At 48.6% G+C, this 57,671-nt stretch carries 54 protein-coding genes (2 of these 54 cut by a window edge); 25 read left to right on the plus strand and 29 right to left on the minus strand.

The features are described 5' to 3' along the window. The 5 genes from IC230_RS14740 to IC230_RS14760 all read left to right on the plus strand — a co-directional run. Positions 1–535, plus strand: the 3' portion of a protein-coding gene (locus IC230_RS14740) for a GAF domain-containing protein (RefSeq protein WP_191039806.1). Its footprint begins 191 nt before the window's first position; only the last 535 of its 726 coding nucleotides appear in the window; its start codon lies beyond the left edge, outside the window; the stop codon is at positions 533–535. 76 nt (positions 536–611) lie between these two features. Further along, the gene (locus IC230_RS14745; RefSeq protein ID WP_191039807.1) at positions 612–1,424 is read left to right on the plus strand and encodes an alpha/beta fold hydrolase; all 813 of its coding nucleotides are present in this window, start codon (positions 612–614) and stop codon (positions 1,422–1,424) included. Between the two features lie 64 nt (positions 1,425–1,488). Further along, positions 1,489–3,087, plus strand: a complete 1,599-nt coding sequence (locus tag IC230_RS14750) for a Na+/H+ antiporter (RefSeq protein WP_191039808.1) — start codon at positions 1,489–1,491, stop codon at positions 3,085–3,087. Positions 3,088–3,290: 203 nt separating this feature from the next. Then, positions 3,291–5,243 carry a tetratricopeptide repeat-containing sensor histidine kinase gene (locus IC230_RS14755; protein WP_191039809.1) on the plus strand — a complete coding sequence of 651 codons (1,953 nt, stop codon included), beginning with the start codon at positions 3,291–3,293 and terminating at the stop codon, positions 5,241–5,243. Next, a complete protein-coding gene (locus tag IC230_RS14760; RefSeq protein ID WP_191039810.1) occupies positions 5,206–5,847 on the plus strand; it encodes a response regulator in 642 nt (213 codons plus the stop codon). The genes IC230_RS14755 and IC230_RS14760 overlap by 38 nt, the downstream gene beginning before the upstream one ends. 101 nt (positions 5,848–5,948) lie before the next feature. Here IC230_RS14760 and IC230_RS14765 read toward each other — a convergent pair whose 3' ends face one another. Both IC230_RS14765 and IC230_RS14770 read right to left on the minus strand, forming a co-directional pair. Then, entirely contained in the window at positions 5,949–8,906 is a 2,958-nt protein-coding gene (locus IC230_RS14765; protein ID WP_191039811.1) for a DUF2723 domain-containing protein, read from the minus strand. A 150-nt stretch (positions 8,907–9,056) separates the two neighbouring features. Continuing rightward, positions 9,057–9,938, minus strand: coding sequence for a bifunctional 5,10-methylenetetrahydrofolate dehydrogenase/5,10-methenyltetrahydrofolate cyclohydrolase (locus IC230_RS14770; protein ID WP_191039812.1), 882 nt, complete (start codon positions 9,936–9,938; stop codon positions 9,057–9,059). 342 nt (positions 9,939–10,280) lie between these two features. Here IC230_RS14770 and IC230_RS14775 point away from each other — a divergent pair, with 342 nt between their 5' ends. Further along, positions 10,281–10,970 carry a hypothetical protein gene (locus tag IC230_RS14775; RefSeq protein WP_191039813.1) on the plus strand — a complete coding sequence of 230 codons (690 nt, stop codon included), beginning with the start codon at positions 10,281–10,283 and terminating at the stop codon, positions 10,968–10,970. Positions 10,971–10,998: 28 nt separating this feature from the next. Here the strand turns inward: IC230_RS14775 and IC230_RS14780 are convergent, their stop codons facing one another. From IC230_RS14780 to parS, 3 genes are read right to left on the minus strand one after another with little or no spacing between them, the layout of a single operon-like run. Continuing rightward, on the minus strand, positions 10,999–11,499 hold the full coding sequence (locus IC230_RS14780) for a DUF4385 domain-containing protein (RefSeq protein WP_191039814.1): 501 nt from the start codon (positions 11,497–11,499) through the stop codon (positions 10,999–11,001). Between the two features lie 54 nt (positions 11,500–11,553). Continuing rightward, positions 11,554–12,012, minus strand: a complete 459-nt coding sequence (locus tag IC230_RS14785) for an RES family NAD+ phosphorylase (RefSeq protein WP_191039815.1) — start codon at positions 12,010–12,012, stop codon at positions 11,554–11,556. Beyond that, the gene (gene parS / locus IC230_RS14790; RefSeq protein ID WP_191039816.1) at positions 12,012–12,428 is read right to left on the minus strand and encodes a type II RES/Xre toxin-antitoxin system antitoxin; all 417 of its coding nucleotides are present in this window, start codon (positions 12,426–12,428) and stop codon (positions 12,012–12,014) included. The genes IC230_RS14785 and parS overlap by 1 nt, the downstream gene beginning before the upstream one ends. Positions 12,429–12,579: 151 nt before the next feature. On the opposite strand from parS, the gene IC230_RS14795 reads away from it, so the two are divergent. Then, positions 12,580–13,119, plus strand: a complete 540-nt coding sequence (locus IC230_RS14795) for a DUF1349 domain-containing protein (protein WP_191039817.1) — start codon at positions 12,580–12,582, stop codon at positions 13,117–13,119. A gap of 7 nt (positions 13,120–13,126) precedes the next feature. Here IC230_RS14795 and IC230_RS14800 read toward each other — a convergent pair whose 3' ends face one another. After that, a complete protein-coding gene (locus tag IC230_RS14800; RefSeq protein WP_191039818.1) occupies positions 13,127–13,774 on the minus strand; it encodes a pyridoxamine 5'-phosphate oxidase family protein in 648 nt (215 codons plus the stop codon). 185 nt (positions 13,775–13,959) lie between these two features. Here IC230_RS14800 and IC230_RS14805 point away from each other — a divergent pair, with 185 nt between their 5' ends. Together IC230_RS14805 and IC230_RS14810 are read left to right on the plus strand one after the other, a co-directional pair. Further along, positions 13,960–14,703: an SOS response-associated peptidase gene (locus tag IC230_RS14805; protein ID WP_191039819.1), complete on the plus strand. Its 744-nt coding sequence runs from the start codon at positions 13,960–13,962 to the stop codon at positions 14,701–14,703. 318 nt (positions 14,704–15,021) lie between these two features. Beyond that, the gene (locus IC230_RS14810; protein ID WP_191039820.1) at positions 15,022–17,667 is read left to right on the plus strand and encodes a TonB-dependent receptor domain-containing protein; all 2,646 of its coding nucleotides are present in this window, start codon (positions 15,022–15,024) and stop codon (positions 17,665–17,667) included. A gap of 72 nt (positions 17,668–17,739) precedes the next feature. On the opposite strand, the gene IC230_RS14815 is transcribed toward IC230_RS14810, so the two are convergent. Beyond that, on the minus strand, positions 17,740–18,666 hold the full coding sequence (locus IC230_RS14815) for an ROK family protein (protein WP_191039821.1): 927 nt from the start codon (positions 18,664–18,666) through the stop codon (positions 17,740–17,742). Positions 18,667–18,756: 90 nt separating this feature from the next. On the opposite strand from IC230_RS14815, the gene IC230_RS14820 reads away from it, so the two are divergent. Continuing rightward, entirely contained in the window at positions 18,757–19,221 is a 465-nt protein-coding gene (locus IC230_RS14820) for a redoxin domain-containing protein (RefSeq protein ID WP_191039822.1), read from the plus strand. A 75-nt stretch (positions 19,222–19,296) separates the two neighbouring features. Here IC230_RS14820 and IC230_RS14825 read toward each other — a convergent pair whose 3' ends face one another. Next, positions 19,297–20,556 carry a thioredoxin family protein gene (locus IC230_RS14825; RefSeq protein ID WP_191039823.1) on the minus strand — a complete coding sequence of 420 codons (1,260 nt, stop codon included), beginning with the start codon at positions 20,554–20,556 and terminating at the stop codon, positions 19,297–19,299. Positions 20,557–20,747: 191 nt separating this feature from the next. Here IC230_RS14825 and IC230_RS14830 point away from each other — a divergent pair, with 191 nt between their 5' ends. Together IC230_RS14830 and IC230_RS14835 are read left to right on the plus strand one after the other, a co-directional pair. Beyond that, positions 20,748–21,506 (plus strand): SAM-dependent methyltransferase, encoded by a 759-nt coding sequence (locus IC230_RS14830; protein ID WP_191039824.1) that lies wholly within the window; start codon positions 20,748–20,750, stop codon positions 21,504–21,506. 214 nt (positions 21,507–21,720) lie between these two features. Next, positions 21,721–22,314 carry a TetR/AcrR family transcriptional regulator gene (locus IC230_RS14835; protein WP_191039825.1) on the plus strand — a complete coding sequence of 198 codons (594 nt, stop codon included), beginning with the start codon at positions 21,721–21,723 and terminating at the stop codon, positions 22,312–22,314. Between the two features lie 67 nt (positions 22,315–22,381). On the opposite strand, the gene IC230_RS14840 is transcribed toward IC230_RS14835, so the two are convergent. From IC230_RS14840 to epsC, 4 genes are all read right to left on the minus strand, one after another. Further along, the gene (locus IC230_RS14840; RefSeq protein ID WP_191039826.1) at positions 22,382–24,817 is read right to left on the minus strand and encodes an outer membrane beta-barrel protein; all 2,436 of its coding nucleotides are present in this window, start codon (positions 24,815–24,817) and stop codon (positions 22,382–22,384) included. Positions 24,818–24,941: 124 nt separating this feature from the next. Then, positions 24,942–25,811: a YitT family protein gene (locus tag IC230_RS14845; protein WP_191039827.1), complete on the minus strand. Its 870-nt coding sequence runs from the start codon at positions 25,809–25,811 to the stop codon at positions 24,942–24,944. 87 nt (positions 25,812–25,898) lie between these two features. Continuing rightward, positions 25,899–26,807: a cysteine synthase A gene (gene cysK, locus IC230_RS14850; RefSeq protein WP_191039828.1), complete on the minus strand. Its 909-nt coding sequence runs from the start codon at positions 26,805–26,807 to the stop codon at positions 25,899–25,901. 105 nt (positions 26,808–26,912) lie between these two features. Next, a complete protein-coding gene (gene epsC / locus IC230_RS14855) occupies positions 26,913–27,758 on the minus strand; it encodes a serine O-acetyltransferase EpsC (RefSeq protein ID WP_191039829.1) in 846 nt (281 codons plus the stop codon). Positions 27,759–27,979: 221 nt separating this feature from the next. Between epsC and IC230_RS14860 the strand changes: the two genes are divergently transcribed. Next, a complete protein-coding gene (locus IC230_RS14860) occupies positions 27,980–29,200 on the plus strand; it encodes a PQQ-dependent sugar dehydrogenase (protein WP_191039830.1) in 1,221 nt (406 codons plus the stop codon). Positions 29,201–29,348: 148 nt separating this feature from the next. Here the strand turns inward: IC230_RS14860 and IC230_RS14865 are convergent, their stop codons facing one another. The 6 genes from IC230_RS14865 to mltG all read right to left on the minus strand — a co-directional run bounded on the left by IC230_RS14865 (position 29,349) and on the right by mltG (position 34,958). Continuing rightward, on the minus strand, positions 29,349–30,365 hold the full coding sequence (locus tag IC230_RS14865; protein ID WP_191039831.1) for a hypothetical protein: 1,017 nt from the start codon (positions 30,363–30,365) through the stop codon (positions 29,349–29,351). 102 nt (positions 30,366–30,467) lie between these two features. Further along, positions 30,468–31,088, minus strand: coding sequence for an L-threonylcarbamoyladenylate synthase (locus IC230_RS14870; protein WP_191039832.1), 621 nt, complete (start codon positions 31,086–31,088; stop codon positions 30,468–30,470). Positions 31,089–31,131: 43 nt separating this feature from the next. Next, a complete protein-coding gene (locus IC230_RS14875) occupies positions 31,132–32,175 on the minus strand; it encodes a glycosyltransferase family 2 protein (RefSeq protein ID WP_223860663.1) in 1,044 nt (347 codons plus the stop codon). 147 nt (positions 32,176–32,322) lie between these two features. Beyond that, on the minus strand, positions 32,323–33,276 hold the full coding sequence (locus IC230_RS14880) for a YihY/virulence factor BrkB family protein (RefSeq protein WP_191039833.1): 954 nt from the start codon (positions 33,274–33,276) through the stop codon (positions 32,323–32,325). Between the two features lie 116 nt (positions 33,277–33,392). After that, on the minus strand, positions 33,393–33,806 hold the full coding sequence (locus IC230_RS14885) for an acyl-CoA thioesterase (RefSeq protein WP_191039834.1): 414 nt from the start codon (positions 33,804–33,806) through the stop codon (positions 33,393–33,395). A 114-nt stretch (positions 33,807–33,920) separates the two neighbouring features. Further along, positions 33,921–34,958 (minus strand): endolytic transglycosylase MltG, encoded by a 1,038-nt coding sequence (gene mltG / locus IC230_RS14890; protein ID WP_191039835.1) that lies wholly within the window; start codon positions 34,956–34,958, stop codon positions 33,921–33,923. A gap of 309 nt (positions 34,959–35,267) precedes the next feature. On the opposite strand from mltG, the gene IC230_RS14895 reads away from it, so the two are divergent. From IC230_RS14895 to IC230_RS14905, 3 genes are read left to right on the plus strand one after another with little or no spacing between them, the layout of a single operon-like run. Continuing rightward, positions 35,268–36,530, plus strand: coding sequence for an MFS transporter (locus IC230_RS14895; RefSeq protein ID WP_191039836.1), 1,263 nt, complete (start codon positions 35,268–35,270; stop codon positions 36,528–36,530). Beyond that, entirely contained in the window at positions 36,527–36,943 is a 417-nt protein-coding gene (locus IC230_RS14900; RefSeq protein WP_317171799.1) for a hypothetical protein, read from the plus strand. The genes IC230_RS14895 and IC230_RS14900 overlap by 4 nt, the downstream gene beginning before the upstream one ends. Then, complete coding sequence (locus IC230_RS14905; protein WP_191039837.1) at positions 36,940–37,686, plus strand: class I SAM-dependent methyltransferase; 747 nt, start codon at positions 36,940–36,942, stop codon at positions 37,684–37,686. Before IC230_RS14900 ends, IC230_RS14905 begins: the two co-directional genes overlap by 4 nt. Before the next feature lie 91 nt (positions 37,687–37,777). Here the strand turns inward: IC230_RS14905 and hslU are convergent, their stop codons facing one another. Continuing rightward, on the minus strand, positions 37,778–39,169 hold the full coding sequence (gene hslU / locus IC230_RS14910) for an ATP-dependent protease ATPase subunit HslU (protein WP_191039838.1): 1,392 nt from the start codon (positions 39,167–39,169) through the stop codon (positions 37,778–37,780). Positions 39,170–39,315: 146 nt separating this feature from the next. Here hslU and IC230_RS14915 point away from each other — a divergent pair, with 146 nt between their 5' ends. Further along, complete coding sequence (locus tag IC230_RS14915; protein WP_191039839.1) at positions 39,316–41,199, plus strand: beta-N-acetylhexosaminidase; 1,884 nt, start codon at positions 39,316–39,318, stop codon at positions 41,197–41,199. Between the two features lie 9 nt (positions 41,200–41,208). Here IC230_RS14915 and IC230_RS14920 read toward each other — a convergent pair whose 3' ends face one another. The 5 genes from IC230_RS14920 to IC230_RS14940 all read right to left on the minus strand — a co-directional run bounded on the left by IC230_RS14920 (position 41,209) and on the right by IC230_RS14940 (position 44,993). After that, complete coding sequence (locus IC230_RS14920) at positions 41,209–41,772, minus strand: Uma2 family endonuclease (RefSeq protein ID WP_191039840.1); 564 nt, start codon at positions 41,770–41,772, stop codon at positions 41,209–41,211. Between the two features lie 83 nt (positions 41,773–41,855). Further along, positions 41,856–42,914: a type IX secretion system protein PorQ gene (gene porQ, locus IC230_RS14925; protein WP_223860664.1), complete on the minus strand. Its 1,059-nt coding sequence runs from the start codon at positions 42,912–42,914 to the stop codon at positions 41,856–41,858. 43 nt (positions 42,915–42,957) lie between these two features. Further along, entirely contained in the window at positions 42,958–43,674 is a 717-nt protein-coding gene (locus IC230_RS14930; protein WP_191039841.1) for a DUF3575 domain-containing protein, read from the minus strand. Next, on the minus strand, positions 43,671–44,414 hold the full coding sequence (locus IC230_RS14935; protein ID WP_191039842.1) for an LVIVD repeat-containing protein: 744 nt from the start codon (positions 44,412–44,414) through the stop codon (positions 43,671–43,673). The genes IC230_RS14930 and IC230_RS14935 overlap by 4 nt, the downstream gene beginning before the upstream one ends. Before the next feature lie 48 nt (positions 44,415–44,462). Beyond that, positions 44,463–44,993, minus strand: a complete 531-nt coding sequence (locus IC230_RS14940; RefSeq protein ID WP_191039843.1) for an LVIVD repeat-containing protein — start codon at positions 44,991–44,993, stop codon at positions 44,463–44,465. A 106-nt stretch (positions 44,994–45,099) separates the two neighbouring features. On the opposite strand from IC230_RS14940, the gene IC230_RS14945 reads away from it, so the two are divergent. Continuing rightward, on the plus strand, positions 45,100–46,686 hold the full coding sequence (locus tag IC230_RS14945) for an acyl-CoA carboxylase subunit beta (protein ID WP_191039844.1): 1,587 nt from the start codon (positions 45,100–45,102) through the stop codon (positions 46,684–46,686). 284 nt (positions 46,687–46,970) lie between these two features. Here IC230_RS14945 and IC230_RS14950 read toward each other — a convergent pair whose 3' ends face one another. Beyond that, positions 46,971–48,212, minus strand: coding sequence for an aspartate aminotransferase family protein (locus tag IC230_RS14950; RefSeq protein ID WP_191039845.1), 1,242 nt, complete (start codon positions 48,210–48,212; stop codon positions 46,971–46,973). Positions 48,213–48,256: 44 nt separating this feature from the next. On the opposite strand from IC230_RS14950, the gene IC230_RS14955 reads away from it, so the two are divergent. The 3 genes from IC230_RS14955 (at position 48,257) to IC230_RS14965 (ending at position 52,554) form a co-directional block, all read left to right on the plus strand. Continuing rightward, positions 48,257–49,471, plus strand: coding sequence for a hypothetical protein (locus IC230_RS14955; protein ID WP_191039846.1), 1,215 nt, complete (start codon positions 48,257–48,259; stop codon positions 49,469–49,471). A gap of 248 nt (positions 49,472–49,719) precedes the next feature. Then, positions 49,720–51,408: a sodium:solute symporter gene (locus IC230_RS14960; RefSeq protein ID WP_191039847.1), complete on the plus strand. Its 1,689-nt coding sequence runs from the start codon at positions 49,720–49,722 to the stop codon at positions 51,406–51,408. 213 nt (positions 51,409–51,621) lie between these two features. Continuing rightward, entirely contained in the window at positions 51,622–52,554 is a 933-nt protein-coding gene (locus IC230_RS14965) for a hypothetical protein (RefSeq protein WP_191039848.1), read from the plus strand. A gap of 95 nt (positions 52,555–52,649) precedes the next feature. Here IC230_RS14965 and IC230_RS14970 read toward each other — a convergent pair whose 3' ends face one another. Continuing rightward, positions 52,650–53,552 (minus strand): DUF2911 domain-containing protein, encoded by a 903-nt coding sequence (locus IC230_RS14970; RefSeq protein WP_191039849.1) that lies wholly within the window; start codon positions 53,550–53,552, stop codon positions 52,650–52,652. A 60-nt stretch (positions 53,553–53,612) separates the two neighbouring features. On the opposite strand from IC230_RS14970, the gene IC230_RS14975 reads away from it, so the two are divergent. The 3 genes from IC230_RS14975 (at position 53,613) to IC230_RS14985 (ending at position 55,459) form a co-directional block, all read left to right on the plus strand. Then, on the plus strand, positions 53,613–54,182 hold the full coding sequence (locus IC230_RS14975) for an NUDIX hydrolase (RefSeq protein WP_191039850.1): 570 nt from the start codon (positions 53,613–53,615) through the stop codon (positions 54,180–54,182). An 86-nt stretch (positions 54,183–54,268) separates the two neighbouring features. Next, positions 54,269–54,676 (plus strand): hypothetical protein, encoded by a 408-nt coding sequence (locus tag IC230_RS14980; RefSeq protein ID WP_191039851.1) that lies wholly within the window; start codon positions 54,269–54,271, stop codon positions 54,674–54,676. A gap of 192 nt (positions 54,677–54,868) precedes the next feature. Further along, on the plus strand, positions 54,869–55,459 hold the full coding sequence (locus IC230_RS14985; protein ID WP_191039852.1) for a hypothetical protein: 591 nt from the start codon (positions 54,869–54,871) through the stop codon (positions 55,457–55,459). Between the two features lie 3 nt (positions 55,460–55,462). On the opposite strand, the gene IC230_RS14990 is transcribed toward IC230_RS14985, so the two are convergent. Then, complete coding sequence (locus IC230_RS14990) at positions 55,463–55,975, minus strand: O-acetyl-ADP-ribose deacetylase (RefSeq protein WP_191039853.1); 513 nt, start codon at positions 55,973–55,975, stop codon at positions 55,463–55,465. Positions 55,976–56,004: 29 nt separating this feature from the next. Next, entirely contained in the window at positions 56,005–56,310 is a 306-nt protein-coding gene (locus IC230_RS14995) for a winged helix-turn-helix transcriptional regulator (RefSeq protein ID WP_191039854.1), read from the minus strand. A 230-nt stretch (positions 56,311–56,540) separates the two neighbouring features. Between IC230_RS14995 and IC230_RS15000 the strand changes: the two genes are divergently transcribed. After that, on the plus strand, positions 56,541–57,461 hold the full coding sequence (locus IC230_RS15000) for a DsbA family protein (protein ID WP_191039855.1): 921 nt from the start codon (positions 56,541–56,543) through the stop codon (positions 57,459–57,461). Between the two features lie 25 nt (positions 57,462–57,486). Here the strand turns inward: IC230_RS15000 and IC230_RS15005 are convergent, their stop codons facing one another. Continuing rightward, positions 57,487–57,671 carry the end of a S8 family serine peptidase gene (locus IC230_RS15005; protein ID WP_223860665.1) on the minus strand. Its footprint extends 1,483 nt past the window's final position, so only the last 185 of its 1,668 coding nucleotides appear in the window; the start codon falls outside the window, past its right edge; its stop codon occupies positions 57,487–57,489.

The following is a 57,671-nucleotide window of genomic DNA, read 5'->3' on the forward strand; positions in this document are numbered from 1 at the left end:
GTTCGATATTCGGGAAACCCCGCGTGAGTACGCCTTCTGTACGCATGCGATTCTAAATCCGTACGAAACACTGGTTGTTCCCGACTCAAGGGAAGACGAACGCTTTGCGGGCAATCCGTTAGTTACTGGTAATCCCTACGTTATTTTTTACGCAGGTGTTCCCTTAGTTAATCCGGAAGGGTACCCGTTAGGCTCTTTGTGTGTTATTGACCACGCGGCAAAGCAGTTGAGCCAAACCCAACTGTCGGCGTTGAAGATTTTAGCGAAACAGGTCGTTAATCTGCTGGAGCTTAGAAAAAGCAACATAGCCCTCGCAACAGTCAAACGAATCGCGGAACAACGTAATACGGAACTGGAAAAATTGGTTGACGGAATTAGCCAGGAGGTGAAACCCAAACTGGCTCACATAGCCAATACTGTTCATCAATTAGAGAGCGGGCAGATGACTCTCCAGTCGGGTAAAGCTAATGAACTGTTTGTTGACATTCGCACATCGCTTAAAACACTAGAGGAAGTATTACACCGATTGCACTGAGGTGGATAAATCAGCCGACGGCCTAACCAATTGACTGAAATGAAGTTTTTTAACGAACGTAGTCATTGATTTTTCCATGAAGACCCTCATCCACGACGAAACTTCCATTCATTACGTAGTAGCGGGCAGTGAATCGCCTACACTGTTGTTTGTGCATGGGGCCAATATTGACCTCACGTATTGGGATGCACAACTCGCTTATTTTGAAGACCGCTACAACGTTATAGCGATTGACTTACCCGGTCATGGGCAATCTGGACGTAACAAACCGCACTGGACGGTAAAAGGCATGGGGGAGGACGTAGCAGCCTTCATAAAGAGCCTAAAATTAGAACAGGTCATTCTGATTGGACACTCCCTGGGTGGTAATGTGAATCTGGTCGCTGCCACAACGTATCCAGATCCAATTATCGGCTTTATCGGGATTGACAATTTCAAAAGTGCCGGACAACCGTTGCCATCGGAGTATCAGGAACAGAGCGAGCAAATTATCCAGCAGCTACACCAGAATTTCGCGGATACCGATGAGCAATATGCCCGCATGGTTCTGCTGACTCCCCAGACGCCGGAAGCGGTTTCATCTCGGGTCGTGCAGGATTACCGGGAAGCGTTTCAGCCAATGGCAACCGAAATCATTGAAGCTGTTTTTAAGAGCGAATACAAAACCGAGCAGGAGTTGCTTCCGAAACTTCCCTGTAAACTGCATTTGATTAACGTCGATTATATGCCTACGCAGGAAGGCCCGTTGCAGACGTATACGACCAAAGGTTATGCGGTTCATCACATGGCAGGCACAAGCCACTTCCCCATGATTGAAAAGCCCAACGAACTGAATAAACGGCTTGATGAAACCATTAAGGAAATCCTGGCGGAAAAACGAAGTAAGTAGGATTGCAGAAAGTGATTTAATGAAGACGTATTAACTTCGTCTTGCACTTCATGTGATTCAAACTATGCACCAAACCCTGCTACTTTGCTTATCGTTACTACTTGCCGTTTCAATTCTGGTTATGATAGGCCAACGCCTACGTATTCCAACGCCTATTTTTTTAGTCCTGAGCGGTCTGGGTATTAGTCTGATACCGGGAATTCCGCGTGTTGAGATAAATCCTGAATTGATTTTTCTGATATTCCTGCCGCCGTTGCTGTATGAAGCCGCCTGGTTTATGTCCTGGAAGGAATTCTGGCGTTGGCGACGGATCATTATGGTATTGGCTTTTGGTCTGGTGATTATAACGGCACTGGCCGTAGCCTACGTATCAAGCGCTTTGATTCCTGGATTCACGCTGGCATTGGGTTTTTTGGTAGGGGGTATAGTGTCCCCACCCGATGCAGTTGCCGCTACGTCGGTTCTGAAAAACGTAAATATTCCCAAAAGCACGATCAGTATTCTGGAAGGGGAGAGCCTGGTGAATGACGCATCGAGTTTAATTGTGTTCCGCTTTGCCTTAGTCGCTGTTACGTCGGGTTCATTTGTCTTCCGAACGGCGGCCGTTGATTTTTTCCTGGTCACGATCCTGGGGGTCGCCGTTGGACTGGCGGTGGCGGGCGTTTTTTACGCCATACACCGATGGTTACCGACGTCAACCCGAATCGGTGTGCTGCTGACGTTTATTGCGCCCTACACGATGTACCTGGTTGCCGAAGAATTTAAGGTGTCGGGCGTGATGGCCGTTGTCAGTGGGGGCTTATTTCTGTCCTACCAGAGTCACCGTATCCTGAACCATAGCGAGCGAATTCAGAGCGTAAGTATGTGGGGTACAGTGGTTTTTGCTTTAAATGGACTGGTATTTATTCTGATCGGACTTGAACTGCCCGTCATTATGAATGGTTTGGGCGACTATTCAAAGGTGGAAGCAATTGAATACGCGTTAATGGTCACGTCCGTGGTGATTGTTACCCGGATACTGTTTGCCTTCTGTTCAGCAGCCTTTACGCAGTTTATTGGCCAGTATATTACCGTAGCTGTGCGAAACGTTGGTTATCGGGCTCCAATCATCCTGGGCTGGTCGGGAATGCGGGGTGTTGTGTCCTTAGCATCCGCTCTGTCTGTACCGTTAGCCTTACAAAATGGCGAACCCTTTCCCCACCGAAATCTGATTCTGTTCATCACGTTTGTCGTTATCCTCGTTACGCTGGTTGTTCAGGGACTAACCTTACCACTGGTGATTCGGTGGGTCAATTTTAAAGATCCAATTCCTCGTTTACCTGACGATGAGCAACAGAACCGGATACGTATAAAATTGACAAAGGCGGCCCTTGAGCACCTCCAGACAAATTACGCTGACGAAGCGAATACCAACGAGTTAGTGAAAAATATGAAAGACCGGATGGAAAGTGATCTTCGCCAGACGAAACGTCATTTGGATTCACTGGAAGACGATGGCGAAAATGTAACGCGCTACAATCAAATCAGAACTGAAATCATCAAGGTTAAACGTGATGTATTGCAACGGCTGAATAGCAAGCAGGAATTTGACGATGATGTGATTCGCGGTGAAGAAGCCCGGATGGATCTGGAAGAAGAAAAGAGCAACCACCCGATCCATTGATTGCGCACAGCATCTGTTAGCGCATCGCCAGTTGCCCGTTAGTTGATCAGATTTTTCATGGTGTGTGAATAGAAGCGGAAAGCCTCTTTGTGTAGGTAAAGTTCGCCGGATAAAATGCTACGTACAATACCCCAATGTAGGTATTTTATGGATCACGAACAACCGTGTTCTTTGTTGTAACTCACTGTTCAACAAGCGATTTTATGAAATTGCTGCGGAGTCTTCTCGTGATAGCCTTCCTGGGTTGCGGATTAATCGAAGGGCAGGCGCAGTTTATGTTCATGCCGAATGAACAACGGTTGCACCTGCTCGATTCCCTCACTCGGGTTATGCAGATACTACGTCGGCAGCCCGCAGGTTTCCCGCGCGACACCGCTCTATTTTTTGCACTGGATCGGTATCAGTATCACTATTTCGATGTGAACCGGCCTTTTGCCGAAATCCGGCAAACGATGTCGTTCTATCCGGATTCGATGTATCGGATTGCTCGTCGGAATCACTGGCCTCTGGGCACGGCCATTGCCTTAGCTCGTCGGGCTGATGCGATTGGTTATCTGGGCGATAAAGCGTCGGCCGTCAGTTTGTATAAGCAGGCACTGGCCATTTTTGCCCGCCATCCATTGCCGCATGAGGAGAGCCTCGCCTTCATCAACCTGGCCGTTTGCTTCGCTTATCGAAAGAATGTTACCGGGCAGGACTGGGAAAAAACTACGGAGTATATGAACAAAGCGCTGGTAGTAGCGCGGAAAAATAATGACGTAGTATGCATTCACCAGTACTACAATTTGATGGGTGATTTTCACATCATCCGAAAACAGTATAAACAGGCGCTCCCATTTTACGAAGCCGAGCGGCCACTGATGCTTAAACACCGCTACCTGAGCGGCTACCGGACCAACCTGGCTTACCTGGGTATCTGTTATTTACACGTTAACCAGGAAGCAAAAGCCTGGCAATATCTGGATGAATTTTTTAAGGTCAGCAAGAGCAGTGAAGGCGCTTATGCCACCTACCTGCACCACGTCGTGCTATACGAAATCAGTAATTATTATTTATTGAATCGCAAAAACTACCGAAAAGCTTTAACCTATCAACTGGAATATGAACGCAATCTGAATGAGCGACCGCTATTTAACGTAACAGGTCATTATGAGGCTATGGCGCAGATCTATGCAGGGCTTAAACTGTATGAAAAAGCGTATCAATATCAGCAGCGCTACCTGGCTTCCCGTGATTCTCTCAAACTGGAAGATACAGAACGGCGGTTTTCTCAGATTGAGCATGAATTGGATCTTGAGCGGAAAGAGAATCAAATCAAGAGTCTACAAAATCAAACCCTCCAGCAGACAAACAAAACTCAACAAAGCCGCTTACTTTTTTTGGGGATCACGTTTCTATTGCTCGCGGGTGTGCTGATTTTGGTTATTTATTCCAACCGACTGAAAAAGAAAGCAATGACGTCTGAGCTTCGTCTGGCTAGTGAACGTAACGAAATCGATACGCGGATATACCAGGCCGAGGAAGCTGAACGGAAACGCATTGCTGCCGATCTTCACGATGATTTGGGCGGTACGCTGGCGACAATCCGACGTAAAATTGCTGATGGACGTCAGCAGTTTCAGCATACACAAGCTCACCAGGTATTCGACGAGCTTGACCCGCTCATTCAGAAAAGTGGTGAAGATCTCCGGCGTATCGCGCATAACCTGATGCCGCCCGAGTTTGCCCGAGTTGGATTGCGTAGTACACTGGAACAGTTCATACAGACCATTCCCCATCAGCCAACCCATTTTGAATTTTTAACGACTGGCCAGGAGGTAAAACTATCAGTAGACACGGAGTTGACCATCTATCGAATTGTGTCGGAACTTATTCAAAATACGCTGAAGCACGCCCACGCTAAACGTGCGTCGGTGCAACTGCTCTATCACGAAAACCGACTTTGTGTGCTTGTGGAAGATGATGGCGTGGGTAGCCGCGCCAAAAAAGGAGATGAACCTGACGGAATGGGACTTAAAAATAGTAATTTAAGGGCAGATTATATTGGTGCTACGTTGCGGAGAGAAACCGGAACGGGTGGCACGATGATTTTGTTAGAATTGCCCTATTCCTCTTTACATGCTACTCCCGACTCCAGCTCGGATTCTTCTGATTGACGATCATCGGCTGTTCAATGACGGGCTGAAATTACTGCTCAATGAGCAACCGGATTTGACTGTATGTGGACAGGTGTTTCGGGCAACCGACGTGGTCACTGCCGTTAATACGTTACAACCGGATTTGATTCTGTTGGATGTTAATCTCCAGGGGGTGAATGGGATCGATTTAGCGAAGAAGATCTCAAGTGCTTTTCAGAGTATTCGAATTATCATGCTAACCATGTATGATCAGCCCAAACTTCTGGAAGAGACGCGAAAGGCTGGTTTACACGGATATTTGCTGAAGGACACAACAACACCAGAACTACTGAATGCAATCCGATCGGTGTTGCAGGGAAAAACCAGCTTCGATGATGCTATTCTTACCGGCAGACTGTCAGAAGATGCGTTTGGCGATGATTTTGCCCGGCGACTCAATCTGACGTTCAGGGAGGTGGAAATTATCAAGCTTATCATAGCGGGCCTAACCAACGAACAGATTGCAGAAGAATTAGGAATCAGCGTGTTTACGGTTAAAACGCATCGAAAAAATATTCATTTCAAATTAGGCATAACCAACGTTGCGGAATTGATACAGTTTGCCATAAAAAACGGTTTATGACGCTGTAATCCGGGTTAAGCTTCGTTTGATCTGAATTTTATAAAAGCCAGAAGCCCCGACTACTGCGTGTAATCGGGGCTTCTGGCTTCTTTATTGTTCAATCAACCAAAGGCGTTAATATGCTTCTGAAAGATAGCTTCGTACTTATTAGCGGCTGCTGTTTGTTTAGCTTCTTTACAGGCTTCAACAATGTTCTGTAGGATGTACAGATCTGAGTCTGGGCTACCGAAGCGATTCCCATTACCACTCTTGTCGTACGTCAGATTCTGGTCGGCGCGGTTAGCCATGGTTTCGGCAATTTCGAGCGCTTTTTTCGTCTCACCCACTTCGAACAGGAACCGCACGTAGTTTGATGAAGTCTGTTCGTACGGTATACTCTTATCCGGAATTACCTTCAGCGAGTAATTGAGCACCTCGCGAGCCTTGTCTTTTTGCCCTTCGCGCATCAGCTGTTCGGCCAGTCGGAAAAAGGCAATCCGGGCCGAAACTACGGGCGAACCTTTGTAGGTTTCGTCATAATAAACGTTCGGGTTGTCGAGGTCACGCCAGAAGGTCTTTTTCATCATGTTGTTATACATGATACTGGAGTTTATGTACCCCTCCGAGGCTCCGGGAATCGCTACGGGCATCAACCGGTACGCATACCCTTCTAACTGCATGTAGCTTTTCAGGCTTAGGTAGTTATCGGGCGCTAATGTGCTGGCGAAATAAATAGGCCGTTTCCAGTTATTTGTCGCAATGATGTCGAGCATGATCAGGTCGGGCTTATAAAGATCTTTCTTCCCGATGGTCCACTGCAACGTATCTTTCACCATCGAACGTAGATTGGCCGGCACAAAATTAGCTTTATCGATTGCTGCTTTATCGATCGGCAGGAACAACACCGAAGACGGCAGTACGCTTGTCATATCGCCATTGGTGAGAGGCACCTGCAACGCCGGATTGTTCGTCTTAATCAGATTGACGTACTGTTTGAGGTCGATCCCATTTTTAACCCCCGGTACTTCGTAGAACGGCACAATGTCATTTTTACCCTTGTTGAAGTTATCGAACTCCAACGAAATGGGCAGAGCATCCGACTCGTACGTCTTTCGCTTCATCTGCTGAATGTACCACTCTGTACCCAGTAAGCTCAGGTTACAAACCCGTACATCGCGCCGGAAACCTTCAACTTCCTGTACGTACCACAACGGGAACGTATCGTTGTCGCCACCCGTAAACAGCACCGCGTTAGGGGCGCAGGAGTTGAGTAAGTTCTTCGCAAAATCGACCGAGTGATACCGGTGATTCCGATTATGGTTGTCCCAGCTTTTCGCACCCATCATGACTGGTACCAGCAGGGATAAACCGACTACCAGACCGTTACGTGCCATGTCTGATTTCAGATAAGCCCGTAAGCCTTCGGCCAGGGCCATTACGCCCAGACCAAGCCAGATCGCAAAGAAATAGAACGACCCAACGTAGATGTAATCCCGTTCACGCGGTTCGGATGGGGGCGAGTTCAGGAAGATCTGCAGGGCAATACCTGTGAATAAAAACAACAAACCCACAATCAGAAAATCACGCCGACGGCGGAAATACTGAAACGCAATCCCGAACAGCCCCAGGGCAAAGGGCAACATGTAAAAATTGTCGCGGGCTTTGTTGTTTTTCAGCAGATCCGGTACGTTCTGATCCGACGACCAGGGCAGCAGGTAAGCAGCCCCCTCTTCGTCGCTCTCGCGCCCGGCAAAATTCCACATCAAATAGCGCCACCACATGTGGCCCAACTGGTAGCTGAACAAAAACTTCAGGTTGTCGCCCATCGTCGGCTTCTGCCCTTCGGCTAAGCCCAGCATCTGTCGGTAAAGAGCCGGGTGATTTTGCTGGCTGCTGTAGACGCGCGGGAAAAGCATCTCATCGCCGGGGGCATAAACATACTCGGGCTGGTGGTCGAAGACTACATATTTATTGCCTTCTTTTTTCCACAAATCGGCTCCGTTTTTACTTTCAACCGGACGGGATGTAAAGACCGGACCATACAGCAAAGACCGGCTACCGTATTGTTCCCGACGCAGATACGATAGGAAGTTCAGCGCATCGCTCGGATCGTTTTCGTTAATGGGAGGGTTGAAATCAGCCCGCACCAGCACCTGCATGTAGGATGCGTAGCCGATCAAGACAAAGGCCAGCGACAAAAGCGACGTATTCCAGATAACCCGTTTCGTACGGGCCGACCAGATAATACCATACGTAATAGCGCCCAGGAAGACTACGGTGAAGAAAATTACCCCTGAGTTGAACGGCAGCCCGAACGTATTGACAAACAACCGCTCGACGGCGAAAGCCATGCCTGGCAGTCCCGGAATGATACCAGCGTTGATAATCACCAGAATGACCAAGCCAATGCCCGCAGCTATAACACCACCCCAGAACGTAGGTTTGGGGTATTTTTTAAAGTAATAGATCAGCGCCAGCGCCGGTAACGTAACGAGGTTCAGTAAGTGAACGCCGATGGAAAGACCGGTCAGGTAGGCGATGAAAATGAGCCAGCGGTTAGCAGCTGCTTCATCGTCGATACGTTCCCATTTAAAAGCGGCCCACACCACAATAGCCGTGAAAAATGACGACATGCCGTACACTTCGGCTTCAACGGCCGAGAACCAGAACGTATCGGAGAAGGTATAAGCCAGCGCACCTACGGCACCCGTACCAATCACCAGCAACGTATCGGCCGTGTTGTATTCACTTTCCGGTTTATCGAAGGTTTTCTGGGCCAGCATCGTAATAGTCCAGAACAAAAAGGCGATGGTGAAAGCACTCGCCAGCACCGATGCCATGTTGACCCAATACGCTACGTTCAACAAATCGCCAAACGAAAACATCGAAAAAATACGGCCCAGCAAAAGAAAAAACGGAGCACCGGGTGGGTGAGGAACCTGGAGTTTAAACGAACACGCAATGAATTCGCCACAATCCCAGAAGCTGGCGGTGCGCTCGACGGTACTCGCATACGTGAAGAGTGCGACGGCGAAAACGAACCAGCCTGTGAGGGTGTTCAGGCGTTTAAATGACTGCATACTAGTGAAGATTAATGGATTGCTTTTGTGTAATCGGACCGAACGGGCGGCCCCGCGCCGATGCTGTGGCCGACAAAATTACGTAAAAGAAGCCCGTCCGGGGTGGGCAGGCTGTTAAAGTTTGTTAAGGATGTTCCGATTGACAATCAGCTAAGCGTATATTTCACCCCGCGCGGCTTTCAGCGTGTTCTGCATAAGCGAGCAGATCGTCATCAGGCCAACGCCACCGGGAACGGGCGTAATAAAACTCGTTTTCGGGGCCACTTCGTCGAATTTGACGTCACCTTTCAGGGCGAAGCCGCTTTTCTTGCTGGCATCCGGTACACGTTCCAGACCCACATCAATCACAACAGCACCTTCTTTCACCATATCGGCGGTAACAAATTCTGGTTTGCCCAGAGCGGCCACTAAAATATCGGCAGTACGGCAGATTTCGGCGAGGTTCTTCGTGCGGCTGTGGGTTAACGTAACGGTGCAATTGCCGGGATACGTATTCCGTTGCATGAGAATCGACATCGGCAGCCCTACAATCTGACTCCGGCCGACAACAACGCAATGTTTACCTGACGTTTCGATGTTATAGCGCTTAATCATTTCCAGTACGCCCTGCGGAGTGGCTGAAATGTACGCTGGCAATCCTTTGGCCATTCGGCCGATGTTGATGGGATGGAAACCGTCGACGTCTTTAGCCGGGTCAATGGTTTCCATAATGCGGTCGGGATTGATATGATCGGGGAGGGGGAGTTGCACAATCAGACCGTCCATATCCGGATTTTCGTTCACGTCCCGAACCTTGTTTAATAACTCTTCCTCCGAAACTGAAGGGTCAAACCGGATAAGCGTCGAGTGCATACCCACCTCTTCGCAGTTTTTCATTTTCGACGCTACGTAGGTTTCGGAAGCCCCATTATTGCCGACCAGAATGGCTACGAGGTGCGGAATTTTACCGCCCTGCCCGCGAATCTGCGCGACCTCAGCCGCAATTTCCTGTTTGATCTGAGAAGAGAGAAGTTTACCGTCTAAAAGCTGCATGTTAAATAGAAGATGCTTTATGTCAGATAGTTATCGTTGGTAATGTTCGGGTAAGGTACACCATACATCAACTTGGTCGATAATCGGTTACGAAAGTACGACCCTGAAATAGATATTGGATAGGTTTGATACGAAACAACTCGATCTATTTTGATCACTGAAAGCAGAATGTGATTTAGAGTGAAACATAAAGCTCGTCCTATTTCGGACAAAGTTTCGTCCGTTTTCGTACCGGCAATTAAGTGAAATAGGCCTCAGATGCATTTTTTGCCACTTTGGCATACGTGGCATGGCTGTTGAGATTTGTAAGCAGACAGCTACTTACACGAATCACTCACAACCATGAAAACCATCATCTTGCCGCTTATTAACGTAGTAATCGTTGTTATTCTTGGCTTTATGCCTCAGCTTGCTCAATCTCAGTCTGCTGATTCGTATGTGCGGGAAGACTCCGCGCAGGCGTATTGGCGCGTTCGGGCTGAATATGCTAACACGAAACCCATTATTCAATTTTTTGATCGCCATCATCGACTTATTTATCAGGAGCAGCTTCCTGAATCGGCTCAACGTATGACGAGGCAGTCTACTCGTGCTTTCGACGTATTGTTGTCCAACTTAACGACTAACCGCATATTAGCTATGGCTTATCTGAATAATACTGACCTTTCTTTTGCGGCTGTCCCGTCTCTTATCACAACGAATACTTCGGCGCTGAGACAAACCATACGTAAGAAAGGGGAGGTTATAGTTGACATCAATCCTTCTCTTGATCAAATGGATAAGTTAACGCTTCGTTTAGCGCAGGCTAAGCATCGCCTGATCGGGATTAGTTTGGAAAACGAAGACCGAACAAGAACGTATTTTGATGATTGTTCGAACCAATCGATCTACCATCGAAATTTGAATCTGTCACAAATGCCGGGTGGAGTGTATCGTCTGAAGGTCAGTGCTTATTCAACCTCTGTTTCGTATTTGCTTACCATCGATCGGGCTGTAAGCCGCTATTATTTACAGAAAGAAGTTAAAATTTAGTGGGCTTGATTGTCTTCTTGTTGAAAGTTTACCCGTACTTCTGCTGCCATTCTTTTTTTAATTTCTTGTACTCTTCGTCTTCCCGAGCTTCCAGATACTTGCCGTAAAAAATTCGGGCTGATTCAGCTTTTACAGGATCTTCCTCGCGGGGGAGTTGTTCACGCCCATGCGCACCCGATTGACCTTTCTTATCGTCGGGGACGGGGCCGTCGTACTTCTTTCCCGTACGGTGATTGGCGTATCGGCGCGAACGGGTATAGCCCATTTGCAGAAACTTCCGGGCCATATCCATGCCGATGAAGTCGCCTTTTTCTTTGTAATCCAAAAATAGTTGATAAATTTTTTCGGACGATTCGTGGGCAATTTCCGGCGTTTTAAATTTCCAGTGGGGGAGAATCTCATCTTTGTACGGCCTCACGAGCAGAACACCCATTTCTCCCCTGCCCACGCGATAAAGTTCAGGTTGTTCGCGCAGGTTTAGCGTGCGATAATCAAGATCGTAGTTAAAGGCCCGGTTGTTGGTTGCCATTGATTCAACGTCATTTTGTTGTTAATAGCTATAACAATGAATGCAGTCAAGTATCTATTCCCGTAGTAAACGTGGATCGAAACGGTAAGGTTGTTTACTGACAATGGTAACCTCGGATGAACGATGATGAGTAGGGTTAATTAAAAAATTGTATTCGCCTTCCACAACTGCCGAAGGGACTTTTAGCAATAGAAACCGGTTGTTGGCCAGCCAGTTCTCTGTGATATCTTTAATGCTTGTTGGTGGGGTGAGCGTATTCCAGCCGTCGGGTAGCTGCTCTAACGGAACACTTACTATTGAATCGTCGGGTACCCGTATCGTAAGCATTCGATAATAGTCGGGTATGTATGATAAGGGGCTATGAACCAGAACTTCCAGCGTAGCTAAGGCTCTGGAACCGGCTGTGTATAATACAGGAGTTCCAACATAATTCCAGCGGCCGCCTGCCAGACGGGCACCAGTTCCAGTTAGATCATCCGCTCGACGGGCATTTGACAAACGATATACTTCCATCAAGCTAATACACCCCAGTCGATTCGGATTAGCTCGTCCAGAATGGCCTGAAAGCCGAACTGAGTATCCAGTAGTTCAATAGGTTTTTTGCCGCTAAAAATCGGGCTGGGATGATTCATCCAACCTTTAAATTTTTCAGAATTGCCAAAAATTTCTTCTCCGCGTTTATACAAATTGGCTAGTTGAAGCGCTTTCTCAGTTACGTCCTGAGGTAGTAGCTTCTCATCGGTGTAGCGTTGCCAGGTTCGCGCTGAAATATGAAGAATCACAAATAGATCTGCTTGAGTTAGATCGAGGTGACGAGCCATTGTGGCAACGGCTTTTTTAGGTAAACCTCTTCGGCTTAGTTCAATCAAATCAAAGATAGATTGAATGGGAGGGGTATTTTTTGCACCGAAATACTGATTGATTGTCATTACAGTCTTAGTTTCTGTGTCAGTTGGCGCAAATATAACGACAACTGTCGCAACGCGGTTCAACACGCACATTTTTTATCAGGATTGGGTTAGAATTCTGAAAGCTACTACCCAATGAATTTCTTTACTTTCGCTCCAAAATCGGGAGATTATGATTTGGTATAATAAACCAGCAATCTGGTCAGAAGATAGAGATCAGGTATACCTACGGGCCGAAAGTGATACGGATTTCTGGCGTACAACTCACTATGGGTTTATTCGCGACAATGGGCATGTCTATTACCGGGAACAGGCTGGTGATTTTGTGGCCAGTGTGAAGATTACCGGGCAGTATAAAAACCAATATGATCAGGCTGGGCTGATGATCCGAATCGATGAACGTAACTGGATCAAGACGGGTATTGAATACGTAGATGAACAGCAGCATGTGAGCGCGGTTGTTACGCGCGAGTTTTCAGACTGGTCGGTTTGTCCACAAAGTCACAACCCAACGTCTGTTTATCTAAAACTGATTCGGCAAGGTGATTCGGTCCGTATCGATTATTCGTTCGATGATTTTACGTATCAACTGTTGCGGATGGCCTATTTTCCGCCTGAGGTAACGGTACAAATCGGCTTAATGGCCGCTGCCCCTGATGGGGATGGGTTCGACGTAACATTTGAGCAGTTTTCTCTACTCGCGATCTCCTAAAACTGACTTATGGAGCTAGCCAAACCATTCTGGATTCAGGTTCATATTGAAACCGAGCCCTGGTCTGTCCACTGCGACTCAGGTGTAAATATTCCATCGCCAGTACGCGACATTCGATAACGGCGAAGTTGTTACGTCCGGCTTCGCTTTCTGCTTCCGACGGTAAATTTTCGCCTAAATACTCGGGAAAGCCAGGGTAGGGGCGCGGTTGTTCACTGCCGGGAGTTTGCTCGGACAGATACGCTTTGCGACTGCTGACGGAAAGTGTTTCCCAATGTTCGTCCGCTATATAGTCGTCGGTATGGAGTCGCGTTTCAACCGTCAGACGAAGCTGTATCTGGCGCTTTTCGTCCCAAAAAAGCAGGGTTGCCATTGGAAACGCTTCGAGTTGCAGCACTTTTTCGGCCCGGGCATCCGTATAAAACCAGATGTATTTGTGTGTCGGATCAATCCTCCGTAACACGACCATACGCGCATCAGCGCCCCTATCGGTACACGTAGCAACGGTCATGGTTTTGAACGGATCTTTTTTACGTCTGATGGCCGACTTTAGCTGACGCCAGCATTCCTGCTCGGACTCAGCAAGACTAGTATGTATTTCGTTAATATACTCTTGATTTTCGGAAGCCGTAAGGACTGACGATTGAAGGCTCATAAGACGGACTGATCAGGATGAGTCAACGCACTGTCTGCATTTTTTGTTTATAGAAACAGCTTTTGCCAGTAGTAAAATAGTTTGTTTAAAATGGCTTTTTTGGCCTATTTCGGCATAACCTAAGCGGTGATTTTTTAGTTTATTCATTACCTGATCGACTGTTTATAACCGAACGTATTCTTCCTATGTGTTTCCATAAATCACTCAATGTCAAGACTGAACAGCTCGAAGAACGCTACGACGCTACGTTGCCGGACTCGGCTAATTTTCAGCCGGTATATCACGCCAATGCGTACCAGTTTCCAGCCTGGCCGATTGTAACACACCAGGAACCGGGGACCTTGCAAATGATGCACTGGGGGCTGATTCCCCACTGGGCTAAATCGAACGACGATGCCACCGAGATACGTAGTCGGACTATCAACGCCCGCTCCGAAACGATCTATGAGAAACCGTCGTTTCGGTCGGCTGCGCAGTCTGGGAAACGCTGTCTGATTCCGGTTACCGGGTTTTATGAATGGCACACGATCGGCAGCAAAAAGTTTCCCTTTTACATCAATACGACCGACCAGAAAATTGTATCGATTGCTGGTTTGTGGGATGAATGGGCAGATTCAGACACAGGCGAATTAATACGTACCTACACGCTGCTGACGACTGATGCCAATCCATTACTAGCGGAAATCCACAACGCTAAGAAACGGATGCCCTGTTTGCTTACACCCAAAGCAGAACACGCCTGGCTCCATGATAAGCTATCCGAAACCGATGCTTTAGCGCTGTTGGCTAACCAATACCCGGCCAAAAAGATGCATAGTTTTAGCATCAGTAAACGTATCACATCGCGAAAAGAGCCCAATGACGTACCTGAAGTGATGGAGCCGTCTGATTACCCGGAATTGCGTGATAAGCCTCAATTATTTGCCTAGAGCGTGATTTAATTGTCAATGTGCATGGTTTTCGTTGAGCGTAGGCTGATCACAGACCGGCAGGAGGAACGCCATTTTACTATTCTGAATCCTGACCGAAAAAACTACGTTGTGATTAGGAATCACAAAAGCATCGTACTACAAACGGTAGATCAGGTAACTGGATAATGATGCCCGTTTGTCCCCAATGGAAGCCGCTTATGTATAATCCACAAAAATGAGCTGTTTTGTTGCGAATTTTGGTCAACTAAGTTGTCTTTTCAAATTAGCCTAACGTATTGAATTTCTTAGACAGCCTGTACGGCTGATCTCCTATTTATGAAAAAAAATGTACTTTCCTGTCTTATTGGTGCTGCTTTGCTAACTGCTCCTGTACTGGTCAGGGCGCAGTTTCCTTCTCTTCCAGGAGGTGGTCAGCAGCGACCAGCCGCCATTCCCGGCACATCGAGCGATGCTTCGCCACGAGGGAATGCTAAATTAACAGGTACGATTGTTGATTCGACGTCGAATAAGCCCGTCGAATTTGCCAGTATAGCACTGATAAGCGCGCAAACGAAAAAACCAATTGACGGAACGGTTGCGGATGACAAAGGGAAATTTACGCTGAACAAACTACCGGAAGGCGATTTTCAACTGCTGATTTCGTTTGTCGGCTACCGGAACAAAACTATTTCGAGTGTTAAACTCAACCGGAAAGGTGATGTTGATCTGGGCACCGTTAAACTAGGCGCCGACGTCAGGACGCTGAAAGAAGTTGAAGTGGTTGGGCAGGCGTCGCTGGTGGAGGAAAAAGTGGATCGGCTGGTGTATAACGCTGATCGAGACATCACTGCTAAAGGGGGAGATGCTACGGACGTCATGCGTAAAGTCCCGTTATTGTCAGTTGATTTAGATGGAAACGTTAGTCTCCGTGGAAGCAGCAATGTGCGCGTGCTGATCAACAATAAACCGAGCACCATTGTGGCCAGTAGCGTAGCGGATGCGCTCAAACAAATTCCTGCCGACATGATCAAGACCGTTGAGGTCATTACGTCGCCCTCGGCCAAGTATGATGCAGAAGGGTCAGCGGGGATCATTAACATCATTACCAAGAAAAACACATTACAGGGATTTACGCTGAACGTCGATTCGGGTATTGGTAACCGGGGCGCGAATCTGGCCCTGAACGGTAACCTGCGAACCGGCAAAATGGGTTTTAACCTGGGCGGCTTCGGACGCGCTAATTACAACGTACATGGTACGTTTGCCAACACGCAGCAGACGTTGAGTAAAAATGGGCCTATTACGACCGAGCAAACAGCTGACACACGTAATAATGGTGTCTTTGGTCAATATACGCTCGGCTGGGATTATGACATCAGCAAGAACAGTTCAATTACGGCAAGCCTGCGCTACGGTGCCCGCAACAATATTCAGTATCAGGATAATTTCCTGACGAAAACCAGCGGAGCCACGTATTTTCCCGTCTACAACAGCCGGAATGTGCAAACAAAGGACCTTTCCGGAACGGTCGATGCGAACATCGATTACACCCGCACGTTTAAACCTCAGCAGGAACTTAGCTTCTCGACACAATTCAGCCGGAACAACCGGAACAACGATTTCACAGCCGATATTTTGAGTTCGGCCGATTTCGCGACCATCAGCGCCCGCCAGCAGAACCTGAACAATAGCTATAATCAGGAATCGACCATTCAGGCTGATTATCAGACACCCATCGGCAAAAATCAACAGATCGAATTTGGTGGTAAAGGAATTTTCCGGCAGGTTGAGAGCGCGTTCAGTTACAACTACGGTGTTGGTACAGGCGGCTTTCAGTCTGACCCAAGCCGCGCTGGCAATACCTTAAACTACGATCAGAGTATTGGCGCTGGTTACGTTGCTTATACGCTGACAACTAAAAACAAGTATACGATCAAGGCGGGTACGCGTTACGAGCATACGACCATTAATGCCAACTATAGTCAGAACCAACCGGGCGAACAGGGGGGCGCAGCCGGGCAGGATTTAGGGATTCCGAGTTACAGCAATTTCGTGCCCAGTGTCAATATCTCAAAAACGTTGAAGGGTGGTAAAACGGTCAAACTGGCGTATAATCGTCGATTACAACGTCCAGGTATTCAGTTTTTGAACCCGAATATTAATGCGGCTAACCCAACCAACATTACGCAGGGTAACCCATTGCTATCACCTGAACTAACCGATAATTACGAGTTGAGTACGAGCGCATACGTCAAAAGTGTTTACCTGAACGTATCGTTATTTGCCCGGCAAACGAACAACTCCATTACGAGTGTGCGTGATACCGTTACGTCGAGCGTGGGGCAGGTGAATAACCCAGCGCTGGCACAGGTAATTCGTACGACGTACCTGAACATCGGTCGCGAATCGGCTTATGGAACAAACGTATTCGGTAATGCTACGTTGTTCTCAAAATGGCAGGTTGGTGGTGGTGTTGATTTGTATTATGCTTACCTGACCAACAACGATGCGTCGTCAATTTACCAGGCTACCAATTCGGGCTGGGTTATTTCCGGACGAGTGTTCACGAATCTGACGCTTAAGAATGGATGGGGTGTGCAGGGATTCGGTTTTTTCCGGGGTAAGCAGGTACAATTACAAGGCTACCAGGGCGGGTTTGGTTTTTATAGCCTTGGTGTAAAGAAAGACCTCAAGGACAAGCGTGGTAGCTTCGGGATTGCCGGGGAGAATTTCTTCAATCACCCGTTCACAGTCCGGTCGGAGTCGAGTTCGCCAATCTTTACCCAAAACAGTATAACCAGTCTTTACAATGCGGGGGTACGGGTCAACTTTAGCTACAAATTCGGCAAGTTGAGCTTCGATGCCCCACAACGTAAACGCGGTCGTTCTGTCGAAAATGACGACGTAAAAGGCGGTGAAGGCGGTGGCGATCAACCGCAACAGCAGCAACCCGCACAAGGCGGCAACCGGAGACCAAGATAACTAGTGGCAAAGGGGTAAGGGCAGGGGGCATAGGGTAGCTAAAATTTTTACCCTATGCCTTACCCCTTTGCTCTATAACATCGCTGCGCCAAAAACGCCTGCGCTATCGCCTAACTTGGGTTTTAGGAAGCGGGTATTCAATTCCCGGCTATTGAAAACGTATTTTCGGGCGCGTTCAACACCTTCCGTATATAATAGATCGATGTTGCCTAAACCACCACCCAGCACGATCGCATCGGGATCGAGGATGTTGACGATCACGGAAATGGCCCGGCCGAAATATTCCAGCAGCCGGTTTACGGTTTGACTGGCCACCAAATCGTTACCCTGCTGATAGCGGTCCATAATCTCCTGCATCGTGTGCGCTTCGCCACTGATTTGCTGGTAATAGTGTTGCAGCGCTGGCCCTGAAATGACTTTCTCTACACAACCCCGCTTACCGCAGTAGCACGGATAGCCATTCTCTTCCAGGACATTATGACCCCATTCGCCCCCAATACCCTGTAAGCCATTGAGCACGAAAGGTCGTTTATCCCGGCCCTTCGCCCGAACGACAATCCCTCCGCCAACGCCTGTGCCCATAATGACGCCGAACACCGTCTGAAAATCAGGCACTACGTCGGGTACGATGCCCATTGTCGCTTCGGCAAGTGCTAAGCAGTTCGCATCGTTAGCTATTTCAACCGGTAAGTTTAACAATCGAGCCAGATCCTGCTTCATCGGTTTGCCATTCAGCACAGTTGTGTTGCAGTTTTTCATGGCTTGCCGGGCCGGATCGAACGTACCGGGCGTGCTGAAACCAATCCGTTCGGGTTGTTGGCCTGTTTCGGCTTTAAGCATATCAATGAGCTGAACGATCTGGTTCAGAATGTGATCGTATCCTTTGTGCGCTTCCGTGTCGATACGTTTGCGGATGAGAACGGCGTCGGGCTTAGGAGCAGAAAGAACAACGCCTTCTGTTTTAGTGCCGCCCAGGTCGATGCCCCAGTAAGTCTGCATAAATGGATAAAGAGTTTGCGGAATACGAAATAAGCGTTTATTCGGTTTAGCGCGTAGTTTTACCGTTAAAAACTAATTAATCATTTTAGTATGCTCACTCCCGGACAACAAGCTCCCGACTTCAAGCTCTTTAACACCAACAAAAAGGAAGTGTCACTGCAAGACTTTCGCGGTAAAAACCTGATTATCCTGTTTTTTCCGATGGCCTTTACCAGCGTCTGTACGGCCGAACTTTGCGAAATGCGCGATAACATCAGTACCTACGCCGATTTAAATGCGGAGGTGGTCGGTATCTCCGTCGATTCCCCCTTTACGTTGGCTAAATTCAAAGAGGACCAGAAACTGCCCTTTGATCTATTATCGGATTTCAACAAAGAAGTTTCGCAGGCGTATGATACGTACTATGAAACGTTTGCCCTGAATTTGAAAGGGGTTAGCAAACGTTCAGCCTTCGTTATTGACGGGGACGGAGTGATTCAGTATGCCGAAGTCCTTGATAATGCTGGTGATGTCCCCAGTTTTCAGGCTATACAGAAAACGTTGGCGAAACGTTAAAATGAGCTTGGTTTGGTGGTGTCCGGTGGTGTCAGGTTCGAAAACCTGACACCACCGGACACCACCAAACCAAGCTCATTTTAACGATGCTACCTGACTCTCGTATTTCTGAGCGGCTATTTTGGAGCGCTGGGCTACAGAAAGCCCTTGCTGGGCATTTTTAAGCGCTTCGACTTTCTGTCCCTTTTTTTGGTAGGTTACGGCCAGTTCGTAATAAAGGTCGGCGACGGGTTGCGTCGTCTGCTGTTCAGGAGTTACTGTCTTTAGGCCATCTGCCGCCCAGGTTGGCATTACGGCTAAATACGTAGTATCTGACGCTTTTTCGTTGAAATAATGCATAATGTATGCATATTCAGCAATCCCTGTTTTAGGAGCCTCACGTCGATAGTCGTTGAATCGCTGCACAGCCGCCTGGGTATTTTTTTCGCGGAAATACGCTTCCAGTTCTTTCAATAACGTACGGGCGGCTGCTTCCTGAACAGGAACACCCATAGCGATTAGATGGTCGCGGATCTGAACGATTTTTGGGGCAGGATACAGGCCGCCTTTTAGGCCATATAAGGCCCTAAAGATGATTCGATCGCCCGTTAGCCGAACAATGTTTTCAGGATAAGCAGCCTTGAATTCGCCTAGATGACTGAAGAAGTAAACCGCAGCTGGATTCTCGATGTCATCAATGATCTGTTGCAAACAATAAAGACCGATCTGACTTTTGATCTGATCGGGTTGCATGGTTTTTCCTAGAATCTCGCTGATGTCGTGCAGGCGGACGTTATCCGATCGGGTAATGCTGTACTTGCCATAGTTGACTAAAAATCCAAAATCTCGCTCGCCCGCGTCGAAACGAGCGGCATAGCCAGACGCACGCTGGGCGGGATTGAGCGCCGTGCGACCCACAGAAATAACTTCTTCAATAAAAGCGGCTTTCTCCTTTTTTTCGGCTACCGCTGATACGTGAATCAGCGTTCCGTCACTGTCGAAGAAAAGACACAATGGGTATTCCGGGAAACCAATCTGTTTCTCTTTTTGCAAGGCGTCGGCTTCCGGTGAATTGGCTTCCACTTTCCAACTGACAAAATTTGCATTAAAAAAATCGCCAACCGGCTTTTCATCCAGAATGGGAGCCAGGGCTTCGCAGTGCGGACAGCCTTTCAGGTAAACTTCTACGAAAAGCGGTTTATGAGCGGTACGAGCAGCCGCCAGCGCTGTAGTGAAATTGCCCTGCTGAAAATAAATGCCGGGCAGCAACGCCTGAGCATGCACAACAGATTGATAAACCAGTAAGAAACAGAACCATACCGCACAACGCGTCAAACCGGGGGAAAATCTTATCATCACTCCAAAGAAAATTACGTGTAATTATGCGCTTAGAAGCCGAAACAAATTTGCTTAACAAGCGTGGCGAAAGTCAGCAGTCGTTTTTGTCAATACGAATAAATGTACAGACCTTGTACAAAAGTAACTGTTGACTAGTAAAAAATCCCGAATCCAGAGGTCTAGCTTCTTCGGATTCATTATTTATCTACATGGCCTGGTATCACACTTTTTTTCAGGGATTGCCGCAGGACGCCTGGAAAGCAGCTCAAACAGAAGAACAAACTCAGCTTGACCTCGAATTGCTGGTTGAAACACTTGACTTTGGTCCCGACGATCGCTTGTTGGATGTGTTTTGTGGCTATGGTCGTCACGCCATACCCCTTGCACGCATGGGTGCCCACGTAACAGGTGTGGATATTTCGCCTGAATACATCGCCGAATTGCAGACGGGTGCTGATGCGGAGAAATTGTCTGTGGTAGCTATCGCTGATGATTTTTTGGGAGTATCGAAGAGCAAAATCGGTGCGCCAGCTTCGTTCGATGCCGCCTATTGTCTGGGCAACAGCTTCAGTTTCTTTCCCCAGCCAGATATGCTGGCCTTTCTTAAGAGGATTGCTACGTTACTCAAACCAGGTGGGCGATTTCTGGCGCACTCCGAAATGATTGCCGAATCTGTTTTGCCCGACTATCAGGCTCGTAACTGGCAGCCCGTGGGCGACGATATTCTGTTCTTGGTTGAAAATGAATACGATCCCCTCGAAAGCCGAATCGATTCGTACCTGACTTACATACGTAGCGGTGATATTCAGACACGCACAGCCCAGCACTATGTGTATACGCTGGCCGAATTGCGCAGACTCTTCACTGAAGCCGGTTTAACAGTCATTGCCTGCTATGGCACCGTCGAAGGCGAACCGTATTCTCTCGGCGACGAAGCGGTATGGCTTTTAGCTAGTAAAGAGGTTTAATTGAGTTTTGTAATTCTTTGATAAAGAAGCCAATAAACCATTTAATAGATTTGTTGGTGACGAATAGCCATATACGTTCGTCACTAACAGTATAAATAAGTGATAGGGTTGAAATTTTCTTAGAAATTCGTCTTATTTTTTCAATAATTCGGATACAAATCCGTAATTTTCATGGGATTTAACACCGTTAACTACCGACTGAGAACCTACTTCTATGCAAACTATCGAACGTAAAGTGCGTAGCCGTGAGCAAACCCGTTCGGGCATCGTCAATACAGCCAAAGCCATTGCCAGCCGCGAAGGATGGCAGGCCGTTTCGATTCGAAAAATCGCTGATGCGATTGAATATAGCGCTCCTGTCGTTTATGAATATTTTGATAGTAAAGACATCTTACTTGATGAAATTCGGAACGAAGGCTTTCACTATTTACAGCAGGAATATGAGCGCATCGTGAAGCTCTACCGCGACCCTGAGAAGCGGCTTTTCGAGATTTCGCTCATCCAATGGGAATTTGCCCGCGAACAGCCAGAAATTTACCAGGTGATGTATAATCTGGATGGGGCTTATTGTACGTTGCCAGTTTATCAGTCAGAAGCAATGCAGGCCGTAAGCCGAATCGTTTCTGATACGATTTATTCGTTTATTCCCAAAGCGAAAGAAGCCATTAAGCGACTTTATTTTCAATGGTGGTCAGTTTCGCACGGCATGATTATGCTGGCAATGATGCTTAAAGACGAACAGCCGCTCGATCAGTCTGAACAGCTGTACCGTGAAACCATGCGGAAGTTCGTGCGTGATTTGCGTTGAATTTACGGACTAAAGTATAAGTCGTCAGTCAGTAACTCCAGTTGGTGCTACTGACTGACGACTGTTTTTATGCCCCACCCGCCCGACGTTTCTCGTCTTCGGCTCCACCATCCCGTCGCCGGGATGGTGATAGCGTATCGTTGCCGAAACGATAGGTGAGTGAAGCCGTAGCTATGCGCGTATCCTGGCGCTGATAGAATTGTTCAGCGTAATTGGCGTAGGCAGACGTAGCGTTTACCGGACTCGTATAGAGCACGTCTGTAACATTCAACTTCAGTGTCCCTTTCTTGGCCCACATCGTTTTCTGAAGACCCAGGTTAAGCTGCCCGAGCGGTCGAATATCCAGGAAACCATACAGTTGTCGGGATTGATAATTGCCGGTCAGGTCCGCTGTCCAGCCGCGACCCAGCGTAAAGGTACTGGTGCTGTTCAGCGTGAACGCAGGACGACCGCTGTTTAACGACGTACCAGCCAGCTCACCAACAAACCGCTGATAATACGCTACCAGATTATTATCCAGAGTCCACCAGCTTGCCGGTTGCACCGGAAGCGTCAGGGTAAAACCGTAGTAGTCAGATCGTGTCAGGTTCTGAAACGTCGATACCGCCTGCCGATTGCCTTCGGGAGCCGGTTGAACTACATCAATGATAGGCTGATCGGTGCGGCTGTAACTGACCGACGTAATAAACTTCTGCTTAAAGGTGTGGGTCAATTCAAAGTTGTAACTCGTCTGCGGGAACAGGGATGGGTTACCGGTGAAGTACGTAGTGGCATCAATATAAGCCCGAAATGGATTGAGCTGATTATACGTTGGGCGGTCAATCCGGCGACTCAGCGATACGCCCAGGTCGTGCGTTTTCGACAGCGTTTGCTTGATGAATACGCTGGGAAAGAGTTGAAAATAATACCGCTCAAAACTAGCATTCCCGATTACCTGTAGCCCCTTAACATCGGTTTGCTCCGCCCGTAATCCTGCCTGAAGCGACGTTTTATTGATCGTTTTACTGACGTTCAGGTAAGCTGCATTGATCTTCTCATCATATTGAAAATGGTTGCTCTTGCCTGTGTCGAGAACGCTTTGCCCTTCGCTTATATTCGTGAAAAGGACGTCATTGTCCGAATTCACCCAACTGAACTTTATACCCCCTTCCAGTCGAGCCTTATCGGATAACTTGTGGACATAATCGGCTTTGAACGAGCGTATATTCAGCCCACCGTTCAGATCCCCGGCTAACGTCGTTGAGGGACGGAGCGGCAGTGTAAACGATGTTTCCAGATTCTGGCGTCGGTGGGTTTCGTAATGAGCAAAATCAACGTCGGCAGTCAGCTCGCGTTTTCCGGTTGAATCGAAACTATGTTTTAGGTTAACATTGGCTGCTACGTTCGGCATCGACAAATTCCGGCGGTTGGCCGACTGATAGCTCGATTGCAGTTTCCCCTGCTCGTCGAAGGTTTGCGTAACGTTGGGTATCCGGGCCTCAGCATCCATGGCTAGACCACTTACCACCGCTCCCAGAAGCGTTCGTTTGTTAAGCGAATAGTCTACTCCCGCACGATACGTATTGGAGACATAATTCGTTCTGCCCAGATTTTCCTGATCGCTGCTGCCGATGAACTGCTGATTCTGGTAAAATCTCCGATGCAGGGTTAACTGCGTAAAAACGTTGCGGTCGCTGTAATTATAGTTGCCAAAGATGTTTAATTTCTTGTGACGATAGTTCAGGGAAAGACCACTCGTCAGTTTGTAGTAACGGCCATATCCATAGCTGCCGGTAATGCTTCCGTTCGTCCCCTGCCGACTGTCTTTTTTTAGTTTGATGGCAATGATGCCTGCGCTGCCAGCCGCATCGTATTTGGCAGGCGGGTTTGTGATCAGCTCAATTTTATCGATGGCATTAGCGGGTAAACCACGTAGCATCTCGCCCAGTTCAGCGCCGGTCATGGGCACTCGTTTGCCGTCAATGAGCACCAGAACTCCCTGCTTACCCCGTAGGGCAAGGTTATCGTTCTGATCGACGGTTACGCCCGGCGAACGGCTAAGCACCTCCAGCGACGTAGCGCCTGCGCTAAGTGGGCTACCATCCACATTGACCACAATTCGGTCGACTTCCCGTTCGAAAAGTGGCTTGCGGGCCTGTACCGTAACTTCTTTCAGTTGAGTTTTGCTACTGGGCTTTAACACGATAGCAGGCAATTTCTGGTCAGATGCTGACACCGAAAAAGGAGGGGTCTGGACCCGGTCAAAACCAACTTGTGAGGCTGAAATAAAGTATTGACCAACGGGCAGTTGTTCAAAGCGAAACGCGCCAGATGCGTCGCTAAATTCGGTTTTTACCACGACAGAGTCGGCTGCCCGATGTATGGCTATGGTGGCGAATTCAATGGTGGTGCCTTCCACGGCACGTACTATTCCCGAAACAATAGGGCCATTTTTGGCGTGAACTGACCTGTGTCCGGCCAGGAATACAACGAAAAGAAGACAAAAGCGTAGAGAAAACCTCATGCCGTAGGACGTTTAGGTTGCTGAGAAATCGATTTCGACAGAAAGAGTCAGAAATCGATCGGCAACGCGGCATTTCTCCACGAACGGACGAAAACGGGTATTAATGGAAGCGGATTGGTCTCTACTAGTGCATCGGCAGGGTTTTCACTTTACCACCCGCTACATCATCAACACTGTGGTGAATGATAAACGCATTCGGGTCTTCTTTGGTCACCATCGCGCGTAGACGGTTAATTTCCAGACGTGTCAGGACGATATAGATAATGCTGTCGATATCCTCCCGATTGCCATGCTTCCCATAGCCGCCCTGACTTTTCAACAGGGTTACGCCCCAGCCTTGCTCGATAATCCGTTCGCTGATAATGTTGTTGTGCTTGGAAATGATCATAACCGCCGTGTGCTCTTCAATACCATGAATAATAAAATCCACCGTTTTGTAGGCTGCGAAGTACGTAATCATCGAATAAAGGGCTGGATTGATGCCTAAGAAAAAAGCGGCAGCCGCAAAAATCAGTACGTTCAGCACTAATATAACGTCGCTGACCTTCAGTACGTGGCTACTCCGGCTGATGAGCAATGCTGCAATTTCGGTGCCGTCCAGTACTGCGCCACCTCGTATGGCCAGGCCTATTCCAGCCCCAATAAAGAAGCCGCCGAATATGGCGGTCAGCAATAGGTCGGGCGTTACGTCTGGAAAGGGGATAACGGCTAAACTAAGCGAAAGGCCAGCAATGCCCAGGGTGCTTTTGAGCGCAAATTGTCGGCCAAACTGGCGATAGCCTAACCCAATGAATGGCAGGTTGATGATCAACAACCAGATAGGAAGGGGAATGTCGAACAACGTTGCCAGTAGCATCGAGATGCCCGTTACGCCCCCATCAATAAAATGGCTTGATAACAGAAATCCTTTAATGCCCATGCTGGCACTTAGTATACCCGCGACGATAAAAATAGTATCCTTGACAGGACGATAGTACACAGATTGTCGAATCATAGAGAAGAGGGGGGATGGTGAGACTAGCCAATAGCACGTTCATCGTCAACCGTTCCTGATCGCTGACTGCCAACTATCGACTATTCACTAATACAACCCCTCTATCGACAAATAACGTTCTCCGGTATCGTAGCAAAATGTTAAAATTCGACTGCCCGGCGTAATATCCGGGAGTTTTTTGGCCACGGCCGCCAGCGATGCGCCCGACGAAATACCGATAAACGTACCTTCTTCTTTGGCCGAACGACGTACCATTTCATACGCTTCATCTTTGCTTACCTGAATCGTACCATCCAGTACATCGATGTGCAGATTTTGCGGAATAAATCCGGCGCCAATCCCCTGAATCGGGTGTGAACCCGGAGCACCACCGCTAATGACGGGCGACAATTCGGGCTCAACCGCATAGACTTTCAGGTTAGGAAACTTTTGTTTCAGAACCTGACCGACAGCGGTAATATGGCCCCCGGTTCCGACTCCGGTAATCAATACGTCGAAACCGTCCGGGAAATCATCCAGAATCTCCTGCGCGGTGGTGCGAATGTGAACGTCGATGTTAGCCGGGTTTTCAAACTGTTGGGGCATCCAGGCACCGGGGGTCTGGGCAACTAATTCGTGAGCACGCTCAATAGCCCCTTTCATGCCTTTCTCGCGGGGCGTAAGATCGAATTCAGCCCCGTAAACCGCCATAATTTTACGCCGTTCGATACTCATCGATTCTGGCATGACCAGGATAAGTTTATAACCTTTGACAGCCGCCACCATCGCCAGGCCAATACCCGTGTTCCCCGATGTAGGCTCAATAATGGTGCTTCCTGCGTTCAGCAAGCCTTTCGCTTCAGCATCTTCAATCATTGCCAGTGCGATTCGGTCCTTGATGCTCGCACCAGGATTCGCCCGTTCCAGTTTTGTCCAGACTTCGTAACCTGGAAATAGTCGGTTGATCCGTACGTGGGGCGTCTGGCCAATGGTGTCGAGGATGGTAGTAGCTTTCATAAAAGGGAGAAGAGGGAAGCAAGGAATAAAGGGAGGAGAGGGAAGAAAAGGTTTTTGTAAAATGCTCCCCTTCGTCTCTTTCCTCCCTTTATCTCTTTCTCTTTTTTAAATAACAAAATTGATGGGTTCGGCGGATTCAAGCGATTTAAGGCGAACTTCGGTCTGGTGCTGATGATAAACGAGTGAGTGCGCTTCAACGCTGCTCGTCAGCCACACGTTACCGCCAATAACCGAATCATGCCCGACCGTCGTGTGGCCCCCCAATATGGTGGCATTGGCATAAATCACTACGTTGTTTTCAATAGTTGGATGTCGTTTTTTCTGCGCCATCGATTTCGCTACGTAGGTAGCGCCAAGCGTGACACCCTGATATATTTTGACATTGTTCCCAATAATGGTGGTTTCCCCGATAACGACGCCCGTGCCGTGGTCAATGAAAAACGATCGCCCGATTTGTGCGCCGGGGTGAATGTCAATCCCCGTCTGCCCATGTGCATATTCGGTTAACATGCGGGGGAGGAGGGGTACATTTTGCTTCATCAGTTCATGCGCGATTCGGTAGACGGCAATGGCATAAAAACCCGGATAAACAGCCACGACTTCTTCGATCCCAACCGAAGCGGGGTCGTTATCGGCAATCGCGTGTGCATCGAGCAACAGACCATCGTAAATGGCAGGCAACTGCTCAAAAAATCGTTCTGTAATCTCCGTCGGGCTTTCCGGTAAATTCTTTTCTAACGGACAGAGCAAATTGATAAGCTGTTCATTCAAATGCTGATACGTTTCTTCGACGTGCTGCGAAATCGACTTGCAATCCTGCGTCACAGGAAAAAGTAAGCGCATCAGTTGATCGATGAACCGTCCGGCATCGGGTCTCGACGGAAGTTTATACCGGTAATGAGCGCGTTGCGTATGTAAATGTTCGAGAAAGGAACTGGTGCTGGTTGTCATCGATCGTATGTATTGCCGTAAAAAACAAAAGTAAGAGTAGAATCCATACCCCATTCTGAGGAGACACTACACTAAGAACTTATTCGTGTAACGTCTGGAATAGCATTCCTGATGGAATAAATTGTTGATTTTGAAACAAAATGCAACTCTTAAAGTTCGTGCACCTAACCTGGAATCGTATTTGCAACGCAAATTATCAAAACAAAATGAAGTGAATCGCTATGCTGATTAAAACTATAAGCCTGTTTGCCATATCGCTGGTGGCTACGTCTGTTGTGGCGTGGCTACTGGCCGTAGCATGCCAACCGGACAGGGCGTCTGACTATGTGGTGCAAGACTCGACGGACGCTGGTACTGGGACATTGGCGGCTAAGGCGGTCAACGCTTATCCAAAATTAACATTTTCATCACCCGTAGAGTACACGCACGCGAATGACGGGACGAACCGCGTGTTTGTGGTAGAGCAGGCCGGGCGTATACGCGTGTTTGAGAACGATGAGAAAACGGCATCGGCGGGTACGTATCTTGACATACGTAACAAAGTATCGTCTGGTGGCGAAATGGGCTTGCTGGGCCTAGCGTTCCACCCCGATTTTAAGCAGAACGGTTTTTTCTACGTCAACTACACCAAGAGCAATCCTCGCGAAACGATTGTGAGCCGTTTTAAGGCATCATTTGTCGGTGCAACCGAAGTTGATCCGGCGTCCGAAGTGATTCTGTTCCGGTTTGAACAACCCTACGCCAACCACAACGGGGGGAAAGTTTTGTTTGGACCTGATGGGTATCTATATGTAGCAACGGGAGATGGTGGTAGCGGGGGAGATCCTCAGAACAACGGTCAGAACCGTAGTAGCTGGTTGGGGAAAATTTTGCGTGTCGACGTGAACAGCACCAGTAAAGGGCACTACGGTATTCCGAACGACAACCCATTCAAAGGAAACTCGAACGGTTACCGGGAAGAAATTTTTGCGTATGGCCTCCGAAATCCCTGGCGGATTAGTTTTGACGAACAGGGGCGTTTGTGGGCTGGCGACGTAGGTCAGAATAAAATTGAAGAAGTAGACATCGTTACAAAAGGGGGCAATTACGGGTGGCGTATTAAGGAAGCTAACGCGGCTTATATGGCATCGGGCAACACCTTAAACGCATCTGAACTGATTGACCCCGTCTGGCAGTACACGCACGATAAGGGCGACGTATCGATTACGGGTGGGATTGTGTATCGGGGTTCGGCCAATCCGGCGTTACGTGGCAAATACATTTACGCTGACTATGCCAGCGGCCGAGTTTGGGCGTTAACGTACAATGGCAATAAAGCCACGAACAATCAGGAGCTTATTCCATCGGCGGGTTCGATCTCAGCCTTTGGCGAAGACCAGAAAAACGAATTGTATTTATGCGATCTCGGTTCGGGGAAGATTCTGAAACTGACCGGGAATTGACACGTAGCAAACAGCTAAATAAAGCGAAAACCTTTCGACTTGTAGTTAGCCGCGTTTTTGAGCGACTGGCACTACGTTCGAAAGGTTTTCGCTTTAGTGATTATTTATCAACCAGTGGATTGCGTGTATCGTCCTGTTTGACAGCTACTTATTGGTACTGAATATACATTGGCTTGGGGTCGAGTGCCAATACTTCTTCCGGTGTCATGATGCGCGAGCCTGGCTTACGGAAGTCATTTTTGTAGAATAACTTGAAGCCGGTGTATTGCACGGGTTCTTTCTGAATGTAATCATGATACGAGTCTTTTTTAAGTACGGGTGGGCCCCAGCCATCCATATCCATCACGATCTGTACGTTTGGATCGAGCTTGATATTTTTATAATTCTTGATCATGCCCTGCGTAAACCGGTGAACGACCAGCACTTTGGGCGGAATTTTATTTTCTTTGACAACCCGGCTTAGAAACTGCACGGCCTGATTCACATCGGCAGCATCATAACTACCAATTTTCGTTCCGGGTTTGGCCCCCGTTACCATCGAGAACTCAGGGTCGATACCCAAATGAACGAAAGGTAACTTGAGGTATTTTTCCAGATAAGCCATTTCACCGCCCAGAGGAGCATGCCCCCGCTGAATATCTAAAAACACAACGGCTTTGTGCTCATTGCCCCACTTTAGTACTTTTTTAATGGTCCTGTCCGACATCCGTAACCGATAGCCTCCATCTTTCCCCGGCAATCCCTGAGCCGAAATGGCTACCAGGTGCAGAGCGGGCTGAATAGGTGTAGCAGGATCGGCTTTCTGCCAGTTTTTAATTTCCTGGTCGAGTCGTTGCAGCATTTCTTCTTTTGGATATTCACCCAAAGCGCCCATCTTCTTGGAATGTGGGTTACCGTAATAAGCGAAGATGCGGTGTTTCGGCAGTAGAGCGCCTATTGGTGCATATGTTAGCGAATCGAGCGTAGAGTCTCCTGTAGAGACAGTTCGCGTAGAGCTAAGGGCATTACCTGACGGACTTTCTGCTCTACCCGAACCAGTCGAGTCAGTAGACGCTTCGGTGGTAAGTTTACCTGATTTGGACGAATCGTCCTGTTGAGATTGAGAAGAACAGCCAACGAGTTGACAAAAAGCCACTACAGTGAGCGCGGCTAAAGAAAAACGCATACTACTATAACAAATGATGAATGATTCACAAAAAAAGGGTTACACTCCGATTTGAAGGAATGTTAACCCTACACTGCAAGTATATACTCTTATCCTTACTTTTCAAAGGACTAATTCGCCCAGGCCCTGGCGGATAATCGAAAAGTCGTCGTTGGTTGCGTCAACGATCGTCGATGCTACGTTGCCACCATACCCCCCGTCAATCACAATATCGACCTGATTTCGGAACTTCTCAAAAATTAACTCAGGGTCAGTGGAATACTCGATAATTTCGTCTTCATCGCGGATCGACGTAGTGATAATGGGATGATCAAGTGCGTGCACAATCTGGCGTGGAATATCGTTGTCCGGCACGCGTATCCCTACCGTTTTTTTATTTGTATTAAGCAGTTTGGGTACGCTGCCCGTTGCTTCCAGAATGAAGGTAAACGGACCGGGCAACAGTTTTTTCATGAGCTTAAACGCCTGATTGCTAACCCGCGCGTAGTCGGCAATATGACTTAGATCGTAGCAGATAAAAGAAAAATCGTTCTTAGCCGGTTTGATGCCTTTAATGCGGGCAACGCGTTCAACCGCCCGTGCGTTATGGATATCGCAACCCATACCATAGATCGTATCGGTCGGGTAAATAATGACGGCGCCATCGCGTAACGCCTTCACGATATAGTCAATCCGGCGTTGATCGGGATTTTTAGGATATAGTTTAATGAATTCAGCAGCCATAGTCAGGTTTGTAGTGAGCTACAATCTCTTAACTACAAACGGCCTAAAGCGGTTTCGTTGCGCGAAAGGGAGCTTTATAGGATGACTGCCATTTGAGGTAATAGCGGTATAAACTATTGACAGGCATATGCAACTGGCTTAAACGTAACACCAGGCTGCTCAACCAGTCAGGCTGCTCGATCTGCTGAAGCAGTTTCCCGAATTGCAGGGCTAAATCAAACTGCTCGGCGTAGAATGACTTCCGAATAAAGGTTTGAATCCGGCTGGCTAAGCTTCGATATTCATCGGGAGTGGCGCAGCGGTCGAACGCTTTCTGACAGACCACCAATGTTGATCGGAGCAGGTCATTGTCGGGAAGAACGACTTGCGTTGACAACGAAGTTGATAGCTGACGTTTCTGTGTCAGCACTTCATCAACGTAGGCGTAGTGATAATGTCGTGACGAACGCACCCAGAAATCAAAGTCCTCGTAAGTGAGTGTTTCGTCGTAGCCACCCAGTTCGTCAAGGACATCTTTACGTATCATCATCGTTGGCGTACAAATAAAGTAAGACTCGAGGATAGGACGGAAAACATCGCCTGTCGGTACGCGCGAACAGGCATGACCGGTTGCATCAACAGCGTAATGAAAGCCTATTTCTTTCCCTTGAGCGTTGATATACGATGCATTGGAAAAGACGACGGCATAGGGACCCGATAACTGTTCGAAACAGGCGGTTTGTTTGGTAATGCGTCCTGGCAGTAAAACATCATCGGCCGAAAGGTCAACAACGTAACGACCTTTGGCCAGAGCCAGCCCCTGATTAAAGGCTTTGTTTAAGCCGAGATTAACGGAATTGAGAATAAAGCGAACGGCGGGGTGAGATTGCGTAAACGCGGCAATACGTTCGGCAGAACGGTCTGTACTGCCATTATCGATAACGATGAGTTCGACGTTGGGATAATCCTGATCAACTACGGATTGAAGCGCTTGCTGGACGTAATCTTCGTGATTATAACTTGTACAAATGACGGTCACCCACGGTTTGATCCGGTTCAGATACGGACTCATCGGCAGATGATTCGATTGATTGGTAACAGAAATCATAAAAAAACGGAACGCATTCTAATTCATTGAATGCCCAATCTATTGCGATGAAGAGAAATTTTTAGACAAAGTAAAGACTATACGTAAAGCGATTGTTTAAGTTTTGAGGGAACGGAAACATGTACGATAAATTAATAGGCTCAACCGCTACGTAGCGGGTGCGTTGTCCGTTGTTTTGGCTTCTACACTTGGGTTCTTCTCGCCTTCAAGATTGTAGAGCGCAATGTTCATATCGAAGCCAAGGATGAGCAGCAGGGAAACAAGATTTATCCAGATCATCAGCGCGATCAGCGTACCGATAGAGCCATACAGCTTGTTATAGGACCCAAAATTCGATACGTAGTACGAGAAACCGAGCGTTGTTAGTACGATGAGTATGGAAGCCGTTACAGCGCCCGGCATAATGAACGTCCATTTCAACGTTACGTCGGGACCAAACCGATACATAATGGAAACGACACCCACAAATACGGCGAAGACAACCAGGTAGCGACCGATAATCAGCAGGTTTATAAAAACGACGTTATCGAGAATGCCAAAATGCGTCAGGTACTCGCTCACGATTCCGCCAATGATCAGGACAACTACGGCTAGGATCAGCGCGAAAGCCAATGTAAAGGTTAACCCCACCGCTATCCCACGCACTTTAAAGAAACTCCGTCTTTCGTCCCATTCATAGGCCGAGTTAAAGGCCTGCATCAGCGCAACCACACCACTCGTAGCCGAGTACAGCGCCAATAAAAAACCCAGCGATAAAACACCACTCCGGGGCCGACTGATGATGTCGCGGATGGTTGTGTTAACCGTGTTGAACGTATCGCCGGGTAAAACGCGCTGTAGAGATCCCATGATCTGATCTTCCAGATTCGTAATGGGAATGTACGGGATCAGCGTAAAGAAAAAGATAACGGTTGGGAAGACGGCCAGAATAAGACTATACGAGACGGAGGCTGCCCGCTCCGTGGTATCGTTGTCAGAAATTTTGGCAAACATTTTCTTCAGAAACGTGTACCAGTCATTCCGGGAGTTAAACGGATGATGATCATACAGCCAGATACGAGCCCCCCGCATTGCCTGCAACCCCATTATTTTGTCGAACATAGTAGCGCTGGTCGTTAATCAATAGTCATCAGGTAACAGTCGTTAGGTGTCCGGAATTGATCTGGTATTGGCAAGCGACCGTCGTTTATTGACTGACGACTGACTACTTTGGTAACCTACGTCTCAAAAAAAGGTTTGGTGGCATCGACCAGTTCGGCGGGTGCGGCACAGGGGCGGCCCGTATCGGTACGGACAAATACGAGTGTCGTCTGCCCCGTGTTAAGCAACTGACCTGCCTGATTGAAAATCTCGTACGTAAACATCAACCGGGTTTTGGGGAGTTGCGGAATCGTAACGCGAACGGTCAGCAGGTCATCGTATTTCGCCGGTCGGATAAAGCGTGAATTGAGATCATAGACCGGCATTGAAACGCCCCCGTCTTCGACTTCTTTATATGCCAATCCAAGATGCCGGAGCATTTCAACCCGGCCAATTTCATAGAACCGGGCGTAATTTCCGTAATAAACGATCCCCATCTGGTCGGTATCGTAATAGCGTACCCGTATGTTCGTGACGTCGTGAGTAATCATAAAAAAGGAGGAAAGGGGGGAAAGGGAGTATTGGGAAGAACGGGGGCGAGAAAAGATCAATGCATCTGATTTTTCCCTTTCATCCCACTCCTCCCATTACTCCCTTTTTCCATTTTATTTCATAATCTTCATGCGTGTTAGCGCTGCCTGGTATAAGCGGGCATTGGCCATGTGTTCAGCCAGCGTTTTCGAGAAGGTATGGTACCCGGTAAAATTAGCGTTGACCACAAAATACAGATAGTCGTGTTGTTCGGCATTCAGAACGGCATCGATGGTTGCCGGAGACGGGAGGTTGATCGGTCCCGGCGGCAGACCCGTGTAGCGATACGTATTATAGGGCGAGTCGATGGCTAACTGCCGATTCAATAACCGACGGATGGTAAAATCACGCAGCGCAAAAATCACAGTTGGATCGGCTTCGAGTTTCATTCCTTTTTTTATCCGGTTCAGGTAAACCCCGGCAACGCGTGGCTGCTCGTCGCGTTTGTTGGTTTCAGCGGCCACAATGGAAGCCAGTACCTGCGCCTGGGTTTGAGTCAGTCCGAGTTCTTTGGCTTTGGCCTGGCGTTCGGGTGTCCAGAATTTTTTGTATTCCTTTCCCATGCGCTCCAGTAAGGCCTCGGGCTTAATGGTCCAGAACAACTCATACGTATTGGGCAGAAACATGCAAACGATGGTCGTGGTATCGAAACCGAACTTCTCACAGGTTGCCGGGTCGTTCAGGAGATTGCCGAGTGCATCAGGACCGAATTCAAACTTGCTACCCAGTCGCTGAATCAGATCGCTTTTTTGCCGCATGCTATTGAACGTGACTGGCATTGCATCCTGATTGCCGCTACGTAGTTTGACCAGGGCTTCCCGGTTACCCATCCTGGGTTTAATCTCGTAACGACCTTCTTTGACGAGTTCGGGATACTTCATCATCTTGGCCAGAAACCGGAACGAAGTTTCGTCGTTAACTACATTATAGGTTTTGAGCGTATCCATGACCGACTCAAACGTAGCGCCCTTTCGAATCAGGAGGGCAAAGGTTTTGTCGTCGTCCTTGACCTGAAGATTCGGACTTTTAAAAACCTGCCAGAAATAAAATGTGAACGTAGTGAGCAGAATAGAAACGGTAAGAAACAGGCCAATTTGAACGTTACGCGACATGTTGTAAATGATGAATTATGAATCAGGGCCGCCTGTGCGGATGAATTATGAATAATTGAGCATTAATTCTTATTCATAATCCATTTTGCAAATTTAGGGCAAAACAGAACCAATCAATCTATCTTTTATGAAGTATACGTTACTCTTGCTGTTCGTGCTGCTTGTTGAAAGCGATAGTCGTCGGCGTGTTTGGTAACAGGGGTTATCAAACGCCGTTGAGTCAAAGTTTACAGTTTCTGGCAAAGGATCTGTGCAGCGGGCTAACTTTGCACCTACAAACACCAAATCCCGACGGGGAGCTGTATCAATTTGTCAGCCGTTCACCAAGTATCCGCTCGCCGTGCTTCTCGCGGCCCTTCGCTTTACACGCTCTCGTTCTGGCTACTGTGTGTCAGTAACTTCCTGTTTTCGGCCAGCTTCTCGATGATGATCCCCGAATTACCCGCCTATCTCACCAAACTGGGCGGCCGGGAATACGTAGGATTAATTATCGCTCTCTTCACGTTTACGGCCGGCGTCTCGCGACCGTTTAGCGGCAAAATTACCGATACCGTGGGGCGGGTGCCGGTCATGGCGTTTGGATCTCTGGTGTGCTTTCTTTGCGGGTTTCTGTATCCGTATTTGATTACGGTAGGAGGCTTCCTGACGCTACGTCTGATTCACGGTTTTTCGACAGGCACTAAGCCGACAGCTACGTCGGCCTATGTTGCTGACGTCGTACCGGCCGATCGTCGGGGGGAGGCAATGGGCATGCTGGGCTTATTTACGGCGATGGGAATGTCGCTGGGGCCAGCGATTGGTAGCTGGTTAGCCACCGATTTTTCCATGAACGTCATGTTCTGGACCTCGTCGGCATTTGCCCTGCTGTCAATCGGTATTTTGCTGCAAATGCCTGAAACCCTGGTGAATCGGCAACCGTTTCGATTCGGGCTATTACGTCTGAAAAAAGAAGAAATATTCGATAAACACGCTCTGCCGCCGTTCATCGTGCAACTCTTGCAGGCCTTTTCGTCGGGCGTCATTCTGACCATCATTTCAACGCTGAGTACGTCGCTGGGCATTACCAACAAGGGGTTATTCTTTACGGTTTATACGATTGCTTCGCTGGGCGTTCGACTGTTGTTCAGCCGGACGTCGGATCGCTACGGTCGGGTTCCGGTATTGTTTATCTCATCGGCGATACTGGCCGTTTCCATGGTGCTGTTGATGCTGACGGATTCGACCATCTGGTTCTGGGCGGCCGCCATTTGTTACGGGATGTCCTGGGGAATGAACACACCGACCTTGCAGGCCTGGACCGCCGACCTGAGCAATGAGCACACCCGCGGTCGCGCCATGGCGACGGTCTACATTGCGCTCGAGGCCGGTATTGGCCTAGGCGCTGTTGCGTCAGGATGGTTGCTGAACCACGTTGCCAGCGAATCAGGAATTGCGGCATCCTTTGCTGCAGCAGGTCTGCTGGCATTGGTTGCCGTTGGTTATCTGGGCTGGTATTGGCAAAAAAGCCGGCAGCCAGTGCATCCTCACCGGGCCGAAGAAGATGAAACGACGTTGCTGGATGGCGAATTATGATGGACGAACTGGAACCGAAAATTCGTCCGTTAGTCGAAGCGCTGAACAAGACGGGATTGTTACGTACATTTTCGAGTTGTGAGGGCCATTTTGATCCCGGCGAGCAAACCATCGTTGATCGCAATCGAGCCGAAATCCGCTTTGTTCCAGCTGATAACGTATCGGCGAATGATGTAGAAAAACTGCTGGCCAGCGTACTGACACAGTTCAAAACTCGGCATGGTTTACTACCTGTTCATCTGACGGCGTACAAATTGTATACGCCAATAGACGAAGACAGCACTGAGGAAACGTTTGTCCTCGAACTGCGTCCATTCAATCGATTCGACCCCCCTGATCGGAAACGTAGTGATACCGACCGGGCCATTGAGCAGACTACAAAGTTAGTAACGCTTTATTCACGACTGCAATGAACTGGAATACCGACCTGTACACCCAAAAACACTCGTTTGTTTATCAATACGGCGAAGGCCTGCTCGAACTGCTTAATCCACGACCTCATGAACGAATCCTGGATCTCGGCTGTGGCTCTGGAGAATTAACCCAGCGGATCGCCGAATCGGGAGCGCAGGTAATTGGGATCGATTCATCGGCAACGATGCTGAACAAAGCGCAGGCTCAATTCCCGACGCTTACGGTACATCAAATGGATGCCACGAATTTTTCGTTTGATGATCCTTTCGACGCCATTTTTTCAAATGCCGTTTTACACTGGGTGCCGGATTATGAAGCTACTGTTCGACAGATGGCCAAAGCACTGAAACCGGGCGGTCGGCTGGTACTTGAATTTGGTGGAAAAAATAACGTAGCAACCATCGTAAATGCGGTTGCCAGGCAGCTGGAAAAATTTGGCTATTCGTTTACACCCTTCTGGTTTTTCCCGTCTATAGGGGAGTACACGCCGGTTCTGGAACAATACGGATTTAAGGTCCGATTAGCGCAACACTACGATCGCGACACGTTGCTAAACGATCCGGAGACAGGTTTGGCAGACTGGATCGAACAATTTGGACCTTACTTTTTTAAGAACGTAGCGTCAGCTGATAAAGCCGCTATTCTTGAAGCGATAAACGACGATCTTCGGCCGGCCCTGTTTCGCGATGGACGCTGGTACGCGGATTACAAGCGCATCCGGATTGTGGCGGAGAAAACGTAGCGTGGGTCTTCAGCCCGCGTAGCCGTAGCTAAAATTGGTAGTCACAACTTAGCCTGCGGCTACGCGGGCTGAAGACCCACGCTACCTATCCCTACAAAATAAACTGGCTCAGATCCCGATTCTTCACCAGACCATTCAGCTTTTCACCAACCAGCTCTTTCGTAACGACAACCTTGGCGTTGGCGCCAATGACGTCGGGAATGTCGAACATGAAATCGTTCATGAGGTGGCTCAATACGGTTTGCAACCGACGGGCACCAATATTTTCAACTTCGCTATTCACTTCGAACGCAATGCGAGCCAGTTCACGTAACGCGTCATCCTGAAACGTCAGTTCAACGTTTTCGGCGGCCAGCATCGCTTCGTACTGCTTGGTCAGCGCGTTTTTAGGCTCTTTCAGAATCTGATAAAAATCATCTTCTGACAGGCTTTGTAATTCCACCCGAATTGGGAAACGTCCCTGTAATTCGGGAATCAGATCACTCGGTTTGGCTATGTGGAAAGCTCCGGCCGCTACAAATAGAATGTGGTCAGTGTGAATGACGCCGTATTTCGTGTTCACGGCGCTGCCTTCTACAATCGGCAGCAAATCGCGCTGAACCCCTTCGCGGCTAACATCGGGACCGCCACCGCCGTTGCCTGAGCGGGCAGAGGCTACTTTGTCGATTTCGTCGATGAAAATAATCCCGGCGTCTTCGGCTTTGCGGATGGCTTCTTCTTTCACCTCGTCCATGTCAATGAGCTTGGCGGCTTCCTCTTCAAGCAGGATTTTGCGGGCTTCGGCAATGCTGACTTTCCGCTTTTTGCCCCGCTTCGGCATCATGTTGCCGATCATTTCCTGGATGTTCATCATCGACAGATCATCGACAGCACCGCCCATCACGCCAATGTTCGGAACCTGACTTTGCTGTACGTCGATGTCAATTTTACGGTCGTCCATTTCGCCCGAGCGAATTTTCTCGCGGAACCGTTCGCGGGTTCGTTCGTTTATTTCGGCATCAGGATCACCGTTTTTCTCATTTTCGAAGCCTAAATGCTGGCCATTGGCTGGTTTCACGGGCGGAATCAGAATATCCAGAATGGCATCTTCAACCTGCTGTTGCGCTTTCACCTGAACCGATTCTTTCTTGGCGTTCCGCACCATGTTGACGGCCTGCTCAACCAGGTCACGTACCATGCTCTCGACATCGCGTCCGACGTAACCGACTTCCGTAAATTTCGACGCTTCTACTTTAATGAAAGGAGCGTCGGCAATTTTGGCTAACCGACGGGCAATCTCGGTTTTGCCAACGCCGGTAGCCCCAATCATCAGGATATTGTTGGGAGTAATTTCACGTTGCATATCGGTTGCACTATTCATCCGACGCCAGCGATTGCGAAGCGCAATCGCTACGTTCCGTTTTGCGTCGTTTTGGCCGATAATGTACTGATCTAGTTCGGCGACAATTTGCCGGGGAGTAAGGTCTTTGAGTGATTGGGTCATTGAATACGTAAAACGCTATTAACCGGGCGCTTTTAGGAAAGAAACACAGGAAATACAAAATTGTGCCAATGGTACGGAAAAAATGGGATTTTACTCGTTATCATTGCAGAACCCGCTTGATACTAAACCGTTAATTATTTCTCAGCATGAAGTTCAGTCAAACACTCTTTTTTCTCCTTTACGTTACAATAGTCTTTGCTCAACCGCCCATTCAATTAATTCCACAACCGGTTAGTGTTCAGCCTCAAAGCGGTGTTTTTACGCTTACCAAGTCAACAACGATTCACTATAATCAGGCGGACGGACGCGCGGTTGCCGAGATGCTCAGTCAGCAACTAAACGTACCGACGGGTTTCGGTTTATCGGCAAAAGAAGGGAAATCCGGTAAGATTCAGCTAAACCTGAACGCTACGCCCAATTCACAACTGGGCGGGGAAGGCTACACGCTCGATGCTTCGTCAAAAGCAGTTGTGATTACGGCGAATCGCCCGGCGGGATTGTTCTACGGCATACAGACCTTAACGCAACTGCTACCGAAAGAAATTGGCAGTAAAAAAGTTGTTACGGCTACCTGGACGCTGCCCGCTGTTAAGATTACCGATTATCCACGCTTTGGCTGGCGTGGCATCATGCTCGACGTAAGCCGTAATTTCTTTACGAAAACCGAGGTTAAACAATACATCGACCAGTTGGCAAAGCTGAAATACAATACGTTCCACTGGCACCTGACAGACGATAATGGCTGGCGAATTGAAATTAAATCCTTACCTAAACTAACTGAAGTAGGAGCCTGGCGTGTACCACGGGCGGGTCATTTCGGTGATCGTGCTGACCCCAAACCGGGTGAGCCTGCTACGTCCGGTGGGTTTTATACCCAAGACGATATTCGGGAAATTGTTGCCTATGCGCAGGTACGTAACGTAACGATTGTACCCGAAATCGACGTACCCGGACACAGTATGGCTGCTCTTGCGGCTTATCCCGAATTGAGCTGTACAAAAGCGCCGGTGACCGTAAATCCCGGAACGCCGTTTTCGGAATGGTACGGCAACGGTACGTTTAAGATGAAAGTCGAAAACACGCTGAACCCTTCCGATGAGAACGTGTATGCGTTTCTGGATAAAGTCTTTACCGAAGTAGCCGCGCTTTTCCCAAATCCATACATTCACGTTGGGGGCGATGAGTGTTACAAAGGCTACTGGGCCAATGATCCTGGTTGTCAGGCATTGATGAAGCAACTGAACATCCGCCACGTTGAAGATTTGCAGGGGTATTTCATGAGTCGCGTTGAGAAGATTCTGACCGCCAAAGGCAAGAAACTGTTGGGCTGGGACGAAATTCTGGAAGGCGGCATTTCGCCCGGCGCTACGGTGATGAGCTGGCGGGGAATAAAAGGCGGTATCGAAGCGGCTCATGCAGGTCATAATGTGGTGATGACGCCCAGTACGTTTGCTTATCTGGATTACAACCAGGGCGACCCTACCATCGACCCGCCGATTTACGCAAGCCTCCGCACGCAGAAAAGCTACAGTTACGAACCAGTTCCCGATGGCGTCGATGCCAAATACATTTTAGGTGGGCAGGGCAACCTCTGGACAGAGCAAATTCCGACCTTACGGTACGCCGAGTACATGACCTATCCGCGCGCCTGGGCGTTATCCGAGGTGTTCTGGTCGCCGAAGACGGTTAAAAACTGGCCTGATTTCGTGCAGCGTATGGAGAGTCATTTCGATCGTGCCGACGTAGCGCAGATAAATTATTCGCGGGCTATTTATGACCCGATCATCCGAACAAACATCAAGGACGGCAAACTACAACTGGAGATGGCGGGCGAAATTCCGGGCCTGGATATGTACTACACGATTGACGACACGATGCCCGATCAATTCTCAACAAAATACAGCCAGCCCGTTAATCTCCCGGATGGACCCATTACCCTACGGGTTGCTACGTATCGTTCTGGAAAACCCATAGGTCACCTGATTACACTCAAACGGGATGACTTGCAGAAGCGGGTGGGACGTTTTTGAACGTCCTAATTAGACTAGTCCTTCGTACACATCGCTAACCTTCATTGTAATCCCAAGCGCACGTATCTCGAACGACTCAATTAATTCTGTGTAGAAAGCGTACTCCCATTTCGTGCCGGTGCGCTGGTAAACTTCAATGAGCCATTCGGCTTGGGAGACGATTAGGTAACACTCTACGGAAGGCATGCCGATATATTCATGAAATTTCTCGTCGTGATCAACGCCAGAAGAATTTTCGGAAGTTACTTCAACCGTCACAACCGCCCGATTGACGACATGCGTATCGTCATCATTGTCATCGGCAGGAGCAACCATGATGTCTGGATAACGATATTTTCGACCGGGTATAGTAAGAAGTTTAAGATCGTGATTATAAACCTCAAATGATTTACCCTTTACGCCTAGGCGTAAAGTCATATAAATATTCCCGGCGATTTTATTAGCTTTCTTTGGTTCTCCTGGCATCTCAATAATAATTCCATCCACGAACTCGTGCTTTACCTCCGACGATTTTTCGAGCTCAAGGTATTCTTCCACGGTGTAGATGCGCTTTTGAATTTCTTCCGCGATCATATTGAGTTGATTTGGTTATTGGAAAAAGTGAAAGTAATACGTTTAACTGTAAAATCAAACAAGTCACAAAAGCGATGACTTCGTTACTTTATCAGCCGATCCAGATCGATACGTAATGACAATTGGCTCGTACCCGCCGTTGGGACCGACGTAAACCGTCCATAAGTTAATTGGAATCCACGCGCCTGCACGGATGCTCCGAACGAAATCCCCGCTCCGCCACCGCCCGTTGTGAGTTTTCCTTCCTGTCGTCTCTGGTGGTTATAGCCGATCAGTAGATTTACGTTGCGATGGATCAGCAGCTCGGCCCCAATGATGAGATGGCGGGCTATTTTTTCGGTGACGTTGGTTGGTTGCGGAATGGGATTTCCGCTGAGGTCATACCGAACGTTCAGATTGGGGTCATTGTAGCTAATGTCAAAACGCTGGAGATGGTGGGCCGTGAGTGTCAGACGGATCGGTGCGTGACGGGGTTTTAACGTAACGCCAGCCTGTAAATCGAACGGCAAGTCTGTATCGGTTGGACCATAATTTTTTACCAGATAGCCAACATTTTTAGCCACCAGCCCAAAGGCCAGTTCCTGTTTCGGATGTCGCCAAATACCACCCAGATCAGCTAGAACACCAAACGCAGAATACGTTTCAATCGCCGAGCCAACCGCTTTAATAGTAACCCCCAGTGTGAAATTGCCTTCGGTACGTGCGTGACTGATACTCAGCGCGTAATCGTTCGCCGTGAACGTACCGAGTGTATTCCCGACAGGATCGGTCATTGTCATCTGGCCATAGGTGAGGTATTGTAAACCAGCCGCCCATTTGCCCTTACTGGTCACAGGAAGACCATATTGAAGCGTGTAGTATTTGGCTGCTGCCAGATAAGGCATCAGGCTGATGGCTAGCTGATTGTGGCCAATTGAATCTGCCAGAGCGGGATTGTTGAGGTGATACGAACCATCAGGTCGGGTTGCCGATGCCAGCTGACCGCCGAGTGCTGCTACGCGGGCATGCGTTGGCAGATCTAAAAAGGAAAAGACGCGCTGTCCTCCAATCGGCTGGGCAAAAGCTGACGGAATAAAGGCAAGAGCACCAAGAAAGACGTAGCACCAGAAACGCAAAGGATGAGCCGCAGTTGTATTCGACAAAGGTCAGAAAAAAAGACGTAGGACGGTTACGATCAGGTTACTCTTAAAAACTATATCCGACCTTTACGCCGTAGGCTACACTGATAAGCGCGTAGGGCGTTTCCGAAAAGGAATTAAATACGTCATAACCAGACGAGTAATAATAGTACGAATCTACAGATTTCTCGGCCCGCTCGATGGTGCGCCAGCGTACCCCCAGACCTATGTATAGGTCAATCAGCAGCCGTGGATTATCCGCAGAGAAGACGAATTGACGACCAAACTTAATGTGCCCTCCCCCCACATACTTTTGCAACGGAGCCGAAAAAAGCTGATAATACTGACAGGGGCCTGTCGTACAGCCAATGCCGATCGTGCCATTTTCGCGGACGTTGACCTGTTTATAAAACCCTTCCAGCGCAACGTATTGGCCTACTGGCCTGTTTGTTTGATGAAGGTAATACCGCCATTCAACCCGACCCCGCCAGATTTCACGATCGCTGTATCGGGCGTTTTGAGTAGATCGCCAGGCGTTCAGCGCCTGCCAGCCATAGCCTAGCTCAAGCTGTATACCATGACGCTGACCAACGAGTCGCTCAGCGCCGAACTGAACGGTATTATCAGGGTCGAGCAAGCTGAGAGGAGCAAACTTCACTACCCAACGCTGAGACTCTTCAGCATCGAGGGAAGGCAGAGGAAGAGACGGGGCGGATTGTGCCTTTGCCGCCAGTATATCTGCTAAAAATAATCCCAAACACCCGATCAAATAGAGTTTTTTCATGGCGCAACGGCTATTTTGCTGAGTAGCTTCAACTGCGTTCGGTCTGCGTAGCCATATTGGTAAATACCGTCCGGCCCCGTCACAATCAGCCGTTTCTGCGTCGGAATGACATCATAGGCTTTTACACTATCGAAGTATTGTATTTCCCGGACGCTGGTTGGATCACTGATGTCCATGACCCGCAGGCCATAATCACCTTCTCCCACAAACAGGAACGTACCATCGACGCCGAGCCCGTGCGGGTTTTTCATGGGATAACTACGTAGCAGTTTTGGACTGGACAGATTGCTGATGTCTACTACATCGAGGGAATTGAAAGCCGTGTTTCGACAGGTTGTGCCGCTCCGAAGCGTTACGTAAGCATAATTCCCTTGGGCCACTACCGGGTCGCAGCTTTGAATATGCGTATAAAGGGATACCTGTTTGGGGCTGCCGGGCTGCACAATGTCGTAAATGAACATGCCTGTTTGTGTACCGATAAAGAGATTGTTCCTGTACGGAAAAATCGTTTCTACGCCAAAACCAAGAGAGACATTAGCTCCCTTTTTTGGGTTGTCACTGGCCGAAATGTCGTACGTCTGTAAGGCCGTATTGCTTACCGTATACAACGTATTGCCACTGATCGTGAAGCGGGCTGTCGAACCGCCTACACCAGCTCCGGGCGACATGGAGTCGCTGCTCCCTTTTTCACAGGCCATCAGTACGACAAGCGTCAGCAGAACGTAAAGAGTTGATTTCATAGCCTTTATTTGATAGCTCTGGTATGAAGTATGCTGAAGACAGCTCAATTACCGATAGCATTGCGGGTTTTCGATCGACGCTTTCTCCCAGCGAATAACTACGCCCCGATCCCGGTCTGCGCACTCGAACCGAACGTTCGTTGCCAACGGATAAGCCGAGTACTCAAAAGCGTTTTCAATACGTTTCACAAGCCGTACGTTACGTGGATCCGCAATGTTGAGCGCTACCAGATCCAGTACGTTATCGGCGTAAAGCGTGCTGTCTTTAACGGATAGTTCGTGATTTCCTGGAATGGAAATAAAGGACAGCTTTACCGGATTCTGTGGATCGCTGTTGTCGATCACGTGAATTCCGCTGCCTACCTCGTTGATGAACAGATAATTGTCTTTTACATAAATCTTACCTGCATTTTTGAGTGGCTGAGGAGCCAGGGTTTGCACCGTGCGGACGTCTGCATACGGGGCATAAACGGGCCGATATATCTCTCCCGTGGTGGGTGGGCCAGGTGGAGAATAGTGTTTGCAGCCGTCGAATACTATACAAACGACCATTATGACAAATAGGAGAAGTCGATTCATGGCGCAAACGTGTTTAGTAAGCGTAATGATACAAAAACAAGCGAGACCGTTGGAATCAGTAAGAAAAATTAACTTTGCTACTACTTGATTTCGACACAACAGCCTCATGCAAACCGAAACCCGTCCCGATACCAATTTTGATCCGACTGCTAAACCCTCTAAAACGGATAGTCTGGTCCGCAAAAATGCCGAAGCTGAACTCGGTGGCGGTCAGAAACGTATTGATGCCCAGCACGCTAAAGGAAAACTAACCGCGCGGGAACGGATTGCGCTGCTGATCGACGAGGGTTCATTTGAGGAAATTGGCAAGTTCGTCATGCACCGCACCCGCGATTTTGGACTCGACAAAGAACACTACCTTGGCGATGGTGTCGTGACAGGATATGGTACGGTCGACGGGCGGTTGGTTTACGTATTTGCACAGGATTTTACGGTTTTCGGGGGAGCCCTATCCGAAACCCACGCCGAAAAAATCTGTAAGCTTATGGACCTGGCGATGCAGAACGGCGCACCAATTATCGGCCTGAACGATTCCGGTGGAGCGCGCATTCAGGAAGGTGTGTTGTCGCTGGCGGGTTATGCCGATATTTTTTACCGGAATACAAAAGCGTCGGGGGTTATTCCGCAACTATCCGCCATTATGGGGCCGTGCGCGGGTGGTGCCGTGTATAGTCCGGCCATTACGGACTTTATTTTCATGGTCGAGAACACCAGTTATATGTTCGTGACTGGCCCGAACGTAGTGAAAACCGTTACGCACGAAACCGTTACAGCCGAAGAGTTGGGCGGAGCCAGTACGCATAGCACAAAATCGGGGGTAACACACTTCGCCTGCGGAAACGAACTGGCTTGTATCCAGAATATTAAACAATTGCTGAGCTACATCCCGCAAAATTGTGAGGACGAACCGCCGATGTTGCCTTACGAATCGACTGACGAAAGTCGACCTGGGTTGAACCCGATTATCCCTGAAAATCCGAATCAGCCGTACGATATGCGGGAGATAATCGAGGAACTAGTCGATGCGGGTAGCTTTATGGAGGTTCACAAGAATTTCGCCGAAAACATCGTCGTTGGCTTCGCGCGGATCGGCGGACGTAGCATTGGTGTTGTCGGCAACCAACCGGCTGTTTTAGCGGGCGTACTCGACATTCACGCCAGTACGAAAGCCGCTCGTTTCGTGCGTTTCTGCGATTGCTTCAACGTACCACTCTTAGTCCTCGAAGACGTACCGGGTTTCCTGCCCGGCACCGATCAGGAGTGGAACGGCATCATTACCAACGGCGCTAAACTGCTGTATGCGTTCTGCGAAGCCACCGTGCCGCGCGTAACGGTGATTACCCGTAAAGCTTACGGGGGCGCTTACGACGTAATGAACTCCAAGCATATTGGTGCCGACCTGAACTACGCCTGGCCTTCGGCGGAGATTGCCGTCATGGGGGCCAGCGGAGCCGCTGAAATCATTTTCAAACGCGAAATCGCCGAAGCCGATGACCCGCAGGCCAAGTTGCAGGAGAAAGTGCTGGACTACACCGAAAAGTTTGCCAATCCGTACCGGGCCGCGCACCGAGGCTACATTGACGAAGTGATCATGCCCGAGCAGACCCGCCAGAAGCTCATCCGTGCCTTCAGGATGCTGGAGAACAAAGTGGCCAGCATGCCGAAGAAAAAACACGGGAACATTCCATTATAAGATCCTAGAATCAACCAATCGTAGCGCTGGCTTCAGTTGAAAATGAAATCTGAATAAAATGGCAAAACAACCCCCCGCAAAACCGGGTAGCTTATTGAGAACGGTATTAATCGGTCTATTGATTATTTTCAGTATTGCTCTGCTCGTAGGTACGTTAACCGTGATGTTTCCTTAGGTCGTAAAGTACCGATGTAGCTATTGAGGACACCTATAGAAAGGTTCTCGTGCGACCCCAGCGGGGTCGCACAAGACATTTTTTCGCGTTGCACCTATGGTAGTTACGCTTAGCCTAGTACCGTATCAATCGCTTCCAGAATCACCGTGCAGGCTTCCCGAATCTGCTCTTCAGTGATAATCAGGGGTGGCGCAATCCGCATCGAGTTATTGCAGAACAGAAACCAGTCCGTAATCACGCCCGGCCTGGATTGGCCCAGCCTGGATTGGCCATTTTTGATGGCTCGATCGATGATGGGTTTCAGTACGTCGAATGAGTCGAATTCAACGGCGAGCATGAGCCCCTTGCCGCGTATTTCCCGAATGGCGGGATGCTTCAATAACTGTCTGAACAACTGACCTTTTGCCTCAGCCTGCTCATGTAACTTGTGTTCCTGAATCACCTGCAACGTAGCGAGCGAAGACGCACACGAAACCGGGTGTCCACCAAACGTAGTGATATGACCCAAGATCGGGTTGTTTCTGAAGACACTCATAATCTCCACCGAGCTAATAAACGCGCCAATCGGCATGCCACCGCCCATTCCTTTCGCGCACAACAGCACGTCAGGCACAACACCAAAGTCTTCGAAGGCCCAGAACGTACCGGTTCGCCCAAAACCCGTCTGGATCTCGTCAAAAATCAGCAGCGCACCTACGTCTGTGCAGCGCTGGCGGACAGCCTGTAGATACGTAGCGTCGGGCACTCGAACACCCGCTTCGCCTGCGACAACTTCCATGATAACGGCCGCTGTTCGTTCGCTGATTTGCTCAATGTCGTTCCAGTCTCTTGGTCGGATGTGGCGAATATCGGGTAGGAGGGGGCGGTAGTTTCGTTTGAAATTCTCATCGCCCGAGAGCGAAAGGGCACCCTGGGTTGAGCCGTGGTAGGCGTTGAAGCAACTTATGATTTCCGAACGACCCGTGTACCGCTTCGCTAGTTTCATGGCCCCCTCAACCGCTTCGGTGCCTGAGTTTGTGAAATATACATTGCTCAAACTCGGTGGCAACGTCTGGGCTAAGGCATGCGCAAGTTGCGTTTGGGGCGTCTGCACATACTCACCATACACCATCAAATGCATGTACTTATCCAACTGGTTATGGATGGCTTGCAGTACGTGCGGGTGCCGATGCCCGACGTTACTGACGCCAATACCCGAAATCAGGTCCATATACCGCTGGCCTTCCGTGCCATCGACCGTCTGTTCGTACAAATAAATACCATCGGCCCGATCAATTTCCAACCCTAGTGGAAAGTCGGAGGTCTGTGCTATATGTTGGAAAAACAACTGGCGGTGTGTAACCGTTTGCATGTATAAATTAGCATTAATAACTCCTGAGTTTAACACCTTTGACCATGAAAACAGTTCTTTTCGTCCTGTTGCTTAGTCCAGTTATTTTGTGGGCGCAGTCGATCAAAATAACCCCGGAGGATACGCATCGTAAACATTCCTACCTGGTTATGCGCGATGGGTCTGTAGTACGAGGGCAGATTCTTCGACAGGATAGTTCACTGATCACGGTTCGGGTACGCGGTGGCGATTTGTCGTTTATCGAAGCAGATCAGGTCGTTCAAATCTCGGCGAATCGGCCTGGGGAGGCTATCAATACGACTGGTTTGACCAACGCGCCAGTACTATACAACGTTTTTGTCTTCAAAGACGGCACGCAAGTAGAGGGGAAATACGTTCGGCGTGATAGCACGATGATTACCGTCCGGAAACGGAATGGTCAGCTCACGTATTTTGAACCGGAATTGCTCATTCGGGTCGATACCATCCGGACGGGAATTGAGTCGTCCGAGAGTCCGGCTTTCACCGATCGACTGTTTGCCAATCGGTTTTCTCCCTGGCTGCTCACGGGGCAAACGGCCTACAATCCAGAAAAAGGTCGATTTTATTACCGAAATACGTTGGGTTTGCTGAATGAATTTGATTACGGAATCACCCACCACTGGAGTGTTGGTGCCAGTTTCGTCCTGCCTGTTCCTTATCTACTACTCAGTGATCACTACGCATTTAGAGGCTTTCTTCCGATTTATTCGCAGCTATTTTCAAAACTTAGTCTGCCAATCGGTGAGCAGTTTAGTCTCGGGATTCATGCAAATTATAAAGATAATGGCTTCAGTACCAGGTATAAGCGAGGACCGCTGACGTTACAGGCGCTGGCATCCGTTGGAACCAGTCAACGTAACGTAACGGTTGGGTATGGGCTGGTCAGCCGGGGAAAGCAAAATGGCTATCAGTATAACCCGTATCCCCCGTACGGACCTTTACCATTCGACATAGCTACCCCCAATCAGTCCTTCCTTACAATGGGGGTTATACAGAAACTGTCGCCTACATTGACACTCCTGAGCGATAACCGGGTGAATCTAGGTGAGTATAATTTGTACTACTACGATATGGTCGAACGAGCGTCCTTATCTGTTGCGCTCCGGTTAGATCGTCGGCGTCATGCGTTCGACCTGGGCGTGTACGGATTATTGTACAGAGAAAATTATAAGTGGGACGGGCATCTAGCACGTATTCTGCCGTATCTGGGCTACAATCTGATCATCGGTCGTGATTAATAAATTGTATAGCTCTATGGCAAGCCATAATTTTCGGAAAAGTAAATAAACCGTTTGTGTGATAATCGGATTCGGTACACTCTTTTCCACTATTTTCGCCGTTATAGACAGACAATCTATTCCTGCATGTCCGAAAACCCGACCGACCTACCCCCGTTTGCCCGTTCCTGGAAGCAGCTTTATACTATCGTGATTGGTAGCTTAGTAGTCGAAATAGTGTTGTTTTATGGACTAATGCGCTGGTTGTCATGAGTATTCTCGACTGGAGCGTATTAGGTCTGACGTTGCTGGTGATCATGGTGTACGGCATCGTGCGAAGCCGCGGTAGCCGCAGCATGGACGATTATCTGCTGGCGGGACAGTCGCTGCCGTGGTATCATGTTGGTCTATCGGTGATGGCGACGCAGGCCAGCGCCATTACGTTTCTGTCGGCACCAGGACAGGGTTTTGCCGATGGGATGCGGTTTGTTCAATTTTATTTCGGACTGCCGCTGGCGATGGTCGTCCTATCGGTAACGTTCGTGCCGATTTTCCACAAGCTCAAAGTTTTTACCGCTTACGAATTTTTAGAAGACCGGTTCGATACGCGCGTCCGAACGCTAACGGCAGCTTTATTTCTTCTCCAGCGAGGGTTGTCGACGGGCCTGTCGATTTACGCACCAGCCATTATTCTGTCCACAATTCTGGGCTGGAATATCTATTGGACCAATGTCTTGATGGGAGGGATCGTACTCATCTATACCGTGACCGGCGGTACCAAAGCCATTTCGTATACACATCTGCAACAGATGGCGATCGTTACATTCGCGATGGGCCTCGCCGGTTACCTGACGGTGAAATTACTCCCCGAGAGTGTTGGGTTTGTCGATGCGTTACGGATTGCCGGTAAAGCCGGCCGCATGAACCTGATCGACTTTAAATTTGATCCCAACAGCCGCTACAATATCTGGTCGGGGCTGATTGGCGGATTTTTCTTGCAACTATCTTATTTCGGGACCGACCAGTCGCAGGTGGGACGGTACCTGACTGGCGAGACGATCGGGCAGAGTCGGTTGGGTCTACTCATGAACGGGCTGCTGAAAGTACCGATGCAATTTCTGATTCTGCTGGTTGGAGTGCTGGTTTTTGTTTTCTATCAATATCATCCGTCGCCAACGTTCTTTAACAAGCAGGAAACCGATCAGCTGAAACAGAGCCAGTACGCCCGGGAATACCAGGTTGCCGAAATCAAACACCAGAATCTGACGGCGCAACGGCAGCGGGCTGTCATCGATATGCAGGCTGCGCTACAAACCAATAACGAAGCGGGTCAGGAAACCGCCGGGACGACGATCCGCGCAACCGACGAAGCGTTGAAAGCGGTTAAATCAGACGTAACGAAACTCATTCAGAAAAATAACCCAGCCGCCGATACCAACGATGTGAACTACGTTTTTCTGCGCTTCGTGCTGGATTACCTGCCGCATGGATTGATTGGGCTGCTGATTGCCGTTATTTTCAGTGCGTCCATGGGCTCTATTGCTGCGGCTTACAATTCCTTGGCCTCGACCACAATCATTGACGTATACAAACGGCTTATCCGCTCAGACGGCAGTGATCTCCACTATCTACACGCGTCACGCTGGGCCACAATCGGCTGGAGTATCTTCTGCATCATTGTGGCGCAGTTTGCTACGCAGTTAGGCAGTATGATCGAAGCGGTCAATATTCTTGGATCGCTGTTCTACGGCGTTGTTCTGGGTGTATTCGTCGTCGCTTTTTATATCAAATCGATTGGCGGGCGAGCCACATTCTGGGCTACGATTCTTGCCGAAGCGCTGGTGATTCTGAGCTGGTATTCAGACCTGATGGCGTTTCTCTGGCTGAATGTAATCGGATGCCTGTTAGTCGTCGGAATCGCCTGGGTGTTGCAGCGTACGTTACCCCGACGGGGGTAAAGAATTGCTTGACCGTTACGTACAGGCAACGGGTAGGAGCAAAGAGTGAGCTTCTCCAGGATAGGCATGCCATGGCTCCAATGGCTGATTGACTTATAGTTTTGGGACTTTTGCTTACAGATTGGGGACACTGTGCCTACTGGGCGTCAAGTGACCAATATATTTACGCAATCCTGGGTGCTCACCCTATTCACTACCTAATCAATACGTATAATGAAGTTACGTGTAGCTATTTATCTGCTTCTTCTAGTCGTAGCCGGAAGTCTGGTGACCTGTACTGATCACAGCGTGCCCGGCGTAACACCCGGCTCATCGCCAGCCCGGTTGCGCGTCAAATCCCTGACATCGGAATTGCCGAACAACGTAGCAAAAGTCAGTTCGTTTACCTACGACGGACAAGGACGACTCAGTTCAATACTGACGTATCAGACACCCGACAGCACCGTTGCGGAGCTGGTGTACAACGTTTATCTGTATGATTCCCAGAATCGCCTGACCCGGCTTCAGCGGACGCGCATCCCTTTTCCAAGGCCCCAAAACAATCAGTCTGTTGATGGTACATCGTACGTGTATAGCTACAATGCATTGGGTCAGGTATCTGCAATAAACGCTCCGAACATGCTGGCGTGGACGTACAGCTACAATGCGGCCAATCAATTGGCCAGGGCCGTCAGTCGTTTTTCGCTGCCCCAGTTCACTATTGAAGGGGATATTCAGTTCGCCTTTACGGGCAAAAACCTCACGCAAACAACCGGCGGAACGATCATCAGATACCAGGGGATGCCTCCAGGGACAAGCGACAGATTCCCTGGGGTTGGGCCTGCTACGTATACGCACGACGACAAAATCAATCCCTTTTATGGCATACCCGTCATTCCGCCATTTACGGGTGGCTTCGGTACCGTTCTTTCAGGGCCAACGTCGCCCGGCGCCCTTTTTGGCGGAACAGACAACGTACTGAACTTGAGCCAGAATAATGTGCTGAGCGAAACGCCACCGTCTGGACAAGGTTATCCATTGGTCACCTATCAGTATCAGTACAATGCGACAAATCTGCCAACCGTGCGCATCAAGACAACTGGCCTCCCTAATCCAACCGGCTCCGTCACGATAGAGACGTTACGCTTCGAGTATGAGTCGTATTGATCGGTTGCCACATGAAGTGTAATTATCTTTTTATCTAAAAGCAAAATGCCCACGCTACGTAGCGTGGGCATTTTGCTGAAAAAAAATGTGATCGGTTACGCTTTCTTTGTTTTCTTGCTACCTTTCATGGCTGGCATGGCGGGAAGCTTGGCTGTATATTCAGTAAGGCTTTTCTCGATCCCATCTTTGAAGAACGGAAAGACCGGATCGTTGGACGATTGACCCAACGAAAGCGCTTTTTGCGCCAGTGGCACGGCTTCCGCAAATTTGCCCATCTTCGCCAGAATCTGTGATTTCACAAACAGATTCCGGAAGTTTTCCTTCATCGTAATGGACTTGTCTATCCAGGTCAGCGACTGCTCCAGGTTACGCCCTTTCGATACGTTGTAGCTGGCTGCAGCCTGTAAAACGGCTGCGTCTTCAGGCTTTTCGGCTACCGCTTTGTCGACATTAGCGGCAGCATTCTTGTTTACGTCGACGCTTAGGTTAGCCGATGCTTTGACATTGGCCCACACGAAATTCATTTTGGCTGTACTATCGGTTACGTCACTGAAGTCAATCGTAAACGTTTCGACTTTTTCACTGGTTTCAGAGGGAGTGAGGTTCACTCGCAGGGCATCTTCTTCCTGTTTGTACGTAGCCTCTGTAGTGGTCTTGTTCTTGTTGAAAATCAATGTAGAACTACCTTCCTGCGGAATCGATAAAACGGCATAGGTGCCCGCGGGCAGCGTTTTTCCGTTGACCATCAGATCGGTTGAGGTAGTGAGCATTGTTGGCGAATTCGCGCCCGTGCGCCAGACTTTCCCACGGGGAACAAAAGCATCTGTAAATGGCTGACGACCTTTCAGACTTGGTCGTGAATACATAACGGTTAGGTCGGTGGTGCCGATCGTCTGCATGACAGTAGCACCGGGACTGGGCGAAGGAAGTTTAATTTGTGCGGTGGCTAATTGAGCTGCCAGACAGAACGTAACAGCGGTAAGCGATAGTTTGTGCATTGTCTATAGAGTATTGGAAAATCGCTACCAAATTGCGTCTTTTTACTAACAAACCCAACTATGCATCGTCAGCCACTCCTGCAATTACTCCGACATCATACCCCTGCTGATCCAAACGAACAAGCCATGACCCAGGCAACCATCGCGTTTGTCGAAGCAAATCCTGATGCGTTCGAGCGCTCACTGCTGATCGGTCACGTAACGGGTTCCGCCTGGATCGTCAGCCCGGATCGAACCCAAACCTTGTTGATTCATCACCGCAAACTCGACCGCTGGTTGCAACCCGGCGGTCATGCTGATGGTGACCCAGACGTAGCGGCTGTGGCTTTACGTGAAGCGCAGGAAGAAACAGGGCTAACCTCGTTACGTCTGGTCAATTCTACAACGGGTGATGACAACCTGCCCCACCTGTCACCCGCTATTTTTGATGTTGATGTACACTCAATTCCGGCCAGAAACGAGGTCCCCGAACACCTGCATTATGACATACGATTTTTGGTAGAAGCAGACCCAAACGAACGGTTAGGCAATTCTGAAGAAATTAATAATATTCAGTGGTTTACGTTCAATATTGCCCAAAAGCATACTGATTCAGAATCAATTTTAAGATTAATACGGAAAATTATGTAATTACTATAAATATAGTAGCTATTTCGGTTGTTTTTTAACCAGATAAACGAATAGATTTGTCGTACAACAAAACCTCAGAAATGGCTATGAAAGTATCACTTCTTTTGATCACCGGCATTGGCCTACTGGCTGTGGCGGGGCTCGTGTATGGTCAGGACGATGGAACGCGTAAACCGTTGAACAACCCGATGTATTCGACGCATAATTACAAGCATCCTAACTTAGCCGCTGCTGCCCGGCGTTGGGAAAATAAGAAGGGGGTAGCCGTTAAAAAGCCAGCGCCCAATGATGCCCAATTAGCGAATTATAAAACCCAGATGCCAATTGCGCAACCCGTGGGTGGAATTACGATTGAGCATACACAATCGGTCAGTTTGCCTGATCGCAACTATAAAATTCAACGCCTGAGAGAACCCCAGCCTCTCGGGCCTCCGAGTGAATACTACGTTAAAAAGCAACAGCGTCGAACGGGGGTTATTTCCGTCGGGGAATAAAAACCTTATCCTAAACAAGTCGAGCCACTTAGTGAATAAGTGGCTCGACTTGTTTAGGATGGACTAGAGACCGTAAGAAATTGTAAGAACAAATGAGAAACCAGGAATGAGTCAAAACTTACAAAAAGTCAGCGATGATTTTGCGAACTATGAGTAAACCGTATACCTTTCCGGGAAACAAATTAAATTCATATGAGACTATTTATTCTTGGTTCTTTGCTGCTATTCACGGTATCATTACAGGTGCAGGCTCAATCGACAGATGGGTTACGTGGGACAGAACTATACGCCGGGTATGGGATTTTTACCGCACAGGATATCCTGACGGGTTTTAGTTCAACCCTGGCGGCCAGTTTGTTGCCTGGTTATATCGACCGTATCGACGCAAAAGGTTTTGGTACGGCTTTCGCTGGTTTTGATTATTTCGTTGGTCGGCGGGTTAGTATGGGTCTTCAACTGAATTATGCCCAGTACGATGAAAGCTATACCCTAAGTAATAATACCAGCACAACCCTTAAAACAACGTACCTCACGCCAATGGTACGTACTAAGCTGGCGTGGGTACATAATCCAGGGTTCAGTTTTTATTCTTCGCTGTCTGCAGGCGCTACGTTCATTCAGTCGAAGAATGAGTCCAGCGGTGGTCAAACCGATAAAACAACCGGACTAGCTTTCCACGTCAGCCCAATTGGCATACGGGTAGGTAATGCAGTGGCTTTGTTCGCTGAATTAGGTTTCGGGTTTCAGGGACTTGTTTCGGCGGGATTGTCGATACGCCCGTAGCAGTTACGCCGGAGAGGATATCAGGTGCCGATACAAAGCCAGATTCTCGGCGTCAAAACACACAAAAATAACTTCCTGAACAGAAGACGGTTGTTCCAGAAAGCGGTTGACAGCGGCAATAGCTACGTCGGCCGCTTTATCTTTTGGGTAGCCGTAGACGCCTGTGCTAATGTTCGGAAAAGCGATACTTGTCAGCTTATGCTCAGTGGCAATTTCCAGCGCCCGGCGGTAGCAACTGGCCAGTAAATCCGGTTCTCCATGCGTTCCACCCCGCCAAACTGGGCCAACGGCATGAATAACGTATTTTGCGGGCAAGCGATAACCTTTTGTAATTTTAGCATCGCCCGTTTTGCAGCCACCCAGGGTTCGGCACTCAGCCAGCAGATCTGGCCCAGCTGCGCGATGAATAGCTCCGTCAACACCTCCACCGCCGAGTAGACTTGTGTTCGCTGCGTTCACAATCGCGTCGACAGATAGTTTCGTAATATCGCCCTGAATGAGTTGAAGAGTAGCCATACTGGAAAAGTTTACACACATGTTTGGATTTACGATAGTCCTTCCAACTGCCTGAAGATAGGAATAAGGGACTGGCCTTTCGCAGTTAGATGGTACTCAATATGCAGAGGCTTCAGCTTTATGATCACTTTATTTAACAGGTCCGCTTCCTCAAGTTCTTTTAACGAAGTAGCCAGTGATTGCCGGTTCGATCCGTCAATTTGACGTAGCAAATTACTAAACCGCAAAGGCCCTTCAGTGGCCAGCCGGAATAGTTCGGGTTTCCATTTGCCAGATAACAATTTTAAAAGCCCCTGCGCCGGGCAGGTTTCGGGGTGACTGATTTTTGTAGTCATATTTTTTTGACTTATTGTTCCCAATTTCTAAGCGACAGACATTTGCGTCGACATACTACTGCTCCAATTTAATTCTTATTACCGGTATCACGGGTTTTAACCCGTTTTTGGGCCAATTCCCAAACGGGTCGAAATCCGTGGTACCTTTTTCTCAACCCAGTAGATTGGTCAACATACTACTGTACTTCATCAATCGACGACTGAGATGTTCAGTTTAAACCGTACCGAAAATGCTCGATAAAAATAATCCACTTTTGTGTGATCCGGTTAGCGGATTCTGTGAGATACCTGCGGAGCAGGAGGATGTAAGCAACCCTGTTCGCATAGCTTCGGCACAAAAGTTTGTTCGCATCATTTATTTTACGGACCCTATTTGCTCATCGTGCTGGGGCATTGAGCCAGTGCTCAGAAAAATAAAACTAGCCTACGGTGACTGGGTCGAAATCGAGTACTATATGGGGGGACTGCTGCCCGACTGGAGTTACAACAGCGGAGGAATCAGTAAACCGTCGGATGTTGCCTCGCATTGGGATGAAGTAAGCAAAATCTACAACATGCCTATCGATGGGGATGTGTGGCTGGAAGATCCTTTGCCGTCGTCCTACCCGCCCTCCATTGCTTTTAAAGCGGCACAAATGCAGGACAAAAGCAAGGCCATTGCCTTTTTAAGAGCCATCAGAGAAATGGTTTTTCTGGAGAAAAAAAACATTACCCGCTGGGATCATCTTGCCCAGGCTGCGAGTCGGGTAGGGCTGGACGTAGTAAAACTGAAAGATGATTATAAAAATGGAGCAAACGTATTGTTTCAATCCGATCTGGACTTGGCTAAGGCGATGGGTGTACGAGGTTTTCCTAGTTTATTTGTTATCGATTTGGCTGGTAATCAGGAATTTATTTATGGCGTAAAACCGTATCAGATTCTGGAAAACTCGATTGTAAAACAATACCCGAACGCGAGAGCAATAGATTACGACAGGCATTGGGAGAGCCTTTTTGAAAAATACCCGACACTGACAACAAGAGAGTTTGCCGAATTGAGCGACCTGCCAACAGCACAAAGTCAGGATCTCCTAAAAGAGCTGAGCAACCAAAATAAACTTACCGAATACGTAACGAAGAATGGATCACTCTGGCAAAAACCAATGGCCTAAGCTTGTAATACGTATCAGACGTTGCTTACTGTTTCACCACCTTCAGCGTTCGTTTTTTGTCGCCCGCTACGAAGGTCATGACGTAGACGCCAGCGGATAAGCCAAGGTTGGGCAAAACGAATGAAGCCAGACCGGAAGCTGTGTATCGTTTCTGCCATAGTAATCGCCCGCTTAAGTCGGCAAGTGAAGCATCGACGGGCGTAGTCGCAT

This window comes from Spirosoma validum (genome assembly GCF_014699035.1).
GTDB lineage: Bacteria > Bacteroidota > Bacteroidia > Cytophagales > Spirosomataceae > Spirosoma > Spirosoma validum.

What these genes read in the sequence shown, in the direction of transcription:
- IC230_RS14765 (WP_191039811.1), bottom strand. Translation starts at nt 8,906, where the DNA reads ATGCAGTCATTTAAACGCCTGAACACCCTCACAGGCTGGTTCGTTTTC.
- parS (WP_191039816.1), bottom strand. Translation starts at nt 12,428, where the DNA reads ATGACAATCAATCAGTATTTCGGTGCAAAAAATACCCCTCCCATTCAA.
- IC230_RS14795 (WP_191039817.1), top strand. Translation starts at nt 12,580, where the DNA reads ATGATTTGGTATAATAAACCAGCAATCTGGTCAGAAGATAGAGATCAG.
- IC230_RS14900 (WP_317171799.1), top strand. Translation starts at nt 36,527, where the DNA reads ATGATGGACGAACTGGAACCGAAAATTCGTCCGTTAGTCGAAGCGCTG.
- IC230_RS14955 (WP_191039846.1), top strand. Translation starts at nt 48,257, where the DNA reads ATGAAAACAGTTCTTTTCGTCCTGTTGCTTAGTCCAGTTATTTTGTGG.
- IC230_RS14750 (WP_191039808.1), top strand. Translation starts at nt 1,489, where the DNA reads ATGCACCAAACCCTGCTACTTTGCTTATCGTTACTACTTGCCGTTTCA.
- IC230_RS14860 (WP_191039830.1), top strand. Translation starts at nt 27,980, where the DNA reads ATGCTGATTAAAACTATAAGCCTGTTTGCCATATCGCTGGTGGCTACG.
- IC230_RS14980 (WP_191039851.1), top strand. Translation starts at nt 54,269, where the DNA reads ATGAAAGTATCACTTCTTTTGATCACCGGCATTGGCCTACTGGCTGTG.
- IC230_RS14975 (WP_191039850.1), top strand. Translation starts at nt 53,613, where the DNA reads ATGCATCGTCAGCCACTCCTGCAATTACTCCGACATCATACCCCTGCT.
- IC230_RS14995 (WP_191039854.1), bottom strand. Translation starts at nt 56,310, where the DNA reads ATGACTACAAAAATCAGTCACCCCGAAACCTGCCCGGCGCAGGGGCTT.
- IC230_RS14805 (WP_191039819.1), top strand. Translation starts at nt 13,960, where the DNA reads ATGTGTTTCCATAAATCACTCAATGTCAAGACTGAACAGCTCGAAGAA.
- IC230_RS14865 (WP_191039831.1), bottom strand. Translation starts at nt 30,365, where the DNA reads ATGCGTTTTTCTTTAGCCGCGCTCACTGTAGTGGCTTTTTGTCAACTC.
- IC230_RS14825 (WP_191039823.1), bottom strand. Translation starts at nt 20,556, where the DNA reads ATGATAAGATTTTCCCCCGGTTTGACGCGTTGTGCGGTATGGTTCTGT.
- IC230_RS14755 (WP_191039809.1), top strand. Translation starts at nt 3,291, where the DNA reads ATGAAATTGCTGCGGAGTCTTCTCGTGATAGCCTTCCTGGGTTGCGGA.
- IC230_RS14830 (WP_191039824.1), top strand. Translation starts at nt 20,748, where the DNA reads ATGGCCTGGTATCACACTTTTTTTCAGGGATTGCCGCAGGACGCCTGG.
- IC230_RS14990 (WP_191039853.1), bottom strand. Translation starts at nt 55,975, where the DNA reads ATGGCTACTCTTCAACTCATTCAGGGCGATATTACGAAACTATCTGTC.
- IC230_RS14815 (WP_191039821.1), bottom strand. Translation starts at nt 18,666, where the DNA reads ATGCAGACTTACTGGGGCATCGACCTGGGCGGCACTAAAACAGAAGGC.
- IC230_RS14930 (WP_191039841.1), bottom strand. Translation starts at nt 43,674, where the DNA reads ATGAAAAAACTCTATTTGATCGGGTGTTTGGGATTATTTTTAGCAGAT.
- IC230_RS14800 (WP_191039818.1), bottom strand. Translation starts at nt 13,774, where the DNA reads ATGAGCCTTCAATCGTCAGTCCTTACGGCTTCCGAAAATCAAGAGTAT.
- IC230_RS14875 (WP_223860663.1), bottom strand. Translation starts at nt 32,175, where the DNA reads ATGATTTCTGTTACCAATCAATCGAATCATCTGCCGATGAGTCCGTAT.
- IC230_RS14745 (WP_191039807.1), top strand. Translation starts at nt 612, where the DNA reads ATGAAGACCCTCATCCACGACGAAACTTCCATTCATTACGTAGTAGCG.
- IC230_RS14985 (WP_191039852.1), top strand. Translation starts at nt 54,869, where the DNA reads ATGAGACTATTTATTCTTGGTTCTTTGCTGCTATTCACGGTATCATTA.
- IC230_RS14760 (WP_191039810.1), top strand. Translation starts at nt 5,206, where the DNA reads ATGCTACTCCCGACTCCAGCTCGGATTCTTCTGATTGACGATCATCGG.
- IC230_RS14810 (WP_191039820.1), top strand. Translation starts at nt 15,022, where the DNA reads ATGAAAAAAAATGTACTTTCCTGTCTTATTGGTGCTGCTTTGCTAACT.
- cysK (WP_191039828.1), bottom strand. Translation starts at nt 26,807, where the DNA reads ATGAAAGCTACTACCATCCTCGACACCATTGGCCAGACGCCCCACGTA.
- IC230_RS14775 (WP_191039813.1), top strand. Translation starts at nt 10,281, where the DNA reads ATGAAAACCATCATCTTGCCGCTTATTAACGTAGTAATCGTTGTTATT.
- IC230_RS14785 (WP_191039815.1), bottom strand. Translation starts at nt 12,012, where the DNA reads ATGGAAGTATATCGTTTGTCAAATGCCCGTCGAGCGGATGATCTAACT.
- mltG (WP_191039835.1), bottom strand. Translation starts at nt 34,958, where the DNA reads ATGTCGCGTAACGTTCAAATTGGCCTGTTTCTTACCGTTTCTATTCTG.
- IC230_RS14940 (WP_191039843.1), bottom strand. Translation starts at nt 44,993, where the DNA reads ATGAATCGACTTCTCCTATTTGTCATAATGGTCGTTTGTATAGTATTC.
- IC230_RS14780 (WP_191039814.1), bottom strand. Translation starts at nt 11,499, where the DNA reads ATGGCAACCAACAACCGGGCCTTTAACTACGATCTTGATTATCGCACG.
- IC230_RS14935 (WP_191039842.1), bottom strand. Translation starts at nt 44,414, where the DNA reads ATGAAATCAACTCTTTACGTTCTGCTGACGCTTGTCGTACTGATGGCC.
- IC230_RS14920 (WP_191039840.1), bottom strand. Translation starts at nt 41,772, where the DNA reads ATGATCGCGGAAGAAATTCAAAAGCGCATCTACACCGTGGAAGAATAC.
- epsC (WP_191039829.1), bottom strand. Translation starts at nt 27,758, where the DNA reads ATGACAACCAGCACCAGTTCCTTTCTCGAACATTTACATACGCAACGC.
- IC230_RS14970 (WP_191039849.1), bottom strand. Translation starts at nt 53,552, where the DNA reads ATGCACAAACTATCGCTTACCGCTGTTACGTTCTGTCTGGCAGCTCAA.
- IC230_RS14885 (WP_191039834.1), bottom strand. Translation starts at nt 33,806, where the DNA reads ATGATTACTCACGACGTCACGAACATACGGGTACGCTATTACGATACC.
- hslU (WP_191039838.1), bottom strand. Translation starts at nt 39,169, where the DNA reads ATGACCCAATCACTCAAAGACCTTACTCCCCGGCAAATTGTCGCCGAA.
- IC230_RS14945 (WP_191039844.1), top strand. Translation starts at nt 45,100, where the DNA reads ATGCAAACCGAAACCCGTCCCGATACCAATTTTGATCCGACTGCTAAA.
- IC230_RS14880 (WP_191039833.1), bottom strand. Translation starts at nt 33,276, where the DNA reads ATGTTCGACAAAATAATGGGGTTGCAGGCAATGCGGGGGGCTCGTATC.
- IC230_RS15000 (WP_191039855.1), top strand. Translation starts at nt 56,541, where the DNA reads ATGCTCGATAAAAATAATCCACTTTTGTGTGATCCGGTTAGCGGATTC.
- IC230_RS14820 (WP_191039822.1), top strand. Translation starts at nt 18,757, where the DNA reads ATGCTCACTCCCGGACAACAAGCTCCCGACTTCAAGCTCTTTAACACC.
- IC230_RS14950 (WP_191039845.1), bottom strand. Translation starts at nt 48,212, where the DNA reads ATGCAAACGGTTACACACCGCCAGTTGTTTTTCCAACATATAGCACAG.
- IC230_RS14965 (WP_191039848.1), top strand. Translation starts at nt 51,622, where the DNA reads ATGAAGTTACGTGTAGCTATTTATCTGCTTCTTCTAGTCGTAGCCGGA.
- IC230_RS14870 (WP_191039832.1), bottom strand. Translation starts at nt 31,088, where the DNA reads ATGGCTGCTGAATTCATTAAACTATATCCTAAAAATCCCGATCAACGC.
- IC230_RS14835 (WP_191039825.1), top strand. Translation starts at nt 21,721, where the DNA reads ATGCAAACTATCGAACGTAAAGTGCGTAGCCGTGAGCAAACCCGTTCG.
- IC230_RS14840 (WP_191039826.1), bottom strand. Translation starts at nt 24,817, where the DNA reads ATGAGGTTTTCTCTACGCTTTTGTCTTCTTTTCGTTGTATTCCTGGCC.
- IC230_RS14915 (WP_191039839.1), top strand. Translation starts at nt 39,316, where the DNA reads ATGAAGTTCAGTCAAACACTCTTTTTTCTCCTTTACGTTACAATAGTC.
- IC230_RS14770 (WP_191039812.1), bottom strand. Translation starts at nt 9,938, where the DNA reads ATGCAGCTTTTAGACGGTAAACTTCTCTCTTCTCAGATCAAACAGGAA.
- IC230_RS14960 (WP_191039847.1), top strand. Translation starts at nt 49,720, where the DNA reads ATGAGTATTCTCGACTGGAGCGTATTAGGTCTGACGTTGCTGGTGATC.
- IC230_RS14845 (WP_191039827.1), bottom strand. Translation starts at nt 25,811, where the DNA reads ATGATTCGACAATCTGTGTACTATCGTCCTGTCAAGGATACTATTTTT.
- IC230_RS14905 (WP_191039837.1), top strand. Translation starts at nt 36,940, where the DNA reads ATGAACTGGAATACCGACCTGTACACCCAAAAACACTCGTTTGTTTAT.